This window comes from Streptomyces sp. NPDC051662 (genome assembly GCF_040681655.1).
Taxonomy (GTDB): Bacteria; Actinomycetota; Actinomycetes; order Streptomycetales; family Streptomycetaceae; genus Streptomyces.
Genome location: NZ_JBFAZD010000008.1, coordinates 230,687 through 285,555, shown reverse-complemented (window position 1 = coordinate 285,555; position 54,869 = coordinate 230,687). Strand labels below are relative to the sequence as shown.

55 protein-coding genes and 6 pseudogenes (2 of these 61 running past the window's edge) are annotated in these 54,869 nt (G+C 68.4%); 24 read left to right on the top strand and 37 right to left on the bottom strand.

All coding sequences use genetic code 11. The features are described 5' to 3' along the window. Together AB0M67_RS16425 and AB0M67_RS16420 are read right to left on the bottom strand one after the other, a co-directional pair. On the bottom strand, positions 1-302 hold the 5' end (the start) of the coding sequence (locus AB0M67_RS16425; protein WP_365746043.1) for a hypothetical protein. It extends 754 nt beyond the left edge of the window; the window shows 302 of its 1,056 coding nt (coding positions 1-302); it begins with the start codon at positions 300-302; the stop codon falls past the left edge of the window. Positions 303-364: 62 nt separating this feature from the next. Then, positions 365-574: pseudogene (locus AB0M67_RS16420) on the bottom strand (flavodoxin-dependent (E)-4-hydroxy-3-methylbut-2-enyl-diphosphate synthase); the annotation flags it as partial. Positions 575-764: 190 nt separating this feature from the next. Between AB0M67_RS16420 and AB0M67_RS16415 the strand changes: the two are divergent. Beyond that, positions 765-956, top strand: a pseudogene (locus AB0M67_RS16415) (transporter); the annotation flags it as partial. 178 nt (positions 957-1,134) lie between these two features. Here the strand turns inward: AB0M67_RS16415 and AB0M67_RS16410 are convergent. The 5 genes and pseudogenes from AB0M67_RS16410 to AB0M67_RS16390 form a co-directional block, all read right to left on the bottom strand. Further along, positions 1,135-1,422: pseudogene (locus AB0M67_RS16410) on the bottom strand (aldehyde dehydrogenase family protein); the annotation flags it as partial. Then, positions 1,419-1,604, bottom strand: a complete 186-nt coding sequence (locus AB0M67_RS16405) for a cupin domain-containing protein (protein WP_365746089.1) — start codon at positions 1,602-1,604, stop codon at positions 1,419-1,421. The gene AB0M67_RS16405 and the pseudogene AB0M67_RS16410, both read right to left, overlap by 4 nt. A gap of 200 nt (positions 1,605-1,804) precedes the next feature. Continuing rightward, positions 1,805-2,821, bottom strand: coding sequence for an RNaseH domain-containing protein (locus tag AB0M67_RS16400; RefSeq protein ID WP_365746088.1), 1,017 nt, complete (start codon positions 2,819-2,821; stop codon positions 1,805-1,807). Positions 2,822-2,904: 83 nt separating this feature from the next. Continuing rightward, entirely contained in the window at positions 2,905-3,645 is a 741-nt protein-coding gene (locus AB0M67_RS16395) for an SDR family oxidoreductase (protein WP_365746042.1), read from the bottom strand. Positions 3,646-3,733: 88 nt separating this feature from the next. Next, complete coding sequence (locus tag AB0M67_RS16390) at positions 3,734-4,678, bottom strand: NADP-dependent oxidoreductase (protein WP_365746041.1); 945 nt, start codon at positions 4,676-4,678, stop codon at positions 3,734-3,736. A gap of 84 nt (positions 4,679-4,762) precedes the next feature. Between AB0M67_RS16390 and AB0M67_RS16385 the strand changes: the two genes are divergently transcribed. From AB0M67_RS16385 to lepB, 3 genes are all read left to right on the top strand, one after another. Beyond that, positions 4,763-5,332, top strand: coding sequence for a helix-turn-helix domain-containing protein (locus AB0M67_RS16385; RefSeq protein ID WP_365746040.1), 570 nt, complete (start codon positions 4,763-4,765; stop codon positions 5,330-5,332). A 537-nt stretch (positions 5,333-5,869) separates the two neighbouring features. Further along, entirely contained in the window at positions 5,870-6,349 is a 480-nt protein-coding gene (locus tag AB0M67_RS16380) for an MmpS family transport accessory protein (RefSeq protein WP_365746039.1), read from the top strand. 17 nt (positions 6,350-6,366) lie between these two features. Further along, positions 6,367-7,032: a signal peptidase I gene (lepB, locus tag AB0M67_RS16375; RefSeq protein ID WP_365746037.1), complete on the top strand. Its 666-nt coding sequence runs from the start codon at positions 6,367-6,369 to the stop codon at positions 7,030-7,032. Between the two features lie 234 nt (positions 7,033-7,266). On the opposite strand, the gene AB0M67_RS16370 is transcribed toward lepB, so the two are convergent. Beyond that, positions 7,267-7,692 (bottom strand): hypothetical protein, encoded by a 426-nt coding sequence (locus tag AB0M67_RS16370; RefSeq protein ID WP_365746036.1) that lies wholly within the window; start codon positions 7,690-7,692, stop codon positions 7,267-7,269. Between the two features lie 178 nt (positions 7,693-7,870). Here AB0M67_RS16370 and AB0M67_RS16365 point away from each other — a divergent pair, with 178 nt between their 5' ends. After that, positions 7,871-8,392: a YcxB family protein gene (locus AB0M67_RS16365; protein ID WP_365746035.1), complete on the top strand. Its 522-nt coding sequence runs from the start codon at positions 7,871-7,873 to the stop codon at positions 8,390-8,392. Between the two features lie 104 nt (positions 8,393-8,496). On the opposite strand, the pseudogene AB0M67_RS16360 reads toward AB0M67_RS16365, so the two are convergent. Next, positions 8,497-8,616: pseudogene (locus AB0M67_RS16360) on the bottom strand (M56 family peptidase); the annotation flags it as partial. Positions 8,617-9,123: 507 nt separating this feature from the next. Beyond that, positions 9,124-10,071 (bottom strand): SDR family NAD(P)-dependent oxidoreductase, encoded by a 948-nt coding sequence (locus AB0M67_RS16355; protein WP_365746034.1) that lies wholly within the window; start codon positions 10,069-10,071, stop codon positions 9,124-9,126. Between the two features lie 109 nt (positions 10,072-10,180). On the opposite strand from AB0M67_RS16355, the gene AB0M67_RS16350 reads away from it, so the two are divergent. Continuing rightward, positions 10,181-10,846 (top strand): TetR/AcrR family transcriptional regulator, encoded by a 666-nt coding sequence (locus tag AB0M67_RS16350; protein WP_365746033.1) that lies wholly within the window; start codon positions 10,181-10,183, stop codon positions 10,844-10,846. Between the two features lie 265 nt (positions 10,847-11,111). Next, positions 11,112-11,477: a hypothetical protein gene (locus AB0M67_RS16345; RefSeq protein ID WP_365746032.1), complete on the top strand. Its 366-nt coding sequence runs from the start codon at positions 11,112-11,114 to the stop codon at positions 11,475-11,477. 35 nt (positions 11,478-11,512) lie between these two features. On the opposite strand, the gene AB0M67_RS16340 is transcribed toward AB0M67_RS16345, so the two are convergent. Further along, positions 11,513-11,650: a hypothetical protein gene (locus tag AB0M67_RS16340; RefSeq protein WP_365746031.1), complete on the bottom strand. Its 138-nt coding sequence runs from the start codon at positions 11,648-11,650 to the stop codon at positions 11,513-11,515. 209 nt (positions 11,651-11,859) lie between these two features. Continuing rightward, the gene (locus tag AB0M67_RS16335; protein ID WP_365746030.1) at positions 11,860-12,648 is read right to left on the bottom strand and encodes an alpha/beta fold hydrolase; all 789 of its coding nucleotides are present in this window, start codon (positions 12,646-12,648) and stop codon (positions 11,860-11,862) included. A gap of 424 nt (positions 12,649-13,072) precedes the next feature. Between AB0M67_RS16335 and AB0M67_RS16330 the strand changes: the two genes are divergently transcribed. Together AB0M67_RS16330 and AB0M67_RS16325 are read left to right on the top strand one after the other, a co-directional pair. After that, positions 13,073-13,375, top strand: a complete 303-nt coding sequence (locus AB0M67_RS16330) for a hypothetical protein (RefSeq protein ID WP_365746029.1) — start codon at positions 13,073-13,075, stop codon at positions 13,373-13,375. 61 nt (positions 13,376-13,436) lie between these two features. Then, a complete protein-coding gene (locus tag AB0M67_RS16325) occupies positions 13,437-13,868 on the top strand; it encodes an ankyrin repeat domain-containing protein (RefSeq protein ID WP_365746028.1) in 432 nt (143 codons plus the stop codon). 282 nt (positions 13,869-14,150) lie between these two features. Here the strand turns inward: AB0M67_RS16325 and def are convergent, their stop codons facing one another. Next, positions 14,151-14,813, bottom strand: a complete 663-nt coding sequence (gene def, locus AB0M67_RS16320) for a peptide deformylase (RefSeq protein WP_365746027.1) — start codon at positions 14,811-14,813, stop codon at positions 14,151-14,153. Positions 14,814-14,925: 112 nt separating this feature from the next. Between def and AB0M67_RS16315 the strand changes: the two genes are divergently transcribed. After that, positions 14,926-15,504: a winged helix-turn-helix domain-containing protein gene (locus AB0M67_RS16315; protein ID WP_365746026.1), complete on the top strand. Its 579-nt coding sequence runs from the start codon at positions 14,926-14,928 to the stop codon at positions 15,502-15,504. A 62-nt stretch (positions 15,505-15,566) separates the two neighbouring features. Here AB0M67_RS16315 and AB0M67_RS16310 read toward each other — a convergent pair whose 3' ends face one another. Beyond that, positions 15,567-16,670, bottom strand: a complete 1,104-nt coding sequence (locus AB0M67_RS16310) for a DUF4037 domain-containing protein (RefSeq protein WP_365746025.1) — start codon at positions 16,668-16,670, stop codon at positions 15,567-15,569. A gap of 449 nt (positions 16,671-17,119) precedes the next feature. Between AB0M67_RS16310 and gltX (AB0M67_RS16305) the strand changes: the two genes are divergently transcribed. Next, complete coding sequence (gltX, locus tag AB0M67_RS16305) at positions 17,120-18,493, top strand: glutamate--tRNA ligase (protein ID WP_365746087.1); 1,374 nt, start codon at positions 17,120-17,122, stop codon at positions 18,491-18,493. Between the two features lie 235 nt (positions 18,494-18,728). On the opposite strand, the gene AB0M67_RS16300 is transcribed toward gltX (AB0M67_RS16305), so the two are convergent. The 6 genes from AB0M67_RS16300 to AB0M67_RS16275 all read right to left on the bottom strand — a co-directional run bounded on the left by AB0M67_RS16300 (position 18,729) and on the right by AB0M67_RS16275 (position 25,759). After that, a complete protein-coding gene (locus tag AB0M67_RS16300; protein WP_365746024.1) occupies positions 18,729-19,745 on the bottom strand; it encodes a hypothetical protein in 1,017 nt (338 codons plus the stop codon). A 79-nt stretch (positions 19,746-19,824) separates the two neighbouring features. Further along, positions 19,825-21,309, bottom strand: coding sequence for a glutamate--tRNA ligase (gene gltX / locus AB0M67_RS16295; RefSeq protein ID WP_365746086.1), 1,485 nt, complete (start codon positions 21,307-21,309; stop codon positions 19,825-19,827). 10 nt (positions 21,310-21,319) lie between these two features. After that, positions 21,320-22,453 (bottom strand): SIS domain-containing protein, encoded by a 1,134-nt coding sequence (locus AB0M67_RS16290; RefSeq protein ID WP_365746023.1) that lies wholly within the window; start codon positions 22,451-22,453, stop codon positions 21,320-21,322. Then, a complete protein-coding gene (locus AB0M67_RS16285) occupies positions 22,446-23,321 on the bottom strand; it encodes a BtpA/SgcQ family protein (RefSeq protein ID WP_365746022.1) in 876 nt (291 codons plus the stop codon). The genes AB0M67_RS16290 and AB0M67_RS16285 overlap by 8 nt, the downstream gene beginning before the upstream one ends. Then, positions 23,318-24,895 (bottom strand): pyridoxal phosphate-dependent aminotransferase, encoded by a 1,578-nt coding sequence (locus tag AB0M67_RS16280; RefSeq protein ID WP_365746021.1) that lies wholly within the window; start codon positions 24,893-24,895, stop codon positions 23,318-23,320. Before AB0M67_RS16280 ends, AB0M67_RS16285 begins: the two co-directional genes overlap by 4 nt. A 72-nt stretch (positions 24,896-24,967) precedes the next feature. Continuing rightward, positions 24,968-25,759: a TauD/TfdA family dioxygenase gene (locus AB0M67_RS16275; RefSeq protein WP_365746020.1), complete on the bottom strand. Its 792-nt coding sequence runs from the start codon at positions 25,757-25,759 to the stop codon at positions 24,968-24,970. A 255-nt stretch (positions 25,760-26,014) separates the two neighbouring features. Between AB0M67_RS16275 and AB0M67_RS16270 the strand changes: the two genes are divergently transcribed. Both AB0M67_RS16270 and AB0M67_RS16265 read left to right on the top strand, forming a co-directional pair. After that, on the top strand, positions 26,015-26,293 hold the full coding sequence (locus AB0M67_RS16270; RefSeq protein ID WP_365746019.1) for a phosphopantetheine-binding protein: 279 nt from the start codon (positions 26,015-26,017) through the stop codon (positions 26,291-26,293). Beyond that, positions 26,293-27,927, top strand: coding sequence for a long-chain fatty acid--CoA ligase (locus AB0M67_RS16265; RefSeq protein WP_365746018.1), 1,635 nt, complete (start codon positions 26,293-26,295; stop codon positions 27,925-27,927). Before AB0M67_RS16270 ends, AB0M67_RS16265 begins: the two co-directional genes overlap by 1 nt. A gap of 2 nt (positions 27,928-27,929) precedes the next feature. Here the strand turns inward: AB0M67_RS16265 and AB0M67_RS16260 are convergent, their stop codons facing one another. From AB0M67_RS16260 to AB0M67_RS16250, 3 genes are all read right to left on the bottom strand, one after another. Then, positions 27,930-28,481: a hypothetical protein gene (locus tag AB0M67_RS16260; RefSeq protein WP_365746017.1), complete on the bottom strand. Its 552-nt coding sequence runs from the start codon at positions 28,479-28,481 to the stop codon at positions 27,930-27,932. Beyond that, complete coding sequence (locus tag AB0M67_RS16255; RefSeq protein WP_365746016.1) at positions 28,474-28,959, bottom strand: cupin domain-containing protein; 486 nt, start codon at positions 28,957-28,959, stop codon at positions 28,474-28,476. The genes AB0M67_RS16260 and AB0M67_RS16255 overlap by 8 nt, the downstream gene beginning before the upstream one ends. A gap of 262 nt (positions 28,960-29,221) precedes the next feature. Then, on the bottom strand, positions 29,222-30,319 hold the full coding sequence (locus AB0M67_RS16250; RefSeq protein WP_365746015.1) for an aldose epimerase family protein: 1,098 nt from the start codon (positions 30,317-30,319) through the stop codon (positions 29,222-29,224). Between the two features lie 163 nt (positions 30,320-30,482). Between AB0M67_RS16250 and AB0M67_RS16245 the strand changes: the two genes are divergently transcribed. Further along, entirely contained in the window at positions 30,483-31,463 is a 981-nt protein-coding gene (locus AB0M67_RS16245) for an LLM class flavin-dependent oxidoreductase (RefSeq protein WP_365746014.1), read from the top strand. A 5-nt stretch (positions 31,464-31,468) separates the two neighbouring features. Here the strand turns inward: AB0M67_RS16245 and AB0M67_RS16240 are convergent, their stop codons facing one another. The 3 genes from AB0M67_RS16240 to AB0M67_RS16230 all read right to left on the bottom strand — a co-directional run bounded on the left by AB0M67_RS16240 (position 31,469) and on the right by AB0M67_RS16230 (position 34,295). Further along, positions 31,469-32,236 (bottom strand): class I SAM-dependent methyltransferase, encoded by a 768-nt coding sequence (locus AB0M67_RS16240; protein ID WP_365746013.1) that lies wholly within the window; start codon positions 32,234-32,236, stop codon positions 31,469-31,471. Positions 32,237-32,398: 162 nt separating this feature from the next. Further along, positions 32,399-32,932 (bottom strand): GNAT family N-acetyltransferase, encoded by a 534-nt coding sequence (locus AB0M67_RS16235; protein WP_365746011.1) that lies wholly within the window; start codon positions 32,930-32,932, stop codon positions 32,399-32,401. A gap of 142 nt (positions 32,933-33,074) precedes the next feature. After that, positions 33,075-34,295: a hypothetical protein gene (locus AB0M67_RS16230; protein ID WP_365746010.1), complete on the bottom strand. Its 1,221-nt coding sequence runs from the start codon at positions 34,293-34,295 to the stop codon at positions 33,075-33,077. 199 nt (positions 34,296-34,494) lie between these two features. Between AB0M67_RS16230 and AB0M67_RS16225 the strand changes: the two genes are divergently transcribed. The 3 genes from AB0M67_RS16225 to AB0M67_RS16215 all read left to right on the top strand — a co-directional run bounded on the left by AB0M67_RS16225 (position 34,495) and on the right by AB0M67_RS16215 (position 36,632). After that, positions 34,495-35,229, top strand: a complete 735-nt coding sequence (locus AB0M67_RS16225; RefSeq protein ID WP_365746008.1) for a glutaminyl-peptide cyclotransferase — start codon at positions 34,495-34,497, stop codon at positions 35,227-35,229. 201 nt (positions 35,230-35,430) lie between these two features. Further along, positions 35,431-35,970 (top strand): SMI1/KNR4 family protein, encoded by a 540-nt coding sequence (locus AB0M67_RS16220; protein WP_365746007.1) that lies wholly within the window; start codon positions 35,431-35,433, stop codon positions 35,968-35,970. Positions 35,971-36,047: 77 nt separating this feature from the next. Then, the gene (locus tag AB0M67_RS16215) at positions 36,048-36,632 is read left to right on the top strand and encodes a GNAT family protein (protein ID WP_365746006.1); all 585 of its coding nucleotides are present in this window, start codon (positions 36,048-36,050) and stop codon (positions 36,630-36,632) included. An 11-nt stretch (positions 36,633-36,643) separates the two neighbouring features. On the opposite strand, the gene AB0M67_RS16210 is transcribed toward AB0M67_RS16215, so the two are convergent. From AB0M67_RS16210 to AB0M67_RS16200, 3 genes and pseudogenes are all read right to left on the bottom strand, one after another. Further along, positions 36,644-38,266: an alpha/beta fold hydrolase gene (locus AB0M67_RS16210; RefSeq protein WP_365746005.1), complete on the bottom strand. Its 1,623-nt coding sequence runs from the start codon at positions 38,264-38,266 to the stop codon at positions 36,644-36,646. Continuing rightward, positions 38,244-39,428: pseudogene (locus tag AB0M67_RS16205) on the bottom strand (XdhC/CoxI family protein). The gene AB0M67_RS16210 and the pseudogene AB0M67_RS16205 overlap by 23 nt, the downstream one beginning before the upstream one ends. A 70-nt stretch (positions 39,429-39,498) precedes the next feature. Next, positions 39,499-40,101, bottom strand: a pseudogene (locus AB0M67_RS16200) (beta-propeller fold lactonase family protein); the annotation flags it as partial. A 456-nt stretch (positions 40,102-40,557) separates the two neighbouring features. Here AB0M67_RS16200 and AB0M67_RS16195 point away from each other — a divergent pair. The 3 genes from AB0M67_RS16195 (at position 40,558) to AB0M67_RS16185 (ending at position 42,494) form a co-directional block, all read left to right on the top strand. Then, on the top strand, positions 40,558-40,998 hold the full coding sequence (locus tag AB0M67_RS16195) for a hypothetical protein (RefSeq protein ID WP_365746004.1): 441 nt from the start codon (positions 40,558-40,560) through the stop codon (positions 40,996-40,998). Between the two features lie 109 nt (positions 40,999-41,107). Next, the gene (locus AB0M67_RS16190; RefSeq protein ID WP_365746003.1) at positions 41,108-41,728 is read left to right on the top strand and encodes a hypothetical protein; all 621 of its coding nucleotides are present in this window, start codon (positions 41,108-41,110) and stop codon (positions 41,726-41,728) included. Between the two features lie 178 nt (positions 41,729-41,906). After that, the gene (locus AB0M67_RS16185) at positions 41,907-42,494 is read left to right on the top strand and encodes a DUF4240 domain-containing protein (RefSeq protein ID WP_365746002.1); all 588 of its coding nucleotides are present in this window, start codon (positions 41,907-41,909) and stop codon (positions 42,492-42,494) included. Positions 42,495-42,627: 133 nt separating this feature from the next. Here AB0M67_RS16185 and AB0M67_RS16180 read toward each other — a convergent pair whose 3' ends face one another. Both AB0M67_RS16180 and AB0M67_RS16175 read right to left on the bottom strand, forming a co-directional pair. Further along, positions 42,628-43,101: a hypothetical protein gene (locus tag AB0M67_RS16180; protein WP_365746001.1), complete on the bottom strand. Its 474-nt coding sequence runs from the start codon at positions 43,099-43,101 to the stop codon at positions 42,628-42,630. A gap of 85 nt (positions 43,102-43,186) precedes the next feature. Next, positions 43,187-43,588: a hypothetical protein gene (locus AB0M67_RS16175; RefSeq protein ID WP_365746085.1), complete on the bottom strand. Its 402-nt coding sequence runs from the start codon at positions 43,586-43,588 to the stop codon at positions 43,187-43,189. 503 nt (positions 43,589-44,091) lie between these two features. Here AB0M67_RS16175 and AB0M67_RS16170 point away from each other — a divergent pair. From AB0M67_RS16170 to AB0M67_RS16160, 3 genes are read left to right on the top strand one after another with little or no spacing between them, the layout of a single operon-like run. Beyond that, positions 44,092-44,805, top strand: coding sequence for a polysaccharide deacetylase (locus tag AB0M67_RS16170; protein WP_365746000.1), 714 nt, complete (start codon positions 44,092-44,094; stop codon positions 44,803-44,805). A gap of 32 nt (positions 44,806-44,837) precedes the next feature. Further along, positions 44,838-45,506 (top strand): GNAT family N-acetyltransferase, encoded by a 669-nt coding sequence (locus AB0M67_RS16165; protein ID WP_365745999.1) that lies wholly within the window; start codon positions 44,838-44,840, stop codon positions 45,504-45,506. Between the two features lies 1 nt (position 45,507). Further along, the gene (locus AB0M67_RS16160) at positions 45,508-46,950 is read left to right on the top strand and encodes a pyridoxal-dependent decarboxylase (RefSeq protein ID WP_365745998.1); all 1,443 of its coding nucleotides are present in this window, start codon (positions 45,508-45,510) and stop codon (positions 46,948-46,950) included. A gap of 132 nt (positions 46,951-47,082) precedes the next feature. Here AB0M67_RS16160 and AB0M67_RS16155 read toward each other — a convergent pair whose 3' ends face one another. Then, positions 47,083-48,009, bottom strand: coding sequence for an NADP-dependent oxidoreductase (locus AB0M67_RS16155; RefSeq protein WP_365745997.1), 927 nt, complete (start codon positions 48,007-48,009; stop codon positions 47,083-47,085). Between the two features lie 152 nt (positions 48,010-48,161). On the opposite strand from AB0M67_RS16155, the gene AB0M67_RS16150 reads away from it, so the two are divergent. Next, positions 48,162-48,842: a TetR/AcrR family transcriptional regulator gene (locus tag AB0M67_RS16150; protein WP_365745996.1), complete on the top strand. Its 681-nt coding sequence runs from the start codon at positions 48,162-48,164 to the stop codon at positions 48,840-48,842. Positions 48,843-48,993: 151 nt separating this feature from the next. Here AB0M67_RS16150 and AB0M67_RS16145 read toward each other — a convergent pair whose 3' ends face one another. The 5 genes from AB0M67_RS16145 to AB0M67_RS16125 all read right to left on the bottom strand — a co-directional run. Next, the gene (locus tag AB0M67_RS16145; RefSeq protein WP_365745995.1) at positions 48,994-50,409 is read right to left on the bottom strand and encodes a hypothetical protein; all 1,416 of its coding nucleotides are present in this window, start codon (positions 50,407-50,409) and stop codon (positions 48,994-48,996) included. A gap of 124 nt (positions 50,410-50,533) precedes the next feature. After that, a complete protein-coding gene (locus AB0M67_RS16140) occupies positions 50,534-51,637 on the bottom strand; it encodes a glycoside hydrolase family 43 protein (RefSeq protein ID WP_365745994.1) in 1,104 nt (367 codons plus the stop codon). Between the two features lie 142 nt (positions 51,638-51,779). Then, positions 51,780-52,358, bottom strand: coding sequence for an HPP family protein (locus tag AB0M67_RS16135; RefSeq protein ID WP_365745993.1), 579 nt, complete (start codon positions 52,356-52,358; stop codon positions 51,780-51,782). Positions 52,359-52,670: 312 nt separating this feature from the next. Beyond that, on the bottom strand, positions 52,671-54,470 hold the full coding sequence (locus AB0M67_RS16130) for a serine/threonine-protein kinase (protein WP_365745992.1): 1,800 nt from the start codon (positions 54,468-54,470) through the stop codon (positions 52,671-52,673). Positions 54,471-54,637: 167 nt separating this feature from the next. Next, positions 54,638-54,869: the 3' portion of an endonuclease/exonuclease/phosphatase family protein gene (locus AB0M67_RS16125; RefSeq protein ID WP_365746084.1), read on the bottom strand. It continues 674 nt past the right edge of the window; only the last 232 of its 906 coding nucleotides appear in the window; the start codon falls outside the window, past its right edge; its stop codon occupies positions 54,638-54,640.

The window sequence follows — 54,869 nt, the reverse complement described above, 5'->3', positions numbered from 1 at the left end:
TGCAGGGACGGGCAGGCTTCGAACCAGTCGTCCAGGGCGAAGGCGTAGAAGAACCAGCGGCCGGTGGCTTCCAGGCGTTCGGTGTGTCCCTGGGGGCTGCTGTTGGCCACGAAGGCCGCGCTGCGGCTTCCCAGCAGGCCGGCCCGCTCGGCAGGGTCCTGCGGGATGGGGCAGTGGTTCATCCACTGTGCCGCCCGCTTGTCGATCACGTCGGCTTCCGGGTGCGAGGACGGTTCCAGCGGGCAGTAGAGCGGCGGCAGCCTGAACGCCGCGGCGGAACTGTGCGCGAATGTCCCGGTCATGGGTACCCCTTTGCTGCGGAACGTGCGGACGGTGGCGGTGGTGACGGGCAGGCCCGAGGGGTTCAGGGAGTCGGCGGGGCACCGGCTTCCCCGGTCAGGCTGAGGGCCTCGTGGAGGAGGGCTTCGACGATCCGGTTCTCGGGGACGGTGCGGATGACCTGGCCTTGGACGAAGATCTGGCCCTTGCCGTTGCCGCAGGAGACGCCGAGGTCGGCCTCGCGGGCTTCGCCGGGGCCATTGACGACGCGACCCATCACGGCGACGCACAGGGGTGGGGGAAGTCATCGAGGATAAGGTTGTGTCGGCCGCTTGCAGAGGCATTCGGCACGACGTTCTCTATACCAACAGACCAACGGTGATCCCGATACGGCGCGGAGTCTGGTCATCGGAGCACAGCCCGCCCCAGCCCGCGCCCCTCGTCTCCGTCCCGCGCTCCCTTGGCTTGACTTTTATCCTGTCCGTCCGCCGCAGCGGAGCAAGCTGCTTGTCCAACTCATGGGCGACCCGAAGGACGTCGATCTCGTCGCCGGGTTCACCCGGGATGTGACGAGGCTCGGCCACCACGGGACGGGCGACCTGGAGGTGCGGTTGCGCACTCCGAGGGATGTGGAGCGTGCCGAGGGGCTGTTCCGTGCGAGCTGCGCAGCGGCGTGATCGCTCGACGGCACGTTGGCCGCGAGCGTTTCGCGGTTGGTCTGTGGGCGTCGGATGGTGCCTTTCGACGTACGGGGAGGTCGCGGCGGTGGGCTATCAATGATGCGCGGGATCGCCGGTTCGGGTAACCGGCGATCCCGCGTTTACGGTGCCCTGCTCTGACGTGCCGGCGACCAGCGTGTGCGGCGGCCGTGACGGCTGACTTCTCGACCTCGCCCGCCGCCTCGCCCATGGGCTTACCCATCTCCGCGACAGCCAACGAGGCGAGTTGATCGCTGTGTTCGCGCAGCGTGCGGGCGAGCTCGGCGACGCGTATGGCTCGCTCGGTGACCGGGACCAGTGCCCAGGCGCGGCTTGCCGCGTGTGCCCTTTCCACGGCGGCTTCGACGCGTTCCGCGCTCCACCCCTCATATGCCGCTATCAGAGCGCCGGTGGCGGGGTTGACGACCTCAATGGTGCTGCTCATGAGGTGGGAGCCCCTCCCTTATCGTGTTCCGAAAGGTGATCAAAGGTCTCCCCCGTGGCGGCGAGAGTGCGGGTGACGTCCCGACCGCCGTACACCCAGTAGATCCGCATGACGCGTTCACCTCGGTTGTAGAAGCGGTGGGGGATACCGGCTGGGACCCAGGTGGCCTGGCCCGTTTCCAGGTCGAAGAACTCGCCGTCTATTCGGCGGTCGCCTCACCTTCGAGGATCAGCACGGATTCCTCGACGTTGTGGCTGTGCAGGGGGAGTCCGGTGCCGGGCTGGAACACGGTCTGGCCCGTGGTGATGACGGCCTGCTCGGAGTTCCACTTGCCGACGTAGGGGACCGTGGCGACCCCTAGCCACGGTCGAAGCGCTCGACCTCATCGGGGTGGATAAGCAGGTTGGGTTGTGCGGGCTTGGTGCACACGGCGGTTGGTCCCTTTCGAGGGTGCCGTCAGGAGTGGTGGTAGGCGGCGGGCGAGGGTGTTGATCTGGCTGCCGGGCACGACGTGCTGGGCTGCGGCCTCGCGCCAGACCTTGAAGTGCGGGGCGGCGCGGTGGGCCTCGACCGCGGCCTCGTCGTCGTAGATCTCGTGGAAGACGAAGTGGTGGTCGTCGGCCAGGTCACAGACGACATCGAAGGAGCGACAGCCGGGTTCGTCGGTAAAAGAGCGCTCGGCGTTCTCCTCGATGGCGGCGAGGAAGGCGTCGCGGTGGCCGGGGACGACCTGCAGGGAGACAGTCAGCGCGATCATTCGGGAACCTCCTAACCTCCTGGTGAACAACGGGCTGAAGGGGTACGCCAGTGGCGGCGGCGGTGGCGATGCGAGTGCGAGAGCGCCAGGTGTCGTCGACAACCGATCGGCCACCGCCCGGATGCCGACGCAGATCAGCAGATGGCCGACGCCGCTGCTGCCGGTCGGCTGGTGGGGGCAGCGGGAGCGGTCGGACCAGGCGATGGTCTGGTGACGCAAGCGCGCGGTCGCCCGAGCGAGCATCGTCCGGTCGACTGCGTTGACGACGCCGACTGGATAGACCTCGGTCGCCGTGACGGCCCACCAGGGTGTCTTGAGTTCGTTCGTCTCCCATGCCCCCTCCCCGCCGCCCCTGCCCGGATCAGCGTCCCGGCGAGTGACGGTCCTGCCCAGGACTCCGCCCTTGGCCTGGTAGCTGCGCGGGATGTTGAAGAAGACCCAGAAGGGGTGTCCGAAGTCCACGTCGGCGCGGTGCGGTTTGGCCGATGCGAACAGGATGGATTCCTTCTCGGTGTCCGCATCGCTCTCGCGAGGGACGGGAACGTACTGGGGCACCTCGTCCGCGGCGACGTTCATCCGGATGACCGCGCTCGGCTTCTTGCGCGGTGCAGCTGTGGCGGCAGAGCAGCTGTGCTGTCGAATACCAGGAAGACCGCTCCGAGCGCGACGAACAGCACCCCGCCCACAGCGGAGTTGGTGTGCAGCGACAGCGTTCCGGCTGTGTGTCAGAGCTGAGTGCCACCGCCGTCCACGGCGAGCTCGGTGCCGGTGGTGTAGGTGGCGTCAAACGCGAGAAAGAGCGCAGCCTTGGCCACTTCGGACGGGGTCCCCAGTCGCAGCATGGGGATCTGCGCGACAAGCGCCTTCGTCTCCTCGGCCGACTGCCGGGGCATTGACTTGTCCATGATCCTGGTGTCGATCGGGCCGGGGCTGACAGCGTTGACACGAACTTTTCGCGGGAGAAGTTCACGGGCCAGGCTGCGGGTCATCGAGCGCAGTGCCGCCTTGCCGGCCGCGTACGCGCTGAGCATCGGCAGGCCCAGCACGTTGACGGCCGAGGTCGTGAGCACCACCCCGCTGCCCTCTGCCAGCAGCGGAGCGAGCTTCTGTACGGTGAAGTACGGTCCCTTGGCGTTAGTGGTCAGCAGTTGGTCGTACAACTCCTCACTCGTTGCTTCGAACGGTGCGGAGCCGGTGACACCGGCATTGGCGAACAGGGCGTCGACCGTGCCGAACTCGGCCTTTACCCGGTCGGCCAGCGCATCGATGTGAGGCAGTGACGCCGCGTCGCTGCGGACCGCGATCGCGTTCTCGCCGAGTTGGTCACGGGCGGCACTCAGCTTGTCCTGGTCGCGCCCGGTAATCAGCACGCGCGCGCCTTCGTCCACGAGTGACCGGGCGGTGGCCAGGCCCAAGCCACTGCTGCCTCCCGTGATGACGACCTTCTTGCCCTCGTACCTGCCCATGTCGAATATCTCCTGTCTGTGGAATAGGTGTGATGGTTCTCGCCCCGGTGGGCACTCGCTCCCGGGCGGGTAGAGCGTGGCGCGGTGTTCAGTGAAGGCCTGGCCGCAGCCTGATCACGACCTTGCCGTGGACGTGACGTCCGGCTTGCAGTGTCACGGCATCGTGGATCTGCCCGATCGGGAAGGTCGCGGCGATCGGTACGGTGATTGCGCCGGCGAGGATCGCGTCGCTGATCCGTTCCATGGCGTCCGGGCTCGCGTCGAAACCACCGGTCGCGCGAACGCCGCCGGGAGGATTGGGCCCCGCGGCGATCGTGGAGATCCGCTCGGGCGGCACGCCGAGCGCGAGCGCGGTCTCGGCTGTTTCGATGCCGAACAGGTCGGTTGCCGCGGTCACGCCCTCCGGAACCAGGGCCCGTACCCGGTCCGCCAGTCCGGGGCCGTAGGCCACGGGCTCGGCACCGAACTGGCGCAGGAACTCGAACGTGCCCTGCGCGGCGGTCCCGATCACTCTGGCGCCGGCGAGCTTCGCGAGCTGTATGGCGAACACGCCCACGCCGCCCGCAGCGCCGCCGACCAGGACGGTGTCGCCGGACCGCAGGTCGATCGCGGCCAACGCGGCGGCGGCGGTCATGCCGGCTACCGGAAGCGTGGCCGCCACCTCGTCGCTGATGCCCTCCGGCGTGCGCCAGAGTGGCTCGTGCGCCTCGGTGGGCGTCTTGACCACCACGAAATCGGCAGCGGCTCTACCCTGCGCGCCGCCGTGGACACGGTCACCTACAGCGAAACCCGTGGCGCGGGCGCCGACCTCGTCGACGACCCCGGCGAAGTCGTACCCGAAGCCGGACGGCACGCTGATGCCGAACCGGGCCGCGACCTCGGGCTGCGAGGCGATGCCCCAGTCCATGGGATTCAGACCGGCGGCCGTGACATGGACGCGGACCTCGCCCGGCCCGGCATGGGGTTCCGGAACCTCCCGCAGCTCCAGCACTTCGGGACCACCGAACGTCTCGTAGACAACGGCCCGGCTCATGAGTACCTCCAGCAGACAAAGTGACGGGACTTGGTCCCATCACCATACATGGGTGACGGGACCAAGTGCCGTAAGATGTCCCCCATGGCCCGCTGGCAACCCCACGCACCCGAGCGACTGCTCGTCGCCGCCCTTGAACTGTTCGAGGAACGGGGCTACGAGAACACGACGGTCATCGAGATCACAGAGCGCGCCGGGCTGACGAAGAGCACCTTCTTCCGGCACTTCCCGGACAAGCGAGAGGTGCTCTTCGGCGGGGGCACGATGACCGGACTACTCGTCGACGGGATCGACACGGCACCGGCCGGGGCCGGCCCCCTCGAAGCCGTAGCGCATGCTCTGGACGCGATCGGCAGGGAAGCCTTCACCTCCGATCGTCGCGAATTCAGCGCCCGGAGGTCGGCAGTGATCGCCGCCAACCCGGAATTGCGTGAACGCGAGGCACTGAAGGAACTCGGCCTCATCGCATCGATGATCGACGCACTCAAGCGCCGCGGCGTTCCCGACCTGACCTCACGCGTAACCGCCGAACTGGGCGCGCTCGCCTGGAAGATCGCCTACGAGCGCTGGAGGGACGCGACCAACCGCGACGACTTCGCTGAACTCGCGCGGCGGACACTCACCGAAGTGCAGGCGGCCAGCGCCTTGTGCTGACGGCAGGCTCTCGGCACAGACCCGCTCCCGCTGCCCGCATCCGCGGAGCCCGCAATCGGTCAGAGTGAAGGGGCTATCCGCCCTCTTCTTCGCGCCAATCGCGGCGCATTTACGCCACCGCGCCACCGGGTTTTCCGCTTCCGGGCACGCCGGCCCGCTTTCGGGCATGGCAAAGGCGCGTTCGGATACGGGATCGGAGCGCTGTCGATGAATCAAAGCGCGTTCCACGCAAGCAGGTGACGGGACGTCAACAGGAGGGACAATTAGGACTCTTCACCGCACACCGCTCGATGTTCCGCAGGTCACCACAGTGCGACGAGAGGTTTTGGGGGGGATTGTCCGAAGGGTTTCGCGCGGTCCCCGGTGTGGGGTATAACCAGGCGGATTTGAATGCCATTCACTCCTGAAGGGAGCACGCGTGGGCAGCTGTCCGGAACTCCGACCGATGGTCCGGTCCTGCGAATTCACTGTTCCTCCATCGACCGGTCGAGCAATTCCCGCCCCGGTCACCTCTCGTATCGGAGACGCTCCCGACCCATGAGCACCGACACCCTGAACACCGATACCACCGACGCCGATTCCACGGCCGACCCGGCCGAGCACCGCCCCGAGAAGCCGGGTTCCGGCCGCCGCCCCCTCTACGGTGCAGCCGTTGCCCTCCTCCTGCTCGTCGCGGGCGGGATCACCTACGGTGTCCTCGCCACCCCCGACGAGCCGAAGGCGAAGCCGGTGCCGACCGCCTCCGTCACCTACGAGGTCAGCGGTTCGGGCACCGTGAAGATCGACTTCATCGCACACGGCAAGCAGGCCGAGTCCTTGACCCTGTCCGGCTCCGAACTGCCCTGGCGTAAGGACGTCAAGGTCGCGCTCGGCACCGAGCCCACCGTCAGCATCGTGCTCGACGGCAAGGGCGGCGACGCCGGATGCGCCATAGCCGTCCGCGGCAATCACGTCCAGCGCTCCACGGCGACCGGCGCGTACGGACGGGCGACATGCAGCGCCCCGCTCCCCGCCTAGAGAAGTACGGAGAGACGATGCAGGAGAAGCGGCGCCCACCCGCTGGTCGTGGCCTGCCGATAGCGGGGGTGATCCTTCTGGCCCTCGGGCCCGTCATGGTGACGGTGGCCCTCGTGTCCTTCCTGGGCTCCTACACGACGGTGACCGCCCGTCAAGCGATGGAACCCACCTACCGTGACGGCGCTCGGGTGGCGGTGGAGAAGATCGGCGGCACAGCGGTACGGCGGGGCGACGTCGTGCTCTACACGATGCCGGACAGATACGGTGGACTGGCGGTGATGCAACGCGTCATCGGGCTCGGTGGCGATCACATCGCCTCCACGAACGGTTCTCTGACCATCAACGGCCGACCTGTCGAGGAACCGTACGTGGGGCCGACGGACATCGGGCCGCTCACCCCCGACTTCGATGTCACGGTCCCTCCCGGCCGTATGTTCCTGATGGGCGACAACCGGCAGAACTCCAACGACTCGCGGTACTTCCTGGCCGAGCACTCGGGCACCGTGCCCATCACCGCGGTCCAGGGCCGGACGCTCGCGAGCGCCACCGCCCCCGTGGCGCTCGGCCTGACGGCGGTTCTGGGCGTACTCTGCACCGTCGGCGGCGGCATCTGCCTGGTGATCGGCCGACGGATGAGGACCAGGCCGCGCTCGGCCGCACAAGGATTCACCGCATACGTGTGAGCGGCGTCCCCGGAGGGCAAGCGCCGGGGCCGACGCCGGGCTCAGGCGCGCGGTGGCGCGGTGGCGCGGCGGACTACGGGGGACGGCGAGAGCTTGACCTGGGCAGACGGCTTGCCCCGGTCGGCGAGACGGCCGAGCAGGAGACGGGCGGCCTCGGTGCCGATGTGCCGGCCCGCCCGGTCGACGCTGGAGAGACGGGTGCGATCAGGACCAGCCCATCCATGCCCCGGTCGATCATGGCTCGGTGACGCGGGCCTCCGCCGCCTCGCTGTTGGTGCCCGGTCCCATCAGCATCTGATAGTCCGTCGCGTCCGGAGCATCGGTCAGTCCGTCGAGAATCTCCGGGAAGAACGGGTTGCGGATGTCCGGCAGCATCACGCTGATCGTGTACGTCTGTCCGCGCATACCGCGGCGCCGTGGTGGTTCGCCGCGCTGGCGATGCCGCTGTTCGCCTTCGTCGTCCTCGTGCCGAGCACGCGTGGCGTGTATGACGCCTTCACCGACTGGGACGGTCTTGACCCCGGCTTCTCCTTCGTCGGTCTGGACAACCTCAACGCCATGTTCCGTGATCCAGACGCGGTGCTGCTGCTGGCGCTCGGGGTCAACAGCGTCATCAAGTCCCGCAACGTGCTGTCCGAGAACCAGCTCGCGGCGGTTCACCCGCAATGTCCGCCCGCTCGACCGCGTCCAATCCGATGGGGTATAACCGCCCAGTTCCCACCAGACGCATTCGCCCCTCGAAGGCACACCGAACGAAGGCCGGGCTCGCGCGTCACCACGCGAGACCGCACCCGGTCGGGCTGGGGACCACTTGACACCGATGCGAGAGGGACGACGTATGACTGTCGACGGCTCTGTGAAGCTGACTTATGTGGTCACATGGCGCGAGATATCTGACGGATTGAGGATTCACATGCGCTACAGCCCAGTCGGGCGATGGATCTTTCGCGCCCTGTGGGTACTGGTCGCATTGCTCGGCTTGCTGAGCACAGCCAACCTGTTGACCAGAGGTGTTGATGCCATGGGCTGGGCGGCGTGGAAGCTCCTTCTGGCTCTCTGCCTCTTCTTTGTAGCCTTCCGCTGGCTGACAGCTCTTGCCCTGCTCGCCTATGCCCGGCACTTGGGCGAACACCGCGTGACGGTCGACGCTGACGGGATCAGTACCGTTTCCGAGCGGCATACGAATCAGACCAACTGGGGGTTCTACGGGCGCAGCGTCGAGGGCCGCCGGGTATTCGTGCTGCTCACCCCGGACATCTGGGGAACGGGAGTGCTCATCCTCCCCAAACGCGGTCTGGGTACTCCGGAGGACTCCGAACAACTGCGGTCGCTGATCACCAAGCATCTCGCAGCCGCGTGACCACAGGCGTCGGCTCGCGGCTCCCGAGCCGCGTAACGCGGCACCGCCTTGGGCGGACGTCCAGGCGAACCGTTCCGCGAGCGAAAGCAGGTCGACACGGTTTCGGCGACGGCGCGCCGGTCGCCGGTGCTGTGGGCGGCTTCCTCGTCGGCCCATCGCTCGACGGTGAACGCTACCGCCGCCGCCAACGGCCGAAGTAGAGGGTTGGCGGCGGCCGACATCTGCGCGAGCGTGCCCGCGCGACCGGAGCAGTCCGCAGATAGCGCAAGGCACTGTGTGGATCACCGAACCCGTTGCCGACCTCAGCAGGTCGTAAGCCATCACCAGACGCGTGAGACGGGCCGGCCAGAGTTTCGGCGGACCGAGCATCTGCAGCTCCGGTTCCTGCACACTGGCCAGGTCCTCCTGATGGACCACTTCCTCAAGCGCCCCCGCGACGAATGCCATGTACCCCAACGATGTGCACCACGTTCGCACAGCCCCCACTGACGTGCCGTCCGGTCAGGCAACGAGATGAGTGCGACAGTGCCCTGCGGCGGGCACAGGCCGCCGCGTTGGCCCCGACCTGCCTATTTTCGGCTCCTCTCGACACCATGTCGGGCAAGGCCGTTTCTGGCAACAGCCGTACGACGACGAGGGGATGGTCGCCCTGGAAGCGGAGTGCGAGCGCTCGTCGGTCTCGGCGACACCCGGTTGCGCCGCGACGAGCCGGCGCCTCCTGCCGGCGCGGGCTACCTCGTGATGGCCGATCCGGAGGGAAGCGGGTTCTGCTTCGACTGAGCGACGGGGAACCTCACCCCGGTGAGGTCTTCTGAGACGGCCCACAGCCGCTGCTGGACGGCTGCCTCGTACGACTGTGGGCTGGAGGTGACCAGCCGGGGGTGGCCCATGATCTCGTTGCGTCCGCCGGGACCGTAGTACTGGCCGCCGAGCGCGGCGGGGTCGGTGGCGGCGCGCAGGGTCGGCAGCGCGCCCATCGCCGGCGTCTGGGTGATCAGCGGCGCGAGCCAGGTGAGCGGAAGCCGGAGGGCCGCGGGGGTGTTGCGGGCGAGCTCGGTGCTGGACATGCCGGGGTGCGCGGCCAGCGCGACGGTGGTGCCGTGCGTGGCGAGCCGGCGCTGCAGCTCGTACGTGAACATCAGGTTGGCCAGTTTGGACTGACCATAGGCGGCGGCCCGGCCGTACGACCGCTCCCACTGCAGGTCGTCGAAGTGGATCGCGGCCCGGATGCGGTGGCCGGTGCTGCTGACCGTCACCACGCGCGAGCCGGGCACCGGCAGCATCAGGTCCAGCAGCAGCCCGGTGAGCGCGAAGTGGCCGAGGTGGTTGGTGCCGAACTGCATCTCGAAGCCGTCCCGGGTGGTCTGCTTCGGGGTGTACATCACGCCGGCGTTGTTGATCAGCAGGTCGATCCGGTCGAGCCGGGACCGCAGCGCCGCCGCCGCGGTCCGGACGGAGTCGAGCGAGGTCAGGTCCAGCGCCTGCACGGTCACGTCGCCGGTCATACGGGCCGCGGCCTGCTCGCCCTTCTCGACGTTCCGCACGGCGAGCACCACGGACGCCCCGCGCTCGGCGAGCGCCTTGGCGGTCTCGTACCCCAGTCCGGTGTTGGCCCCGGTTACCACGGCCACCCGCCCGCGCTGGTCCGGAATGTTCGCCGTCGTCCACTTCTCGCTCATGCCAGGCTCCCAATTATCTAATGTACCGACGGTATCTTGTGTCGACGACGTTAAAGTACTTTCGGTACGTTGTCAACGTACCGCAGGTACCTAAGTTAGGCTGGCGATCGTGACTTTCCAGCGGGCGCGAACCGAAGAGCAGCGGGAGATCCGCCGACGGGCGATCCTCGACATGGCGTCGGCGATGCTCGACGAGATGCCTGTGGCCGCGGTCACCCTGAACGAGCTCAGCCGCCGGGTGGGCCTGGCGAAGCCGAACGTGCTGCGCTACTTCGAGTCTCGCGAGGCCGTGCTGCTGGAACTGCTGGACCGCTTCCTGCGGGAGTGGCTGACGGAACTGGCAGGCGAGTTGGCCGCCGACGTCGACGAGAATCTCCCCATGGCCGAGCGAGCGACAGCGGTGGCCGAGATCCTCAGCCGCTCACTCTCCGACCGAGTGGTGCTGTGCGACCTCTTCGGCGCACAGGGCAGCGTCCTGGAACACAACGTCTCCGTCGAGGTCGTAGCACGCTACAAGCGCGCCTCCCTGGACCGCCTGACCACCATGACCGCCCTGATCCAGAAGTACCTGCCGGAGCTGGGCGAGAACGCGACACTGTTCAGCCTGCAAACCATGGTCATGGCCGGCGCGCTGTCGGCGTACAGCACACCCCCACCCAGCCTGCGGGCGGCCTACCAGGCCGAGCCCGACCTGGCCCGCTTCCACTTGGAGCTGAAGGACTCCTTGAAGCTGGCCCTGACCGCAACCCTCCTGGGCGTGCTACCCCGCCGCTGATCTGCGTTGCACTGGACAGGCCAAGATCTCAAAACGGCCGTGGCCCCGGTCCACGGGCGACGGGCCCGGATCGTGCCGGCCGCGGGTCACAGCACGTGTGAGGAAAACCGTTCTCAGGGACACGAGGGGACATCGCCTGCGACCGCGTCGCGGCAGACCTGACCGAGAAGCGCGTGGAGGCCGTGTCGGAATGCACCAAGACGTCAACCACCCCCGCCACCACGGACAGCGGCCTGCCGGCACTCACGAATCCTGGAAATCGGCCATGCTTCTGTCGCTTCTCCCGTCGCGGCAGGGACCGCGTTTCGCACTCCTGGAAACCGGCGTGACGCTGTTCGCCGCCCTCTGCTGGAGAGCGCTCGCCTTCGCGATGTACGCGGAGGGGTACGACCTCGACGAGAGCGCACCCGTCCAGGTCACAGGCGACGACGACATCGCGGCCCTGGCGCTGCTGTTCGGGCTCTCGGTTTCCCTGATCTGGCTGCTGCGCCTGGTTCCCTGGTACCCGTTGCGCACCGCCGTTGACTCGGTCATCGCCCTGCGCCTCGTCGTGGTGGTGCTCCTGTCCGCTGTGATGTTCGTGGGCTTGCTCACCGGTATTCGCATTCCGCTGGTGGGCTGGACGATCTGAGTTCGGCAGTTCATCCGTCGTTCAATCCAGCAGCATTACCGGCGGGACCCCGACATCACCCCCATCCACGACGCGTCATCGGCTGCCGCGCCGATGCCGGTGAGGAGGGTGGCGAGTGCCACGCACAGGTAGGTGCCGAGAAACCGTCCTCGCTTGTACAGGGGGGAAACCATGGGGGCTTGATCCCTGGTAGGTACAAGCGCCGGGCTTACGGCTCCGCGGGCGGCGGCTCGGCAGAAAGAGCCGAGCCGAGCTTCAGCACCCGCTCCCGGAGTACGGGTACGTACCCGCGGCGAACCCCCGCGCGACGGCACTCAACTCCTAGTGGTGGAAGCGCGGGACCGTTACCGAGCGGCTCCCCGCCCGTACGCTGTGCCTCTCCTCACCGCTGCCGCATGGTCGTGAGGAAGTCCAGGACGAGCGGGCTCGCGACGGCGCGGTACTCCTCGAAATAGGCGTGCCTCGCTCCGGGGATCACGTGCAGTCGGGCGCCGGGGATACGGTCCGCGAGCAGGGGGCTGTTGGTGGCGGGGTTGAGCAGGTCGTCGCTGCCGTGCACGACCAGAGTGGGTGCGCCGATGCCCGGCAGGAATTGCCACGCGTCGTGCTGGTTGCTGGCCGCCAGGTGGCGACGCCGGGCGTGGGCGGGCATCCCCGGGTCGCCGAGCGTCTGGTACGGGCCGGGGTTCTCTGCCAGCCAGGCCGGGGTGTACATCAGCTCCAGCAGAGCCTGCCGCGCCGCGCCCGGTTGCGTCCGCACCAGCGACCGGCGCACCTCGTTGGTGCGTTCAACGGCGTGCGGCCCGCCGGGCGATGTGCACCCGAGCACCAGGGCGCGTACCCGCTCTGGATGGCGGGCTGCGAGCTGTTGGGCCACGCGCCCGCCCATGGACGTCCCGTAGACATCGGCCCGGTCGACACCGAGGTCGTCGAGCACCGAGATCACATCCAGGGCGAACAGCTCGGTGCTGTAAGGCGTGTCGGGCTTGTCGCTCTGCCCCGTACCGCGGTAGTCGAACGTGATGGTGCTGCGGTCGCCGTGGAAATCGTCACGCACTCCGTCCCACCAGTGGTGGTTGTTCGACTGGCCCGCCAGCAGAACCAGCGGCGCCCCCTCGCCCCGTACCTGATACGCGATACCGACGCCGTCGGGCGTCGTCGTGTGCGGCATGCAGATCGTCACTCCTCATGGTCAGGATTCAGCGCGTCGTGGCACCGGGGCTTCCGGCAGACCCCGGCCGGCCGGAAGCCCCGGTCATCGCCCACTGCTGGAAGGACTGCTGGAAGGACTGTATGAGTATGAGCCGCGTGTGTGCGTGTGCACCTTTGTGGTGGAGCCGTTCCCCGTAGCGGTAACACCTGCGGACGGAGCCCCCCCCCGGGACCAGGCCGGTTCGAGAAGGGAGTTGACCGGCGGGGTGGAGCCCCCGACTGTTGCTCGGATGCCGATGTGATCGCCGTGCGTACAGAAGTTCCTTTGGGTGTCCGGGTTTCCATGCGATTACAATTGGTATCTGTCTCGTCACACTGTGGTGATGGTTCTCGTTGTGAGGCGCGGTCGTCGCCCACGACGACCTGCCGGGAAGGTGAGATTGATGATGAGTCACAAGATCCGTGCGGCGATGGTCTCGGCTCTGTTGGTTCTGGTCCCGCTGGCTGGGGCGACCAGTGCGGATGCCGTGGGGCTGAAGAAGAAGTGGCACTCCTCGGCGACCTGTGCGGTCGAGAAGATCGGGTCGGGTGATCACGGCAACAAGCAGCTCAAGGGGAGCGGCACGGGCAAGAGTAAGAAAGCTGCCGAGAACGCGGCCCAGAGTGATGTTCAGGAGCAGATCAGCCAGAAGTACGGGAAGGGGTACCGGGCCCACCACTGCACGTTCCGTAGTGTGTTCAATTGAGTGACGGGGTTGGCCGCGATGCTGTGCACGGGCGGTCGGCCCTTGCTTCAGGGTAAGGAGCATGGTGAACAACAGGCAGCGCAAGAAACTCCCCAGACGCATGTGCGAGGCGGCAGAGCAAGGGCGAGTAGGGGGTCTGGCCCGTCTGCTGCGTCTGGGCGCTGTCCCGGACGACCGGCGCCCGGACGGTGGGACCGCCTTGTATCTTTCCGTGGTGCAGGGCGAGGTCCGCTGCGCGGAGCTTCTGCTGACGGCCGGTGCGTCGCCGAATCTGGAGTCCCACGGCCCTCGCGATGGGCTCCCGCTGGCGGCGGCGGCGGCCCATGCCGATACCGCCATGGTGAAGTTGCTGCTCGCCCATGGGGCCGACCCTGAGCTGAAGGAGGACAACGGCACCGGGGGCAGTGCCCTGGACTGGGCCCGTGGCTGGCGGGAGCCCGGCATGCCTCACGGGGAGGTCGTGGAACTGCTGGAGCGGTCCCGGGCGGTGTGAGGGCCTCGCACCCTTTGCCTGCGGTGGACGCCCCGCCGACACGTGACGCCCCGCCGACACGTGACGGCGCGCCAACCGGGGCCCGGAGGTTACGCCTTGGATGCGGCCGGCGGGGTGCTCCTGACCCGCCTACGCCGCCGCCAGTGTGGAGACGGCCGCCCCGCAGGAGGCCCGCCACCCTTCGGTGCCCGCGCTCACCGTAGGGGTGGCCGGGTGGTGGCCCAGTCTGCCGGGCCTGACCGGGTATGCCCGCCGCACCGACGTCGTCCCCTCCCGTGCGTGTCACCGCCCCAAACTGGCTGCCTTGACCGCGCGTTGCGCGAAGACGTTCTCCTGGCGGTCCTCCATCTGCCGCAAAGCGTCCTTGCGATCCCGCTTGGAGAGCCGGTCAAGATACGTGTGGCCGACGAGGTGATCGGTCTCATGCTGCAGACATCGGGCGAAGTAACCCATCCCCTCGATAACGAGAGGGTTGCCGTCCTTGTCGAATCCACGAGCGACGGCACGATCGGTGCGAGGAACCGCCATGGCGGCGCCGGGCACGGACAGGCAGCCCTCGAAGTCGTCAACGAGTCGGCGGCTACCTGGATCGGGCAGCTCCAGCACTGGGTTGATGAGGTGACCGACATGCCGGATCCCATAGTCGTCCGGGCAGTCATACACGAACAGCCGCAGGTCGACGCCCACCTGGTTGGCGGCCAGGCCGGCGCCGTCGGCCACATACATGGTCAGGAACATGTCGTCGATCAAGGTCGACAACTCCGGAGTTCCGAACTCGGTCACCTCCCGGCAGGGACGGCTCAGCACCTCCTCACCCACCACCGTGACCCTGCGAACCGAACCCCGTTGCGCCTCCGGTGGCAGGGCTGGATAGGCGTCCACTGGGCGGCCTTGAACGCGGACTCGCCGGTCGACGGGACGGGACCGCTCGGGACGAACAGACATGGCTGTTTCCTCTTTTGCGCACGCCACAGATGCCGCGGAGGTCACCGCGGCTGATGCCTTCAGCAAGGATTACCGCTTGCCAAGACCTTTGCAAAGTAGCAGACTTTGCAAAGTGCCTGAAGATGACGTCAACGCCCCAGACGACCGGACAGCCAGCAGCGGCGACGAATTGCGGGAGCACGAAGTCCGCACGGCCTTGCTGGACCTACTGGCCGAAGTCGGTACCGTCACGGCGACCGAAGCCGCCTCCCGGCTCGGCTACAGCTCTGGCCTCTGCTCGTTCCATCTACGCCAGCTCGCACGCCACGGACAGATCGAAGAGGCCCCCCACAGCGGGGGCCGTGCACGTCCCTGGCGTCTGAAGCAGCAGACCCACGCCGCAGACGCGCCTATGGAGGAGCAGTTCGGCGACTTGGCCCGCGGGCTGGAGGACGAGAGCTGGCAACGATGGCTGACCCAGCGAGAGGAGGCGCCATCCGAATGGCGCCACGACGAGGCCTTCAGTGCCGTCGCCTACCTGACGCCTGAGGAGATGAGCCGAGTCGCGAACGTGATGCGACGGGCCCTCGCGCCCTACCAGGACCGCGAGCAACGCCCCCTGGCCCGCCCTGACGGCGCTCGACCGGTGGCCCTCATCACCCGGCTGTTCCCCCTGCTTCCCCACACAGCGGACGGCGAGGACGAGGACTGAGAAGCCGTCAGCCGCCAGCCGTCAGCCCCACTCTGGGAACGTCTACGGTCGAGGAACGAGGTTCATCGTTTCGGGGCATGGACCATCGCGTGGGTCGCGGCGCGTGTCAGCTCAGGGCGGCTGAGGACGTCGGTGCTGTCGATGAACTGGTCGATCGTGCCGATCGTCGGCAGCGCGCGGATGGTCGGGTCGGTGATACGGGCAGTCAGCGCCGCGGTGAACCGTTCGGCACGCAGCACCTGGAACGGGCGGCTGTGATACGGACGCGTGGCGGGGTCAACCGGGTCGGTGAGGGCGAGTTGGTTGTGCGCGGCCGCGACGGCCTCGTAGGCATGGGCCAAGTGGTTCTCGCGGGTATGCCAGTCGGTGGCGGCGAGGGCCGAGGTGAGGGGCCGGGTGAGGGCGGGCGCCTGGGAAGTACGGGCGAAGGCGCTGCCGAGCCATTTGCTGTAGGGCGGGTAGCGGCGGTCCATGAGCAGGCAGAGCCGCATCAGGTCGCGGACCAGCCGGGCGGCGGCGACGGCGGAGCCGAGTTCATCACCCACTTCGCCACAGCGCCCGACGAAGGCTTCTTCCCGGGAGACGCGCTGCCATTGGCAGGCGAGGAGGTAGAGCCAGAGGTCGTGGGGATACCAGTGGAGGTTGGCGCGTGCCGGGGCGAGTTGGCCGAGTCCGTCGTGGAAGACCGCACCGGCGGTCACCTCGGCCAGGAGCTGGGCGGGAGTGGCCAGCCAGTCCGCCAAGGTGACGCCCTTACGGGGGTCGAAGCCCAGCTGCGCGATGAACCAGGTCCCCGGGTCGGTGACTTCGACGCGGTGGTGAACCGGTCCCTTGGTCGCCTGCATGACTCGGATATCCACCTCGTCTGTCGGGGCGAAGTGCGTCGGGTAGCCGCAGAAGGCCTTCGGCAGGCGTTCGGAGAGCACCTTTTTGATGCCCGTGCTGTGGCGGGTGACGTCCTGCGGGTGCAGGAAGATCTGCAGACGGGGACCCCACTCGTGGTCCGCGGAGCGGGCGGTGTCGAATCCCAGGACTTCCGAGCCGCTCCCAAGACGGGCGGCGGAGTACGTGATCGCGGGGGCGGTCTCCTCCAGCAGGGGCCGCACCGCTTCGAGGTAGAAGCGGCGGGAGAGCTCCAGTCCGGGGATGAAGGGCGGTGTGGTCATGACGGGAGCGTGCCGGATCGGCTCTGGTTGGTCGAAGGTTTTTCCACGTCCGGCGGAGCGGCGCACCCGCCAGTGCGTAGCGCCTGGAGAGGCACTCCTGTCCCGCCTCTGGAGCCGATGCTTCTCCTGTGCCATCAGCAACCTCCCGCACGCCGTCGAGTACGCCGGGGCCCCGGTCCGGATGGTGCGGCGCGACGGACACGAGTCCATGGGCCTCGCTGCCGCGATCGGCGTGCTGGTCACCGAGCCGGCCTGGGAGCTCCTGGGCGCCGGCGCTTCCCCGCGGGAGTGGTGGGCAGCCATCGCACGGGGTGCGCGGTGGCGCACGGCGGGACAAGGGGCAGTTCGCCCTGTAGGTGGAGTGGCTGGGCCGGTCGGTTGGCGTCGGTACCCTGGATCGCATGTCTACTGCCCCGGTTCGTGTTCGTTTCGCCCCGTCCCCGACCGGCATGTTCCATGTCGGTGGCGCACGGTCCGCTCTCTACAACTGGGCCGTGGCACGACAGTCCGGCGGCGTTTTTGTCCTGCGGATCGAGGACACCGACGCGGCCCGCAACAAGCCGGAGTGGATCGACGGCATCGTCAACGCCTTGGCGGCCATTGGCATCCATGGTGAGGACACCGCCTTCGAGGGGCCGTACTTCCAGTCGCACAACGCCGCCCGGCACAGCGAGGCCGCCCAGGAGCTCTACGCGGCGGGCAAGGCGTACTACTGCGACTGCACCCGTGAGCAGCTGAAGGAGCGCACGAGGTCGGAGCACCTCGGGTACGACGGCTTCTGCCGCGACCGCGGCCTCGCGTTCGAGGAAGGGCGGGCGCTGCGGTTCCGGACGCCGGATGAGGGTGAGACGGTCGTCGTCGATCTCATCCGAGGGGAGCCCGCGTTCCCGAACAACGCGATCGAGGACTTCGTCATCGCCCGCGGCGACGGATCCCCGGTTTTCCTGATCGCCAACGTTGTCGATGACGTGGACGAGGGCATCACCCAGGTCATCCGTGGTGACGAGCACCTGTCGAATACGCCGAAACAGCAGTTGCTGTGGGAGGCGCTCGGCGCGCAGCCGCCGGTGTGGGCGCACCTGCCCGTGATCGTGAATGAGAAGCGGCAGAAGTTGTCGAAGCGCCGGGACAAGGTGGCGCTGGAGGACTACTTGGCCGAGGGCTTTCTGCCCGAGGCGATGGTGAACTATCTGATGCTGCTCGGCTGGGGGCCTGGCGATGACCAGGAGATCCTTCCGTACGAGGAGCTGGAGGCGCGCTTTCGGATCGAGGACGTCGGTACGTCGCCGGCGTTCTTCGACGTGAAGAAGCTGACCGCGTTCAACGGTGACTACATCCGCGCCCTGGCGCCGGAGCGGTTCGCCGCCGTCTGCGCGCCGTGGCTCGTCGCCCCGTACGCGCCGTGGCAGCCGGAGGCATTCGACCGGGCCGTCCTCGAAAAGGTGGCGCCGCTGGCCCAGACGAGGATTGCGTTGCTGTCGGAGATCACCAGTTATGTGGACTTCCTGTTCCTCGACGAGCCGGTCGAGGACGAGGCGTCGTGGAGCAAGGCGATGAAGGCGGGCGCCCGCGACGTTCTGCGTGACGCCCGCGTCGAGCTGGCCGCCGTCGCGGACTGGCAGGCGGACGACCTGAAGGCGGTCCTGCTCGCCGTCGGTGAGAAGCACGGGCTGAAGCTGGGCAAGGCCCAGGCACCCATCCGGGTCGCGGTCACCGGCCGGACGATCGGACTCCCGCTGTTCGAGTCCATGGAGCTGCTCGGCCGGGACCGTGTGCTGGCCCGTTTGGACGCTGCGACCACGAAGCCGGCCGCGCAGGCGTAGGGCGTGTTGCGAAAGTCCCGCCTGGCCTGCGGGCGGACGGCGCTACTTTCGCAACACGCCCCAGCCGCGGCGAGGTCCGGCGGATACGGAGCCGTGCGCGCTTACCGCCGTCGGCGACCGAGGATCACAATGATCAAGCGCCAGATGTTCGGCCGCGCGGGTTCCGCCCCCATTGCCCAAGTGGCTCCCGTTCGCCCTGCCGAGAACACCGTGGCACTCAGCTGCGTGGATCACGCTACCGAGCCCGTGCACCGCCGCCCGTACTCTCTCCGCCGGAGGTGGACAGCACGCTCCGGGCCGGAAGAGGGAGATCGACGCCCGCCTCTCGTAGCGCTCGGGCGGTCATCTCCAGCGCCCAGTCGTCGTACTTGTTACGAGCGAAGTGCAGGAGCGATACCTCGCGCAGCGCGTCGTCACCGAGGCTCCTCCCGTTCAGACGGGCGACTTCCAGGTAAGCCGATTGGTCGTGCGAGGAGGTGCCGTGCGCGGAGGCGCGGAGCGCCAGACCCGGCATGAAATTCCAGCGCAGGGGCAATTCCCCCACCAATGACCGGTCCGCGGTCTCGTGCAGCGTCAACCACAGGCAGAGCTGGTCGTTCGGGACGAAATGAGCACGGTGCGGACCTGTGGCGATTTGTTCGTAGAGCTCGGCCCAGCGGACGCACAGCGGGCGCAGAACGTCAGCGCGACCGAGCAGCACACCGGAGTTCCAGCAGAGCAGTTGATCGAGTTCCGCGGGTGAGAGTTGAAGTCCCAAGGCCCGACCGAGGAGGTCACGGATGTCATCCACCGAGGGGTCGCGGGCGGTGAAGTTGAGGCGGCCGAAACCCATCAGAGTGGGGACTACCGGGCGGCGGAGCAGCATCATCAACGGCCGGCCCCCGTGTGGCTCCTTGTCCCGCAGGTTCCGTATCCGCAGTACGTCGTCCAGCAGCAGGGTGTCCGAGTCGATATACAGGATGTCGTCGAAGGGGGCCGAGCCGATAGCCCCGATCTTGAGCAGCCTTGACCGGATGAACTCGTCTTCGACGGCGAGCGGGGCGACGACGAGTTCTACCCGCAGACGACGCGCCGCCGCCTCCGCGCGTTCGTCCGAGACGTCCACCACAAGCCGTACCGGTACGGAAGGCGAGTACCTGCGCAGAGAGCTGATGGAGGCCATGGCGAACGGCACATGGCTATGTGTCGCGGCGAATACCACCCCGAAATCCGAGCGATGCTGGACCTCGTCTCGTTGTGTGCTCTCGGACATGCGCTCCCCTGGTGGCATGGGTGCCGGTTCTTCACCGTGCACGGTCGCGGCGGAGCGACCTCCGCAGCGTGGCTCTGGGCTATCCGTCGGGATACTGGGCTTCGTCTGCCGGCGCCGGCCCGGTCGCCGGCGCATCCTCAAGCAAGGTCAATGCCCGGCTGATCCGGGTCAGGGAGCGGTCCCGCCCCAGTAGGTGAATCGACTCGTAGAGCGGAAGGGACACCGATGCTCCCGTGACAGCCACGCGTACGGCGGCCAGCCGGCCGCGGTCGACTGCCCCGCGCATTGCCCGAGTGATCCCTTCCATGTCCCATGGGTCGATTGGCCGCAGTGCCGCGGCGGCACAGCGCAGGCCTGCTCGGGCCTCGTCCGTCGGGAGACCGGCGCGAGGATCCTCGGTACTACGGAACTCGTCCTCCCCGAGCAGGAGAAAGGCCAGAAGCCTGGGCGCGTCCCGTAGCACTGTGGTGCGGGGCTGGACGAGGGGCAGGGCGGTCCTCAGCACGTGTTCCGCGGGACCTCGGCTGGGCAGCCCGGACCGTTCGAGATGAGGTCGCAGGGCTGTGACGAAGTGTCCCGGGCTCAATGCGCGAATGTGAGCCGCGTTCAGTAAGCGCACACGAGCCGGATCGAATTGTGCGGGGGCCGGGCTGACCCGTTTCAGGCTGAAGGCGGCGACCATTTCCGCGAGGGTGAACACCTCCCGTCCCTCGGGCGGCGACCATCCGAGCCGGGCGAGGTGGTTGACCATGGCCTCCGGCAGACAGCCCTCGTCGCGGTAGCGGAGCACATGTGCCTCTGGGCTGCTGCGGCCCAGCCGTCGTCGGTTCGCCCCCACCACAGAAGGCAGATGGCCGAATCGGGGGACGTGTGCGGAGACGCCGATGCGGTGGAGCGCGTCATGCAGGGCGAGGTGGCCAGGGGTCGCGGGAAGCAGACTCTCGCCGCGCAGGACGTGGGTGATCCCCATCAGGGCGTCGTCGACGGGATTCGCAAGGGCGTAGAGGGGCGCGCCGGTGCTGCGGGTGAGAGCCGGGTCAGGAACGGTGCCCGCCCGGAAGACGACGCGACCGCGCACCAAGTCATCGACGACCGCATCACGATCGGGCACCCGCAGTCTCCAGACGGGGCGGCGTCCCTCCGCGTGAAACTCCTGGATCTGACGTTGTGTCAGCCGCCGGTCGTGGTTGTCGTAGCCGAGTCGTGGATCACCGCCGGCCGCTGCTCGACGGGCCGCGGCCTCCTGGCGGGTGGAGTAGCACGGGTAGACCTCTCCTGCCTCACGCAGGCGTCGCAGGATCTCCGCGTAGATGTCACCGCGCCGGCTCTGCCGGTACGGTGCGTGCGGACCGCCGGTTCCCGGCCCTTCGTCCCAGGGGAGATTCAACCAACGTAGGGCCTCCAGTTGGGGTTGCTCGTACTCCGGTCGCACGCGTGCCGTATCGGTGTCCTCCAGACGCAGCACGAAAACTCCTTGCCTGCTGCGGGCGAACACCCAGTTGAAAAGGGCCGCATGAGCCAAGCCGACGCTGGGCGGGCCGACCGGCGAGGGGGTGTAGCGCACCCTGGTCACGTCAATCAGCCGTGCCGCCCTTCTTCCGGCCAGGCGCCGACACCGGCGCCATGGCCCTGCCGCCTTCGAATGGCCTGCGGCCCAGCCGCACGGCCAGCGAAGCGGTGAAAGAGTGTACGAAGAGGTGGTAGAGCAGAGGGGCGAACTCTTCGCGTACCTCGCCGTGGACGGGCAGAATGGTCCCTGCCTCGCGTTCCGTCCACTCTTTCCCGCAGGACTCCAGGGGTACGACTGCCACCACCCGACGGCCCAGGTCACGCGCCCGAATGGCGACGGCCCGGGCGTTGCTCCGGGTACGTCCGGGCTGGGCCAGAACGATCAGCGGCAGATCGGCGGGGAGAGCGAAACGTTCGACATGACACCACTCCTCAAGATCCTGCCCGGCTGCCAGAACCCCCGCACCCTCAATGATCTTGGCCGCGCAGAACATGGCTGTGCCCTGTCCGGGGCCGCTCCCGGCCAGCAGTATCGCGGGGGCATCGGCGAGTTCCCCGCCGAGCACGTGGCCGGCGCTCGATGTGTTCCGTACGGTGGCGTCCATGGGCCCGGCCAGTTCGGCGATTTCCCGCCGAAGACGGTCGGCCCGAGTTCCGTCGAGCACCGCCCGGCCCTCGCCCAGTGCCACGGCGATCAGCAGCAGGCCCAGTAGCGAGCTCTGGTAGGTACGGATTCCGGGGGAGCGTTCCCGGTCGGGCGGCCGGACCAGGAGGGTCCGCTCCGCGATCTCGGTGAGCGGGCTCCCGGCCTGTGCGGTGACGCCGATCGTCAGGGCGCCGCTCGCGCGGCATCGGGCCACCGCCTCAAGGACCCGGTCGGTCCGGCCGGAGGCCGATACCGCGATCACCAGGTCTCTCCCGGGGCCCGCGGTGGGGCGTGGACCGTATTCCAGTAGACGCAGGGCGCTCCACGGCCGGCAGTCGACCTCGGTGAAGGCGGCGAAGGCGGATTCCGCGGCGCGGGCGGCATGGTAGGAGTCTCCGTCGCCCGTGAGATGGACGTTGCCCACGGCGGCCCACTCGGCCGGGCTCAACAGTTCGGCGGCCCGGGTTCCGCAGGGTGCTGTCAGCAGACGTAAGTCGTCGGCCAGTGCCTTGGCTTGATCGATCATCACCTCGGGTCGGCACTGTTCAGGCACGTTCGGCCTCCTCTACGCCGCCTTCGGGGCGAACACCGTCATTTCCAGCTCTGCCAACGGCGGCGACGTACTTCTTGACTCGCACCGCGTCCACCGGGCCGCCCCAACCGCCTCGCTGGAGGCACCGCCCCACGAACGCTCCATCGGCCACAGCCAGCAGGCGGGCCGCATTGGTGTGGTCGGTGTGCCCCGCGAGAAGCAGCGGAAGACCGGGGCAGGCGCGACGCAGAGCGGCGATCTTCTTCAGCAGCGCGGCTTCGTCCGGGTCGCTCACGGCGAGGGCGTCCGCTCCCGCCTGTTCGGCCCATCGCCCCACCTGCCCGATGGACGGACTGTCGCCCAGCCAGGAGAAGTGCATGGATGACACCTCGGCGACGACCTGCACCCCCCAGGCCCCGATCTTCTTCCTGTACTCCATGACGCCGGTCGGATCCGCCTCCACAAGTCCGTGAGGGGAGAGGGTCGCCCCCACCAGTGTGGCCACTCGGACGAAGTCGACCTCCGTTGTCCGCGCCACGGCCAGCGACGCCCGTACGGCGTTCCGCATCATCTGCACCCCGACGCGGAACTCGGCACCGACCGCCTCGCGGACCGCGCGCACCGTCAGCGCCATGGCGGCTGTGCGGGCCGGATCGCTGTCGTCCGCCGCGCCGGCCACCCGGTCGGCGGTCTGCACCAGGCAGCCGTTCGCGCCGCCCTCGCGCAGGGCGAGGGCGTCCGCCACGGCTCGGTCGATGATCTCGGGCAGACTCCCGTCCCGGTGGAAGGGCGTACCGGGAAGTGGGGCGAGATGCACCATCCCCAGGACGGTGGGGCCCTGTGCCCGCAGCGGTCCGGCCGCCGCCTCTCCTGGACCGATGGCGCTCACCCGGACGCTCGCTGCCGGAGACGCGAGAAGGCCAGAGTCAGGTCTTCCCAGGGGCGTGAAGTGGTCACGCGGACGGAGCCGCCCCCCAGGCAGAAGGTGAGAACTCCGGGGAAGACCGAGACGCCGGTGTCGTGGAGCAGCCGCCTGAAGCACAGGTAGGAGTCGTCGAAGGAAGGGAACTCCACCGTCGCGTTGATGGAGTGCAGGGGAGTGACCACACTGGCCGGGATGTTCTCCAGCCCCGTCACCGCCGCGGCGCGCACCGCACGCAACGACTCCTCGCGTGCACAGCGTTCCAGGCGGTAGCTTCTGTAGGCGGCCCGCAGCAGGTCCGGCTCCAGCCGGTATCCCGCCTCGAACTCGGCGCACTCGACCGTTCCGGGTTCGACCAGGCCCTCGGCCATCCACCGTTCCATCCGGGCCAGCACTTCCACCGCCGTGTAGAAGAAGGACGGCGGACCGCCGAACGCTGTGGAGGCATACTCGTGGTACTCATCCACGAGGCGGCGGTCAGCGAGGATCCATCCCACCTTCAGCCCCGGCGCCGACCATGCCTTGGAGAGACTGCTGACGCGCACCACATGGGGTGCGCGCCGGGCCGACGAACGGAGCCGTTCGGGCCCGAGCCATTCATGGCACTCGTCAAGGATCACAACGCATGAGGGCGCCGCCGCTCGGATCAGCGCGGCCAGTTCGTCTTCCGCTACGACCGCCCCGGTGGGATTTCCCGCCGTCTGCAGCAGCACCATGGGGGTGTCCGGCCGGATCGCCTCGATCAGCGGTGCCAGCGAGATACGGCCCCCGCACGCAGGCAGTGGGACCAGCTTCACCGGGTTGCGGCGGGCGGTGGTCTCGACCAACGGAGGGTAGTTCGGTATGGCGCACAGCACCGGGGGGCGCGAGCCGCTGCCCTTCGACCACCCATAGGGGCCCGTGAGGATCAGATCGGCCAGGGAGCTGATCGCTACTGTGCCGCCCATGGTGATGGCGACCTCGGACTCGTCGTAGCCGCCCTTGTCGATCCGGGCGTTCTCGTACCCGGCGATGGCGCTTCGGGCGGCCTCACGGCCTCGTGAGTCGGAGTACCCGTACCAGTCGCGGTCGAGAGCGTAGCGAATGCACTGCTTGAGCGCTCCCGGCAGCCCCCAGACCTCCTCGCTCACCGAGCCCCCCGACAGGATCACATGGGACCGCTCCCGCAGCGCACCGTAAAGGTCGTCGCGGAAGAACCAGTTGAACAGTTCCTTCACCATCCGTACGGTGGCTCGCGATTCGAGTACCTCTTCCACGTCCACGGTCCGCAGAGGCGGCGCCGAGCGCCATCGTTCCGCGAGCCAGGGCCGCAGCGCGTCTGCTCCGAGGGCGTGCTCCACGCGGCCCAACCACAGGTCTCTCAGCTCGAAAGGGTCGTGTGGATCACGTGCCCGGGCGAAGACGTCCAGTGCCGCGGCGTCGACATGGGGCAGGAATACGGTGTCCTTCCGATGCGAGACAGCTGTGTGCCGGGCCATCGTGAGTGCCTCGTCCGGCACCGTCGGCGTCACTACCGGAGGGACGGAAGCGAACAGTTGCATACTCACTCCCAAGAGCGGACTCGATACTGAGATGCCTCGTCCGGTGGGCTGCGAAGTGGGCGCGGACGCCCGTCAGACGATGCGGAGCCGTTGGAGATGGCGCAGCCCCACTCCTGAGGCCGGCGCCGCTGTTCTGCCGTGGAAGAAGCGGCGGTTGTCCACCACGATCAGCAGGCCCGCCTCCCAACGCACGCCCGCGGCCCGCGTTGTGTACATCGCGGCCAGCAGTCGCCGCAGGACCGCGTTGACCCGCTCCGGCTCGGGTTCCGGCTCGGGGGCGTGGTGGGGTCCGGGCGTGTACCGCCACAGCAGCCGCTGGCCCATGAAGTCGCGGAAGGAGAACACCGGGCGCCCGTCCTCGTAGCGCAGTACGGGGGGCGGAGTACCGGCCCGATAGGCGATGGCCCTCAGCAAGTCCTTCTCCTCGCGGTCCAGCCGACTCGCCACCTCCGCCATCGATACGAGCACGGTCAGCGCCGCAGCCGCACCCCCTGGGGCACGGCACATCAGCACGATGTAGCGGGGCTGCTGTGCGATGCCGCGTCCGCTGCCCTCGCTGTGCAGAGCCAGCGCGTCCCGAGCGAAGGGCTGCATCGCCGGGTCCTCGGTCCGATTCCGGACGCTGCACAGGTTGAGTACGACCTGCTCCTCGGTGAAGGGAAGTACCGCGGGATCGGTCTCTGGCTGCGGTGTCCCCAACATGGAACCGAACCGCAGCAGTTGGCGTACCGGCAGAGGGCTGCCCAACCTCGCCGACGCGAAGCCGTGCTCCCGCACCATGTCGACGAGCGATTTGCCGCCACGAGCCGGAAACGCTCCGGCGCGCAGTCGCAGCGGTGGGGGTGAGGGAGGCTGAAGCACCATGCCACTGTGCAGAAGGGATCGTCTCAGCGAGCGGTGAGTATCGTTTTCCCGTTCGATTAACTCTGTTAACTCTGTATCGGTCAAAGCGCACCCCCTTCGCGCGGTTTTCACTGTATCCAGACCCATCGGCAGCAGTGAGTGCATTGCAAGCCATCATCTGGCCAGAACGGTCTTCTTGCGGTGCCGTCCAGTTGAATTGCCGGCACTACATCAGAGTGCGGAACGGAAATCACTGTTCGCCTTCTCCCTTACGGAATGCGCATGCTCTATCTTTGCTCCGTGGACGAAATTATGCGTTCAGTCGCCGAAGCCGTCCGACACCACACCGCCAAGGCGAACGCGCCGGCTTCGCCGCCCGACGCCGACACCCCGCTCAAAGAAGCCGGGCTGGATTCCCTCGCTCTGGTGGGCCTCATATCCCATGTGGAAGAACACTTCGCGGTGGTCTTCCCCGACCGCATGCTCTCCCGGGCGACGTTCCACAGCGTTCGGACCGTGGCCGCGGCCGTCCAAGAGCTGAGAGGAGGGGCCTGATGGCTCCACGGAACGAAGCGGGCGTACCTCAGTTCACCAATCATCCCGATTCCACGCAGAATCGGGTCACGGTACTGGACTGTCTGGCCCGCAACGCCCGTGTGCTCGGCCCGGCGGCCTACCTCACCGCGGTGGACCCCGACGGAGGGGAGCACACCCTCACTTTCGCGGAGGCGGAACTCCTCAGTCGCCGCCTGGCCCATTGGTTGCGTGCGGAAGCGGGCGCGGCACCGGGCGCTGTGGTGGGGCTGGCACCCGCCAACGACGTCAGTTCGGTGCTCGCGTTGCTGGCCTTGTTGCGGACCGGTGCCACGGTGCTGCTTCTGGGGCCCCACGACCCTCCCGAGCGAACGCGGTCGCAGACAGCGCCTCTGGGAGTCAGGACCGTCATGCGCTCGCCGGCGCTGCCCGCAGGGGAACCGACTCCCGGGCTGCCCCGGCTGCTCCCCATTCCCGACATCCGGCGGGAGACCGACACCCGTGAGGGCGACCGGGACGGCCGGTCCGCCATCGACCATGCCGTCGCCCTCACCGATGACGCTCTCGTGTTCGCCACATCCGGCTCCACCGCCGCCTCCAAACTGGTCGTGCAGTCCCATCTGAACCTGGTGTCCAACGCGGAGATGCTCACCCAGCACCACGGACTGCGGCCGGGAGACCGCCTGTTGGGATGCCTCCCGATCCATCACGTCAACGGCCTGCACTTCACGGTTCTGGCGCCGTTGGTCGCGGGGGCTCATGTGGTGCTGGCCCACGGTTTCGATCCACTGGCGCACCCTCGTCTGATCGACCGCCATCGCCCACGGATCGCCAGCGTCGTCCCATCGGTTCTGGACGCCCTGCTGGAAACCTGGCGTCGGCCGCGGCCACAGGAACGTCTCGGCTACTTCGTCACGGCTGCCGCCCCACTGACCTCCAGCACCGCGCGTTCCGTGGCCGAGCGCCTCCAGGTGCCGATCGTGCAGGGCTACGGACTGACCGAAACGACCAACTTCGCCACCACCATGCCGCACGGCCTGACGGAGGAGCTGTACCGGCGGCTCGTCCTGGACGAGGGCATTCCGTCCGTGGGGGTACCTCTGCGCGGAACCGGACTCGTCGTGCTGCGCGAGGACGGTACCCGGGCGGCCCCTGGCGAGGTCGGCGAGGTTTGCATGCGCGGTCCGCATGTGATGTCGCGGTACGAAGGGAACCCCGAAGCCACCGGCCGGGCGATACGCGAGGGCTGGTTTCACTCCCAGGACCTGGGCCGGACCTGGCGGGATCCGGCATCGGGCCGTACGTTCCTGACCCTCACCGGGAGGATCAAGAACATCGCCAAGGTCGGTGGCGAGGCCGTTTCCCTGGACGAGATGGACCGGGTACTGCGAGCCGTGCCCCGGGTGCGCGACGCGGCCTGTGCCGCTCTTCCCCACCGACTGCTGGGCGAACACGTCGTAGCCGCGGTCGTTCTCGACCCGGGGACCGCGACGGCGGAGCTCGAAGAGCGCCTGGCCGCCGTCTTCCCCGCTGCCGTCCTGCCGCGCCGCATCGTGACACTGGACGCCATCCCTCGGACGGCCACGGGCAAGGTGCTGCGCCCCGAGCTCGCCCGGCGGCTGACGACAGACGAACCCCCCGTCGCAGGGCGGTGACGTCACCTCGCCACGAGCCGTCGCTGTAGGTACACACGGTGCACTCCGGCGTCTTCCAGTACCGGCCCCTGCTGCTCGAAACCGAGATGTGCCAGCAGCGCCCAGGTGCCCCGCAAGTCCGGATTGGCCTGGGCTCTGAGAGCGTCAGCTCCTTGGGAACGGGCTTCCGACACGGCCTGACGAAGGCAGCGCAGCCCGGCCGGCTCACCGGCTTCGAGCAGCGCGGGAAGAACCGCCAGTCTGCTGAGATAAAGGGGGCGCGCGGCCGGTTCGAAGCGGACCTCGTCCGGCGGAAAGGGCGGTTCGGCGGTCAAGGTGAATGACGCCACGGCGGAACCGCTCCTGCGCAGCACCCGGACGCACCCGTCACGTACCCGGCTCCTGGTGGTTCGCGGATTCCGCTGGGGAGCCGGCGTACCGCTGAGCCGGGCGTGCAGGGCGTCGCTCGCGCACAGCAGGGCGTGCACCTCGATGTCGAGGTGCGCGATCTCCCACTGCCCGCTGCCCGCCTGGGGGGAGACTTCGTGATCCGGCGCGGCAGCCGGCTCAGACATGTGCCGCCCCTCCCATACGTGTCGGACCGCCTGGCGTGGAGTCGGCCGCGGGCAGCGCCTCGTCGACGAGTGTCATCCGCTCAGGTGAGGTGAGCGGCATGTGGGGCACGCCGAAGGCGAGCAGCTCGAAGGGTTCTCGGGCCTCCCGGCGGGTCCGAACCCCGTGCGCGTACCGCGCCGGCACGAAGATGGTGTCGCCCGGGCCGATCTCGTAGTCGACTCCGTCGACATGGATGAGACCTCGGGCGCGCAGCACGTACAACAGGTGGGCGCCGGGGTGGGTATGCAGTTCGAAGGCGCTTCCGGGCTGCATCACGAGCCGGTCCACACCGATCTCGATATCAGGGTCGATCTTTTCCGCGGCGCCCTCGACGCCTTCGACGCCGGCCAGCACGATGCCGGCCGGGTCCGTAAGATTCACTGTCCGTTTCCCGAGAACGTTACGGATATGCCGGTCCGCGTCGAATTTCTCACTCATGCATCCTCCTAGTCACACCGTCCTACCCAGCCCGTTCGGGGAGTGAAAACACAAGGGTGAGAATGGCGGAAAGAGCAGTGGGTTCCAGGTTGTCGGAAGCGGCGCTGGTACAGGTGTTCACCTCTGTTTTCTGAGTGATTGGGGGAGAGAAAGAATTGAGCCCCCGAGGCTTGTACAGGCTTGTTGCGGATCTCTTTCGGTCATTCTTCGTCGTCTGTTCTGTCTCATGGAAGAACACTCCTGCGCCGAGCAGGCGGGTACGTCAGCGGACGGAGAATCGGTACACGGTACGCGCCCGGTACAGACCGCCCGGATCCAGTCGACAGGACGGGTAGTCGGAGCGATTGGGCGCGTCGGGCAGGGGGCCGGTTTCCAGGCACAGCCCGACGCGCGGCCTCTGTGCCCAGTGGTCAGCCGAGTACACGCCGACGGCGGGCTGGTCCGTGTACACCCGCATCATTCGGCCGCTGCCCCCGTCGGAAAGCGTCGCCACCCATCCCTCACCATCGGCGCTGAGCCGTCCGACCGAGTCGTCGCCGACACCGGTGTGCCCGACACCGGTGTGCCCGACACCGGTCTGCCCGACGTCGGTGTGCCCGACACCGGTCTGCCCGACATCGAGGGGCGCGATACCGAGGGGCGCGATACCGAGGGGCGCGAAATGCCTCTCCAGCACGTAGCAGTTGTCCAGCACCACCGCGTTGAGCCGGCGGTGGCCGGTGAAGTCCAGCGCGGTGCCGACCACCGGAACGGGGTCGCCGGCGAGCGGCATCAGCTGGGCATCGAAGACCACGGCGTGCCGAGCATTGAGCCGCAGCCAATGCCCGTCCACCGTTCCGGCCCCGGCGAGGTTCCAGAAGGCGTGGTTGGTGAACCCCACGATGGTCGGTGCCGACGCCGTCGCCCGGTACTCCACCGTCAGACGCTGATCCGGGCCCACCCGGTAGACGGCCTCCGTCCGCAGTTCGCCCGGATAGCCCTGATCGCCGTCCGGGCTGGTCAAACGCATACGCAGCACCGCCTCGTCCCCGTCGTGGTCCGCTTCCGCCTCCCACACGTAGCGGTCCATCCCCCAGGTGCCGCCGTGCACGTGGTGGGGCCCGTCGTTACGCTCAAGTCGGTACTCCGTACCGTCCAGTCGGAACCTGCCGTGCGAGATCCCGCGGCAGTACCTGCCGATGGTGGCGCCCACGTACGGATTGCGTGCGCGGTCCTGGTACGCGGCCAGATCGGGCAGGCGCGCCACGACGTTGGCCCGGTGGCCCTCTGGATCGGGCGCCAACACCTCGACCAGCGTCGCCCCGTAGGTCCAGACGGTGACCGCGAAGCCGTCCCCGCCACCGAGGGTGTAGGCGTGCACGGGGCGAGGCCCCTGGCCGGAGTGTCCCGCGGTGGTTCCGACGTGGGAGCGCCGAATGTCCATCCCGTTCCTTCCTCCCTGCTCGATGTGCCCGAATGTCTGCGGTGGATCCATGGGCGTTGCGATGATGGGTGAAGCGGTTCCGTGACGAAGGGGAGGCGCGGTGCGGATCCATGGTGATGTGGTGCGCTTCGGCGTCCACTCCGGACAGCAGTACGAGAGCTTCGGGGCGTGCCTGGAGTTGTGGCAGCGAGCGGAGGAGCTCGGGTACGACTGGGTTTCGCTCTTCGACCATATGAGGCCGCCGCTCGGCGGCCCCGGCGGCCCTTGCCTGGAGGGGCCGACCTTGCTGGCCGGGCTCGCGGCACGGACACAACGAATTCGCTGTGGGCTGCTGGTCCTGGCCGTGCCCAACCGGCACCCCGCTTCGATGGCCGCCATCGCGGCTACCCTCGACCATGTGTCCGGGGGACGTCTGGAACTGGGACTCGGCTCGGGTGGTCCGGACCTGATGTACGACCAGTTCGGCTGGGAACGCCCGGCAGCCGCCGATCGCGCCGTCATGCTGGACGAGACCTGTCGCATCCTGCGCTCCATGTGGACCCTTGAGAGCACCGACTTCCACGGTCACCACTACCACCTGCGAGGGGCACACCTGGCGCCCAAACCACTTCAGTCTCACGTCCCCCTGGTGTTGGGAGGCTCGGGTGCCGGAGTTCTGCGTGCCGCCGCCCGACACGCGGACATCTGGAACACCCTGCCCGGCACCCCTGAGGCCTACCGGCGCCTGTGTGCCGCTCTGGACGACCAAAGCCGTGAGGCAGGACGGGAGTTGGCGGACATCCGGCAGTCCATCACCTTCCGCGCTGTCCTCGCCGAGGATGAGAACGAGGCCCGGCGCCGCCGGGAGGCGCTTCTCGGGCATCTGCCACCGGACTCGCCCCTGCTCGACGAGTATCTGAGCTTCGGTACCCCGGAGCAGTGTGTGGCCGATCTGGCGCGGTACGCGGCTCTCGGCGTGCGGGACTTCATTCTGGGCGCCCGCCCGCCCATCGACTGGACGACCGTGGAGCTCGTCGCCACCCGCGTGGCGCCTGCCCTGCGGCGCGTAGTGGTCGAGGGCTCTTCGGGATCCGGCCGATAGACCTCTCACCGGGCAGGTTTGAGCGCCCGGTAGACCGTACGGCAGGGGACCGCCGACTTCGAGCATGAACCCGACTCACATTTCGTGTACTGGGCGGCGATGTCGTGCTCGACGTGTACGAGCCCCGCCTCAGCGAGGGCTGACGTCACCTCGGCCGGGGAGATGTACCGGCTGGTCAGTGTCTGATCGACACGCACGATGCCGGTGTGGGAGCCGACCACGCCGGAGACCCTCAGCATGCCACGCTCCGCCTCGGTGTCCCACACCCCGCGTTTCGCCACGACGGTATCGTCCTCGTCGATGAGCGTGAGGTTGTTCCAGTGCCTGAAGTGCGCCAGTTCGAAGAGGTCGAAGACGAACTGTCCCCCCTCATGCAGGGCCGCTGCCACACAGGTGAAGCAGCGGACCAGATCCCGCGGGCTCTCGAAGTGATTGAGAGCCCCGTCCAAACACACGCAGGCGCCCACCGGCTCCGGAAGCCGGAAGTCCCGGGCATCCCCCTCGACCAGTCGCACATTGCCGGCGTGGACCTCGTCCGCCAGTACCTTTCCAGCGATCCGCAGCATAGGGGCGGAGCGGTCGAGGCCCGTGACCTGCCAACCTCGTTCGCTCAGAACGGCCGTCGTCACACCCGTACCACAGCACAGGTCCAGCACACTGCGTCTGTCGTCGGTCCTGTCCAGGTAATCCGCGAGTGCCGGAGAGTACTCCCGGACCCAGCCTGTGAAGTGGCGGTCATAGAAGTTCGCGAAACCCTGCGTGTAGTACGTCACCGTACGTCTCCCTCCACGGGCGGCGTGTGCTGGGTCAGCCCAGCACACGCTAGGACGGACAAGGCAGCGCACGACAGGTGGCGGGTGTTGGGGGCAGTGCGCCCCGCGTGCAACCGCGCGGCTTGTAACGGTCCCCGCGCGGCGCCCACTTACCCGCCGGAGTTACCTGCCGGAGCGGGACGCTCGCCCTCTGAGGAGAGGATCCGTGCGGACCATGGCGAATTCCCGCTTGTCCGTGTCGTCCTCGGTGAGGCCGCCGACCGCTTTGCGCCGGAATCCGTGACGGGAGTAGAGGCGTTCGGCCGTGTGGTTGCCCTCGCTCACTGACAGCCGCACCTCGACGAATCCGTGGTCCGCGGCCCAGCCGAGCGCCGCGTCCAGCAGCAGACCCCCCACCCCCTGTCCGCGTGACCGGGGCCGGACCCAGACGGAAACCAGTTCGGCGACCTGGGTCCCTGCCGGAACGACGCCGGCGAGCCCGCACGGTTCGCCGTCCTCCCTCGCGATGAACTGGCTTCGGCCTTCGAGTCGACGTCTCCACTGAGCCTCGGTGAGAGCTTCCTCGCGAGCCAACGAAGAGCCGAATTCCTGAGGCGCGTCAGTGAGGGCGGCAAGCCGAAGAGTGCGGTACAAGCGCCAGTCGGCGGGTTCCAGAGCGTGGATGGTAAGGGAGGACACCAGCAAACGTTCGCACATTGGGCAGCGAGCTACGGGCCCCGCCTCACCGTTTCACCCACGCCGTTCACCCTCACCGTCTCACCCACGCCGTTTACCCACGCCGGAAACCGCGGGCATGATGTCCGTCCGCCGGCGGCGTGTCGGGTGCCGGCCGCGGGGATCAAGGCCGTACGGCGACCCGCAGGGCCTGGCGTGCCTCGTCCAGCCGTTGCACGACGGTACGCGAGTTCGGGCCGCATACCGTGATCATCGCTATTCCCTGTCCCCAGCTGCTCGCCGGCACAATGCGCTGCCCGGCCCGATAGAGCGGGCTGAACTGTACGATCCACTCCTCCTGCGGCACCCGGTCGTACGACACCAAGGTGCCCAGATCGCGCGGGTAGACGACCACATGGCCGCTGGAGCGCTCCGCGGGCGGGCGTATCTCCCGAAACTCCGGAAAAGCCTCGCCCACTTGGGGCAGGAGAGCGGCCCGCACGAGACTCACGCCGAATCGGTGCCGGAAGGCGGGAGCGATTCCGCCGCCGCCCGGCCGGCCGCCGATCTCGCAGAACACCGGATGACCGGCCCGGTCCAGGAAGAACTGGAGGTGGGTCACGCCTGAGAACCACGGGAGCGTAGCGAGCACCTGATCGTTGTACGCCAGCGCCGTGTCGCGCTCCGGCCCGTCGTCGAGCAGGACGGAGCGGCAGGCTCCCCCCAACGGGAAGACCGTGTCGGGATCGAGCATCGTGGAAGCGGTAGCCACGACGGCGCTGCCGTGGTCCACCACCGAGTCGATATGGAACAGGCGGCCGTCGATGAACTCCTCCGCCTCGTAGCGGCACCCGTTCTTCAGCCCTTCACGGTCGAGCCGTTGGAGTTCTGAGCGGCTCCCCACGAGATGCACACCGGCGGACCCCATGGAGTCAACCGGTTTCAGTACGACCGCGCCGTGACGCTTCAGTAAGTCTTCCGCTTCACCGGGTCGCTCGATCGTCATGAACTCCGGTGTACGCACTCCGTGCGCGGCGAAGTGCTTCTTCATCCGCACCTTGTCCCGGAGAGGCAGCATCCGCTGCCAACCCGGTCCGGGCACGCCCAAAGCCTCACGCAACCGGGCCGCGGGGAGCAGAGTCCATTCCGAGAGTGAGACCACCGCGTCCACCGGCCGCCCGGCCGCCAGAGCGGGCACGCACTTCAGAACGTCCTGTTCGCTGTACGTGTCGGTGTGCATGACCGTGACGGCGTCCTCGGAACGCACATCACGCCCGCGTCCGGGACGCGTCAGAAACGTGACCTTGTACCGCTCGGGGTCGAGGAACGGCCGTCCGTCCGGAAAGCGGTACTTCCCATAGTCCGAACGATCGACGATGACGACGTGCCGGAGATCACGCATCATGGCTCCTCCTGGTCCAGAGGGAGAAGAAGGCTCCCGGCCGACAACCGAACGCTACCCATGGTGACGCATAGTATTCAACGGCCGCAGGCGGTTGGGCGGTTGCGACCGCGAGCTGTTCCGCGGTTGCCGAACATCCTGATACGGGTAGGGCTTGCCGGGTAACCCGCCACGATGCCAAGTCGGGCGCAGAGGAGGGGCATTGATCTTTCGCAGCTTCCGTACCGTGCACCGGCTCCCTCACCCGGGGCGCCCGTTCGTCCAAGGCGTGGACATCGACCGGGGGACGATCTGGGAGAGCACCGGCCGGTACGGCCGGTCCACGCTGCGCCAGGTGGACGCGACGGACGGATCCGTGCTGTGGAGCGGTCGACTTCCCGACGAGCTCTTCGCGGAGGGGATCTGCCTGGTCGGCGATGTCCTGTGGCAACTGACCTGGCGAGAGGGGGTCGCTCTGCGCTGGCGCCTGCGCGACATGGCCTACGACCGCGTTCCCTACGATGCTGAGGGGTGGGGGATGTGCTTCACGGGAACCGATGTGGTCACCAGCGACGGCTCCGATCGACTGACGCTGCGCGACCCGGAGGACCTTCGGAGCCACCGCACGGTGTCAGTCCGCATCGGCGACCGACCCGCCTCCGCCCTCAATGACCTGACCTGGGCCGAAGGCGTGCTCTGGGCCGTTGTCCACGGCACCCCGTACATCCTGGGCATTGACCTGGCGGACGGCCGGGTATGCGGTTGGACCGACGCCTCGGATATGCGTCGGGACGAACTGCCGATCACAGCACACGTCATGAACGGCATCGCAGCCCTGCCGGGAACCGACCACTTCCTGCTCACGGGAAAGCACTGGCGGTCCCTGTACGAGGTCGAGCCGCGACCGATCCCACCGCCACGCTGGGCGCGCCTCGAAGGACTCGGCACCTCATTCTGATTCCTGCACCGCGTGCGCGGCACCTCGTGTCCCGTTCTCGGCCTCGCTCGGCGCGTCGGGCGGTGGAGAGTTCGTGAACTTGTCTGGCTGGAGGCACAGGGGTCCGACGGATTCCAGTTCATGCCCAAGGGCGCGACCACCGGCACCAACCGGGTCTACATCCCGAACGACCCCAGGAACTGAAACAAAGAGGGCAGGCCAGTGAACGAGCACGTAAGCCGTCTGATCGACGTTCTGGCGGCGGACGCTACGGCACCACAGCAGCAGGACTGGTCGGGCATCGAGTCGGAGCTCCAGGTCCGACTCCCCGACGACTACAAGGAATTCATTGAGCGAGTAGGCGGCGGGTGGGTCGACGGCTACCTGTACATCCTCGCGCCGTCCTCTCCGAACCAGCACTACGATCTCGCCAAGTCGTCCGCCGAGCGCGAAGAGGCTTACGAAGACATCTTCGACATCGAGGAAAAACCCGCCCAGCTCGAACCGGAGGGAAGCCGCATCATCCCCTGGGGCACCACCGACAATGGAGAGTGGCTCTTCTGGCGGATCCTTCCTGGACAAGATCCCGCGGAGTTCGCCGTACTGATCAACGAAGCACGTGGTGACCGCTGGGAGTTCCACGAACTGGGCTTCGCCGAATACCTGACCGCGGTACTGCGGGGCGAGATCCGGTCGGACATCCTCTCATCGGCGTTCCCCTCCGGCCCGCATGACTTCCGTAAGTTCACGCACACCCCCTGAAAGCCGTCTCGGACCCGGAGCCAGGATTGATCACCATCTCGGCTGTAAGACAGTGATCCCGCGGCTACGGTGCAGTGGTGAGCAACGACTCTCTTCTGGGCCGCGCCGTCCAACTCATCCCCCTGTCCGTAGGTCATGCCGAAGCGCTCTTCGCTTCCGCGTCGGATCCCGAGGTCTGGCGATGGATGCCCCGGCCCCGCCCCGACTCTCCGATACAGATGCGGGCGTTGATCAGCCAGATGCTGGCGGATCCGGCCCGACGGTGCTTCGCGGTTCAACGCCTGGCGGACGAGGCGGTGGTCGGCTCGACCAGCCTGTACGCGCTTGATCCTGCCGAGGGGCGGGCCGAGATCGGCGCGACCTGGTTCGATCGCTCGTGCTGGGGTGGCCCCTACAACGCTGAATCCAAGCTGCTGCTGTTCGGGCATGCCTTCGATGATCTGGGGCTGGTCAGGGTCGCCTTGCGCACCGACAACCTCAACGTGCGTTCCCAGCAGGCGCTGACCCGGCTGGGACTCGTGTATGAAGGGACGTTGCGCAGTCACATGGTGCGCCAGGACGGCACACGTCGTGACTCGCTGTACTACAGCGTGCTGGTCGATGAGTGGCCTGCCGTGCGCGACAGGCTGCTCACCAGGATCGCGGCCAAGTCCACCGTCTGATCGCGCGGCGGTCAGCCGTATCGCCGCAGCAGTCCGTCCACGTACGCCTCCAGCCGCGCTCCCAGTACCTGGGGCGTAAGATCGTCCCGTCCCAGTTCACGCCATGGCCCGGCCAGTTTCGCCGCGTCGGGGCAGTAGTGCAGGGCGTCGAGCAGCCGCCAGTACAGGTGGTCGGGGGCGTCGGCGAGGTCCCGGCCGCCGTGTGCCTCGTACCGCTCGCGGAAGTCCAGCCCGTACACCGGCCCGTGCAGCAGCGCGAGCGCGGTCGAGCAGTGCGCCACGTCGAGGTCGGCGGGGCCCCACGAGGTCTCGACCCAGTCCACGACACCTGTGATCCGCAGCTTGGGCCCGGCTCCCGTGAAGAGTACGTTCCCGGGGTGGAAGTCGCGGTGCAGAAAGCAGCCCTCGTACGGCGGCGGGTCGCGGCGGATCACGTCCACGGCCCGCTCCCACAGGGGACCGTCCGGGGTGCGGACGCGCTCCGGGGAGGTCCACGGCTGGTACGTGCGCGGTCTTTCGGCCGGTACGACGCCGTGGACGCGGACGAGCTGGGCCGCGAGCAGGTCCAGGCGCCGGTCGAGGTCGTCCTCGTCCACACGAATACGGCCCGGCAGCGCGGACATCAACAGCGTGGGGTGGTCGCAGTGTTCGGCCGTGGCGTCCACGGCGACGAACCCGGGCGCCGGGATGCCCTCCTGTCGGGCGAGCAGCGCCAGGACGGACGCCTCGCGGGCCAGCAGCCCTGGCCCGTGGTGGCGGAAGAACGGCTTCACAAAGGTCCGTTGCACCAGGGCCGTGCCGTCGTCGAGCGTGAGACGGCGCATCTGGGAGCTCCAACCACCGTACAGGAGGCGCGAGTTGGTGACCCCGCGGCCGTTGCCGAGCTGCTTGGCGACCCATGCGTGCGTAGCCGACCAGCCCTGGTCGTCGAGGCCGGTCAGCACCGCCTCCACGAACTCCTGCCGGTCGTCGCCGTGATCGCGGAACCACATTCCCAGCTGGTGCTGTGCGTCCGGAAGGTCGAACCGTGTGTACTGGGCGCGGGCGGCCAGCGCGTCCTGTACGGCCTCGGTCACCGCGGCCGGGATCACCGTGTCCGTGCCCGGTACGGCGAGCACCGCCCGGCCCTCGTACGCCCGCAGCACCTGAAGCGCGGGGGACTCACGCCAGCTGTCCGGCCGCCGGATGATCCCGCTGAACCGCCCATTTCCGTCCCCGAAGGGCACGTCCCACGCCTCGGCGGTGTACACGGCGGGCGCGCACAGTCCCAGCGCCGCCACCCGATCTCCGTAGTGCCGGACGAGATCGGCCACCGTCTGGCCGCTCATGCTGAACCCCACCAGGACCAGCGGCCCGTCCGCTCCCGCGTACGCGTCGATCACCGCGACGGCCTGCTCGTACCGTCGCCGAAGGCTCAACTCGCCGAGCTTCCCGGTGCTTTCGCCGTGCCCGGAGAAGTCGAAGGCGATCCCTCGACAGCCGCGGGCCACGAACTCCCTCACCAGCGGGAGCAGTCGCTCCTTGCTGCTGGTGCCCGCGCCATGCAGCACCACGGCGGTGATCCCGGAAGGCTCACCGTCGTACACACCGCTGAGCCGTTCGCCGTCGTGGTCATGCGTGAAGTCGAAGAGCATGCCCCCTATTCTCAGACGAACGGTCGAGGCGGTCCACCGACGGGTGGGGTTCGTCGTGGTGGATCGGGGTGTGGCCGCCGGTCAGGGAGAAGCCGCTGCCGCCCCGGCGGACGGCGATGATCTCCGACGCTATCGACACCGCCACCTCCTCCGGCGTACGGGCCCCCAGGTCCAGCCCGATCGGCGACCGCAACCGCGCCAACTCCCATTCCGACACGCCCACGTCACGCAGCCGCCGATTACGGTCCGCATGCGTGCGCAGGGATCCCATCGCCCCCACATACGCCACAGGTGGCCGCAACGCCAGCCGCAGCAACGGCACATCGAACTTCGCGTCATGCGTCAGCACACACAACACCGTCCGACCGTCGACCTCCGTACGCTCCAGATAGCGGTGCGGCCAGTCGACCACGATCTCGTCCGCCTCCGGGAAGCGCGCCCGCGTCGCGAACGCCGGCCGGGCATCACACACCGTCACGCGGTAGCCGAGGAACCTCCCCATCCGTACCAGCGCCGACGCGAAGTCGATCGCACCGAACACGATCATCCGAGGCGCGGGCACCGACGACTCGACCAGGAGCGTCACCGGCTCACCGCAGCGTGATCCCGCCGCTCCGATCCGCACGGTCCCGGTCCGCCCCGTGTCCAGCATCGCCGGCGCCTCGCCCACCGCCGTCCGCTCCAGCCCCGCGTCCCCGCCGAAACCACCCACGTACGACCCGTCCGGGCGCACCACCTGGACCCCTCCCACCAACTCGGCGGGCCCGTCGGCGAGCCGTACGACCGCCGCCGACTCCCCGGCCACCGCGGCCGCCAGCCCTGCCGCGAACACCTGCCACACCGGTGCGTCCGCACGGACCGGGGTGACCAGGATGTCGATCACACCCCCGCACGTCATCCCCACCGCGTACGCGTCATCGTCGCTGTACCCGAACCGCTCAAGAACCGGCGTGCCGTCGTCCAGCGCCTGCCGGCACAACTCGTACACCGCGCCCTCCACGCAGCCACCCGACACCGAACCGATCGCCGTGCCCTCGGCGTTCACGGCCAGCGCCGCGCCCGGCTGCCGGGGCGCACTGCCGCTCACGGCCACCACTGTCGCCACGGCGAAGTCACGGCCCTGCCCGACCTACCGGTACAACTCATCGGCGATGTCCAGCATCTGGGTCTCCTTACCTCGACACCGGGAGCCATGAACCCGCCCCCTCCCGCGAGAGGCCCGGTCGCCGTGGTCAGCCCGGAGTGCGGAAGGCGATCACACCGGGTGCGGGTACGGGAGTGGTGTCGCCGGTGGGCTCCAGCTCACCGCTCTGGGGATCGATGGCGAACCGCACCACGCTGTTCCCCTGGGTGCTGTTCACATAGAGCCACCGACCGGTCGGATCGATGGCGAAGTTGGTCGGACCGTTCACGCCCTCCGTGGCGAAGCCGAGAGGGGAGAGCTGTCCGCCCGGGACGGTGATCCGGTAGGCCGCGATGGTCCGCGAACCACGGTTGGAGCCGTAGAGGAAGCGCCCGGACGGATGGACGGCGATCTCGGCACCGCTCTGCCCGCCGGTGTAGTCGGCGGGCGCGGTGGAGACGGTCTGGAGCGCGCGGCCCACCGATCCGGTCGCGGAGTCGTAGGCGAAGGCCGTGATCCTCCCGTCGAGTTCGCCGATCACATAGAGGGTCCTGGCGTCGTACGAGAAAGCGATGTGCCGAGGGCCCGTGCCGGGTGTGAGCGACACCTCGCTCACCCGCTCAAGGCCGCCGCCCGAGAGCCGGAGGATCTGCACCTTGTCGATGCCGAGATCGGCGGTTCCCAGGAATCGGCCCGACGGATCGAAGGTGACGGCGTAGGGATGCGACGCGTCCTGGCGCGGGTGCGGTCCGCTGCCCGTGTTGTGCGCTGACCCGCTCCAGCCCGTCCTGTGGCGCGATGCCGCCCGGCTCGGACACCAGCTCGGCCAGCTCCCGGAGCCCGCGCTCGACCAGGGCCGGCAGTTCGTTGCTCACCTCACGGGCGGCAGCGGCCTCGGCCAGCCCCCGTCGGCGTCTCGCTGGATTCGCTCACCCAGCCTCGACAGTTGGTAGCGCGCGCGGGAACGCTGGTACTCGGTGATGCTGGACGCCTTCACCGTAGTGAAACGCTGAGAGACGTGCTCGTGGTGAACCTGGTGGCCGCGCGCACTCGGCTCGCCCGGCTGTCCCGAGCGGGAGATGCCACTGGCGAGGAAGAAGCGTGGGCTGATGGTGGACGGCATACGCCCGGCTCGACGCGATACGTACCCTGAGACCGAGGAATGACAGTGACCGCTGAGCGAAACATCCGGACCAACTTCGCCTTCTACCCGCCCGAGGGGGATGGCGGAGCCTGGCATGCCACCCTTGAGTCCCTGGAGAGGGCCTTGAGGCAGGCGTTTCCCGAACCCACCGTGGAATACCGGACATCCGGAATCCACCACATGACCGTGCTCGATTTCGAGGTCGAACTGGCCCCGGACGTATGGGCGGACGGAACGGCGGCGATGCCGAGCCCCGACTACGCCTACATCACCCTCACCGATGTCACCGCCGACGAGGCCGCCGTCTTCGCCATGTGGCTCCGCGACTCCTTCGCCCCCGCCCCGCACCTTGTGCGCTTTGCCGGCAGCCTCGCCATGGCCAACGGCGAGGACATCCCGTCGCCCTTGCCGGCTACGGGGAGCACCGAAGAGATCAGAGCCGCGCTGCGTGACCACCTCGACTGAGGTCGAGGGCGACGAGGAAGCGGCGGTAGGCGGTAAGGAAGGTGCTCCAGAACTCTCCTGGGTACGGCTACTCATGCGTCGCGCCACGCTGACGCCTACCGTCACACGCATGTTCCAGAGCCCTGTACGTAGAGCCCGTGCTTCCGGGCGGTCCGTCCTGTATGCCGTCACAGGGCTCGTGATGGTGGTGTTGCTGGTCGCTGCCGTGGTGGCGGGGAACGTCGTGTGGAACGGCGCGCCGTATCCTTCGGCCGACCCCGACGCGGTCGCGCAACGGCTCAAGGCCCGGTCCGACGAGGTGTACGACGATTTCGCGCTGCCCGAGAAGTACGCGGCGGACTCGGGCAGGGTCGATACCGGTGCCTGTTACTACCGTGGGCTGAGGAGCACCGCTCACATTGACGAGGCGCGAAGCGACGTCCGCAGCTTCGGCCTCGACTGGAGCGTGCCGGGCGTCCCCGAAGCCACGGCCCGAGACGCGCAGCGGCGCGTGCGCCAGCGGCTGGTGCAGGACGGGTGGAAACTCACCGACGAAGGCGACCGTGCAGGCGCAACCCTCCGCGAACTGGGCTTCCGATTCGCGAATCCGGTGGGCGGCGAGCAAGTTGACGTGCGGTGGAACGACTCGACCACGACTCTGTTCATCAGCGTCTACGCGCCCTGTGGGCAGGTTCCCGACGAGTTCGTGGAGTACGACTGGTCTGAGGCGGACTGGCACCCGAAAGAGTAATCCGCTGGCAAGCGTGTCATTCCCGGGGGACGGCCGGGGGACGGCCGGCACCCGATGCGGACTGCTTCTGGTGCGGGTTGCTGATGAAGCCTACGGTCAGCCGAGTTCCCTGAGCCCGTAGTGGGCGACCTCGCGGGCCTGCCGGGCCCTGTCAGAGGTGCCTGTCATAGTGCCCGACGTGGACATCGATTCCTTCTGGAAACTCATTGAAGAGTGCCGAGGCCAGGCACATGGCCGGGCTGGGCAACTCGCTTGGCTGCGGGAGGAGCTGGCGCGCAAGCCCGTGACGGAGATCGTGGAGTTCCAGGTCTGTCTCGAACGTCTGTGTGGGCAGGGGTTCAGCTGGGACCTCTGGGGTGCCGCCGAGCGGATCTTCGGTGGCTGGTGCTCGGACGACGGCTTCTGCTACTTCCGCCTGTGGGCAGTCGGCCTGGGCCGTACCACGTTCGAGCGGGCTGTGCAGAACCCCGACACTCTGGCCGAAGCTCCTGAAGTCCAGCGCTTGGTGGGTCGGCCACGAGGTTCTTGGGACGATGACTGGCCGGAGTGGGAGGAGCTGGACTACGTCGCGGCCGAAGCCCATGAAGAGGTGACCGGGATGTCTGACGAGGACGGAGCTTTCTATGCGGCCGTAGACGCCTGCCTGAGCGGCGACGGAGTGGTTCGAGATCCGCTGGGAGAGCGTTGGGACGTGCGGGACGAGGTCGAAGCGACGCGCAAGCTGCCGCGGTTGAGCTCCAAGTTTCCGATCACGACGCAGCCCTGATGGCCCGTCGCACTCCGGTTGTCCGTTGATCTCGCTGTGAGTTGCCGCTTTGCCAGGATGGTCGCGACAACCTCTTCACGCGTTCTCAGCAAACATGGCTCCTGCGGAAACTCCAGGACGGTGGGGCGGCGCGTCACTGCTCATCCAGGGATGCCTGCCGGGCAAGGAACTCCTCGAACGCCGCCTTCTGCTTCGGATCCATGAAGCCTTGGCGGACATCGCGGGCCTTCTCCTGAAGCCAGTGCGCCTCGTCGGGGCCCAGCAGCTCGGCGACCACCACGCCTTTGCGAGCCACCGCCGTGCGCCCTCCTGCGCGACGGCGAAAGAGCGTGAACGCGCCGAATTCCTTTGGGTGGGCCAGTTCCGGCTCCTCCGCCACAGCCTGGTTCTCGTCGCCGACGTCACGCGCCGGGTAGGCGGTGGGGGCCCAGTGCTCCCAGAGCGCCAGTGTGGCCGCGGGCACCAGCACCGCGCGTTCCGCCTCCTCACGCCCCTCCCACAGGAACGTGACAGTGACGGGTTCGCCGACCGCCTCGGCCAACCCGAGCACCCTCTCCATCTCATCGTTGACCGGGTAACCCGCCACCACATCGATCTGAATGCCCATGGTGCCTGAGGCTACTGGCCGCTTCGGACATCCCGGGCCCACAGCTCCGATGCACCCGAACCAGCGGCCGGCCGACCCGTGGACGCTACGCGTTCTGTGCGTCGGCGTACTTGTCCAGTTCGCGCATCGCTTCGGCGTGGGCACTCATCCGGATACTCACACTGCCGCTCGTGAAGAGCGCCACACCAACGACCGACACCGGCACGGACAGCCCCAGCACGGCCAGGACTTCAGGCCAGTCGCGCTCGTTCTGACACCAATCTCCTCCTTGCAGACCGTCGTTGGCTGTACCACGTTCGGTCAACAACCGTGACTCGCACTCCGCGGGGTAACGGTCGTCGGGCTCCTCATCGACTGTGTACGGCGTGAGCAGCAACAGAGCACACCATGCCCACTGAAGCGTCGCCACAGCCAACAGACCGATACCCCAGGCGCGTATGCGCCCGGCCCTGTCGCGGAAGTCGAGGTCGTACTCACGTGATCGCATGGCGGACGAATCTAGCAGCGGGTTCTCGGTTGTGGCGCCGTCGCCGAGGCCCTGCTCGTACATCGGGACGCGTGGCTCCTGCCACAGCCGACGGCCCGGGAACAGGGGCGAGTTCCCCGCCGCCGAGTGGCGCCCGGAAACCAACGGGGTAAGAATGTTGTGGAGTCGTGCCCCTCGCCCGGGACCGTTCGTCTTCGGTGCGCAACTGACTCCTTCATTCCTCTATCCCGCGGGACTGATACCCCATGGAGAACCGGACGCAGAGCGCGAAAAAGAAAGCCATGGAAGACCCGTACACCGCACCCCCCTGGCGTTGGCCGGAGGAGAAGTGGCGGAGTCTCGCCGCTCACGTGGGGGCAGGGCGGGGTGCGGGCCTTTTCCGCTGGCCGGGCGGGGTGTCCGTCGCCGTGGCCCTCAGTTTTGATGTCGACAACGAAACGGCACCTTTCTGCCTGAACGAAACATCCCCCGGATACATATCCCAGGCCCACTACGGGGCGCGCGTGGGCCTGCCGAGAATCATGTCGCTGCTCAAGGAACACGACGCCCGTGCCTCCTTCTTCGTCCCCGCCGTCTCGATGCAACTGGCACCCGAGGCCATCGACGCGATTCAGGCGGAGGGGCACGAGGTGGGTCTGCACGGATGGATTCACGAGCGGTGCGGTGACCTCCCGGCGGCCGAGGAGTACACGCTGGCCGAACGCAGCGCCGAGGTTCTCCGCCGGCACACGGGCCTCACCCCCCGGGGGATGCGTACGCCGTGGTGGGATTTCAGCGAGCACACCCTTCCCGTCGCACGGCATCTGGGACTGCTGTACGACTCCTCGATGATGGCCGACGACGAGCCTTACGAACTGCTGGAACGCGGTGAGCGGACCGGAATTGTGGAGGTCCCCGTCGCCTGGATCCGGGACGACGCTCCGTACTTTCCCGACGATCCCGCGACGCGCCAGATATTGGCGCCTCGTCAGGTTCTCCAGATCTGGAAGGACGAGTTCGATGGCGCCTTCGCCGAGGGCGGGCTCTTCCAGCTCACACTGCACCCGCATGTGATCGGCCACCGGTCACGCATGCTCGTCCTGCGGGAACTGCTGGCCCATATCGGCAGCCGACCGGGTGTCTGGTTCGCCACTCACGAAGAAGTGGCGCGCCACATCGCCGGCCGGATCGGAGTCGCGCCTCCCTCTGCACGCGGACCGTCTGCCCAGCCCGTATAGGCCGACTTCTTACCTCGCGAAGGAGAGAACCCATGAATGTCACCGAAGTGGCAACCGATTTCTCCTGTTACCCCGCCTCCCCCGACGGGCTGGACGAAATCGTCTCCGTCTACCGGCAGTCCTTCGACGAGGACCCGGTGTTCCAATGGCTGTTCCCGGACGCGGAGACACGTCCGTCTTCCCTCAAGGAATTCTTCACCGTCATGGTCGGCCATACGTTCGCCCACGGTGGCTCCGTACTGCGGACCGAGGATTACGGGGCGGTCAGCATGTACTTTCCGCCCGACGCGGTGGAACAGTCGGAGGAGACGCGCGACCGGCTTCTCGACTCGTTGCGTGACGAACTTGGAAGCCGGTCCGACAGGCCCGTCCATCTTCTGATGATGCTGAGTGCGTCACACCCGCACGATCTTCCCCCTCACTACTACGGCACCTTCGTCGCGGCCAGGCCGCGGTACCAGGGCGGCGGCCTCGGCACCCGCCTCAAGAAGTGCTTGTTCGCCCTGGCGGACGAGGACCGGGCCGGTGCCTACGCGGAAGCGTCGTCACCACGCAACCTGGCTCTCTACGAACGGCTTGGCCAGCGCCGGCTGGGACCCGCGCTGACCCTTCCCGACGGACCACCGATCTTTCCGATCTGGCGACCTCCTTCGACGGTAGCCGGACGAACGCACCCCGACACGGTCCACGGCGGGAGCTGAGATGACCGGCAGCCTTGGACAAGCCCACATCGCCGACGGCCAGGTCATGCCCGAGGACCTGGATCTTCTCGATTCGATAGCCGACTACGCGCGTCTCTTCCTGGAGACGCCACGGCCGGTGCGCCCACGCAGCCCGGAGCGACTCGGTCAACTGCTGGGCGGGGAGCTCCCCAAGGAGGGCAACGCGCAGCACATGACGTTGCGCCGCCTCATCGAAGCCGGCGAGTCCGGCCTGCTCCCCTCGGGAGACTCCCACAGCTTCGGTTACGTGGTCGGCGGCGCGCTGCCGATCGGTATCGCCTCCGACTGGCTGGTCAGTCTCTGGGACCAGTGCGCCGCCGTCTACGAGACGAGCCCGCTGGCCTCGGTGGCCGAGCGGGTCTGCGAAGGCTGGCTGGTGAACCTGTTCGGGCTGCCGCCGGACACGGTCATGGGACTGACCTCGGGCTGTACGACGGCCAATCTGGCGTGCCTGTCCGCCGCCCGCCGGCAACAACTCCACGCGGCGGGCTGGGACGTCAACGAGCGCGGGATGCGCCAGGCGCCGCGCGTGAGCGTCCTGGTCGGACGGCACACCCACGTCTCGGGCCTGCGCTGCCTGCGGCTGCTTGGCCTCGGCGGTCAGATCGAGCGGGTCGACGCCGGCGCCGACGGCCGTATGGACCCGCGCCACCTGGCCGAACTCGCGGCGAACGCGCCCGGAAGCCTCATCGTCTGCGGACAGGTCGGCTCCACCGACTGCGGATCGGTCGACCCGCTCGCCGAGATCGCCTCCATCACCCACGCACACGACGGCTGGCTCCACCTGGACGCCGCCTACGGCATGTGGGCCGCGGCGTCCCCCGCCCTCAGGCCGCGGCTCAACGGCCTGGAGCAGGCGGACTCCTGGTCCTGCGACGGCCACAAGTGGCTCAACACACCCTATGACTGCGGAATCGCGCTGTGCGCCCGCCCCGAGCCCTTCATCGACGCGGTCCGCTTCAACGCCGACTACCTCCAGACCACGGAACGCACCGGCCGCGACCCGATGGACCACCGAGTGGAGATCTCCCAGCGCGCCCGGGCCCTGACCCTGTGGGCCATCCTGCACCACGAGGGCCGCGACGGAATCGCCCGCATCGTGGAACGCAACTGCGACGCCGCCCGCGAACTGGCCCGCCGCCTGGGGGAGGAGACGGACGTCGACCTACTGGCCCCGGTCACACTCAACCAGGTGCTCGTGCGCGTCGGTGACGAGCGCCATACCCGACAGGTCGTGGACACACTGAACAGCAGCGGCTCGTGCTGGGTGACCCCCACGACGTGGAACGGCCACTCCGCGGTACGGATCTCCGTATCCAACTGGCAAAGCGGCTGGGAAAGCGCCGAGGCCACCGCGGTCGCGTTCCTCCAGGCGTACCGCGATCACGCGGAACCCGGATCGGAGCCGTCCCACCGACGGTGAGGGCTTCACACCGACCGTGAGGGCTTGACACCGACCGTGAGGGCTTCACACCGACCTGGGCGCGAAGCCCTCACACACCGGCGAGGCGAGCACGGAGCGTGTGCTCGCCGCCGGGCCGAATCGTCCGCCGGGTCAGGGCACGGTGATGACGATCTTGCCGCGCGCGTGGCCGACGGCGCTGACGTCGTGGGCTGCGGCGGCCTCCTTCAGCGGGAACACGGCGTGCAGCGGGACGGTGAGGCGGCCCTGGTCGGCGAGGTCGGCCGCTAGCGGCAGTCCTGCCCAGCCCGGCGACTCGCCGGCTTCGGAGCGGGAGAACCGCACTCCGTGCCGGCCGGCGTCGAAGTCCGCGATGGTCACCACGCGGTGCGGATCGCCGGCGATCGCCACCAGTTCGGCGAGAGAGCCCTTACCGGCCGCGTCCAGAACCACATCGACACCGAGCGGGGCCAGTGGGGCGAGGCGATCGGCCAGCCCCGGCCCGTAGGTGACCGGTACGACGCCGAGCTGGTCGAGGAAGCCGTGATTGCCTTGGCTCGCGGTGCCGATCACGGCGAGGCCGCGGGCCCGGGCGAGTTGCGCGGCGATGGTGCCGACGCCGCCGGCGGCGCCATCGATCAGCAAGGTCATGCCTTCGGCGGCTCCCAGCGCGTCCAGTACACGTGTGGCCGTGTCGATATTGCCCGCGGCGCCACCCGCTTCCTCGAACGACCATGACCGAGGCTTGGGCGCCCACGCCTCCAGCACGGCGTACTGGGCCGCGGCGCCTCCCTGATCCACGAAGGGTACGAGGCCGAAGACCGCGTCTCCGACGGCGGTGCCGGTCACCCCCTCTCCCACCTCGTCGACGATTCCCGCGGCGTCCATGCCGGGTATATGGGGGAAGTCCACGGTGGCGATGTCCCGCAGCATCCCTGAGCGCAGGTACCAGTCAGCGGGGGTGACACCGGTGGCACGCACCGCGACGCGGACCTGACCGGGCCCGGCGTGCGGCTCTTCGACCTCCTCCACGCCAAGGACCTCGGAACCGCCATAGCGGTGGTACTGCACAGCGAACATGGACAACCTCCGTACATATGACACGTCGTTCAGCAGGCGAACTCGTGGCCGCTCACCTCTGCGGCGGAGAGCCGACCGCGGGTCACCGCGGTACCAGGTCACGCTAACCCGCTAACCGGTCAGCCCCTTCCGTTTGTGATTAAGTGGGAGACATGCCTGATCAACTGTCTCGGAACCCGCCCCCCTCCGCCTCCGGCCCTCCCACCCCGGGGCGGAGAGCCGACGCCCGGCACAACCGCGCCCGGCTCCTCCAGGCCGCCCGCGAGGCGTACGCCCTTAACGGCACCGACGTGTCCTCCAGCGCGATCGCCCGCAGAGCGGGTGTGGGTGCCGCCACCCTCTACCGGCACTTCCCGACACGCGGCTCGCTGATCGCCGCCGCGTTCTCCGAACAACTCGGCCAGTGCGTCGCGGCCCTCGACGAGGCCCTTCAGGACGACGATCCCTGGCGCGGACTTCGTGACGTCCTCACCAAGGTGTGCATGATGCAGGCCCAGGACCGCGGGTTCAGCGCCGCGTTCCTCTCCCAGTTTCCCGACGCGCCCGACGTCCATCGTGAGCGTGCCCGCGCCGAGACATGCCTCGCCCGGCTGGTACAGCGTGCCAAGGACAGCGGACAGCTGCGCGAGGACTTCGACCCCAGCGACGTCACGCTCCTGCTCCTGGCCAACAACGGCGTCGTGCGAGAGTCCCCGGCGGCCTCCATGGCCGCGTCCCGCCGCCTGCTCGCCTACTTCCTCCAGTCCTGCCCGCCGGCGGACGGCACACCCCTGCCCCCGCCCGCGCCACTCCGCCTTGACGACCTCTACAGGCCACCGCGTCGAACGGAGTGACCGCCGGGCGGAGGCGTGCACACGTCGCGGGCTTGCGCGCTTGTGGAGGGAGTCGCACCGCGGCAGCGGGAGCCTCGCCAACCTCCGCCCAGCGGTTTGAGAGGGGGACCTCCACGCGCAACCCGCGCCCGGAGCAGGTCTGTTGTCTGTCTCACGTCCAGCGCAGTCGGTTGCCGGTCGAATTGCGGGCCAGGAACAGCGTGAGATACGTCTGCCCCGCCATCGCGCCGATGCGGTGCTCCCGCCCGTAGTAGGTGTTCTCGCCATCGGCGCCGTAGGTCCGGCCATCGGTGAAGCGGGACATGAGGGAGAGCTGTGCGTTGTTGTGCAGTCCCTCCCACTCGGCGGCGGACGGGGAGATGCCCCGGTCCTGCCCGGTGAGGGAGACCAGAAGGTCGAAGTTGCCGAAGTAGAAGGGGAAGTGCGTACCCCAGTCGTTCCCCTCGGGATAGTAGATCTCCGCCGAGTTCTCACGGTAGATCGGGCTGGTGCCTCCGCCGGGCAGCGGGAAGGGTTTGTCCACCAGCGCGGCGTACACCCGGTTGATGTTGTGCAGCGCGGCCCGCGGCGCGGCCCGGTTCGCCAGGCCGAAGACGAAACCCTGGTACAGGCTCTGGTCGAAGGCCACCATGTACAGCGGGTGCAGCCGTGCGTGGTTCTCCAGTGTTCCGTCGTCGGCGATGTTCGTCCCCTGCAGCCAGGAGGACAACCGGATACCGTTGATGCTCGCGCTGCCGGTGAGATCGGCCGGTCTGGCCGCCGCGGCCAGGAGGAGTTCGATGTTGCGACGCGTCCAGCGGGCGGTGTTGGGGTGGTTCGGCATCATCGAGGCGGCCAGGGAGAGCGCGGCGGCGCTCCAGTTGTCCTCTTCCGCCTTGCTGTCCCCGGGGGTGACGATGGTGCCGTCGCGGCGGGTCATATACAGCTGATCACCGCTGGTGCCGATCAGGTGGACGCTGTCGCCGGTGGTGAGCCGGTCCGCTTCCCATACCAGCATGGCGACGAGATGGTCGCGCGTGGTGGCGTCCAGCCGGTCCCAGAAGAGCCAGCCCGCGAGGGCCGTGTAGTACGCCCACAGGGCGGTCTGCCATCCGCCGCCCCAACGGGTCCCGGTGTTCGCGTTGTTGGCCCGGTGCCGGGCGGCGAGGGTTCGGATCAGATTGTGGGTTCGGATGGTGGCGTTCGCGGCCGAAAGCGTACGGGGGTCGTACGTGTCGGTGACCAAGGCCGTTGTGGCGGCGACGGCGGCCATGGCGGGCAGCCGGACGGCCCGCTCGTCGGTTCCCTTGAGGTCGATATAGCCGTCGGGAAGGTAGTGGGTGTAGTTGGCGGCGTACCAGGGCCCGATCAGGTATCGGGCACTCCCGGCGAGAACGGCCGTCACTCGGGTTCCGGCGGCGTCCGCCCCTGAATAGGAGCCCAGGTCCGGCCAGTTGACGGGTACGACGCTGCTCCCGTCCGCTGCCAGCGCGGTGCCCGTCGCCCCGGCCCCGAACACACCGGTGAGTCCGATCGCGCTCGTTGCTCCGAGGAAGCGACGTCGGGACAGTGCGGGCGGACCGAACATGGGCGGACTCCTACTCGCGGGAGGGGGCATCGGACGCGGGGGCGTCGGACAGCAAGAGTCGTGGGCTGGTGGCAGAGTCACCGACGGATCGCGGAGGCGGTCGCGACAAGCCCGGCGACGGTTCTCATTCGAAGAACTTGAGGCTGTACCCGACGGTGCTGGTGGCGCCGGGGACGTTGGCCCTGCGGTACGTGGTGTTGCCCCACCAGACGGCCGTGCCGGTGTACCAGTAGCGGTTGGACCATGAGTACGGGGTGCCCTTGGCGACCGCGTGGAACATGGTCGGGAACCGGTTGCCGGACGGCGGGCCGGCGGCGACGTCGCCGCGCGGCAGGACGAATGTGTGGTGGCCGGGACCGTCGACATTCAGCGTGGGGTCCCAGCCCGGCATCATGGTCGGGGCGTGCGAGCCGAAGAGGCAGCCGTTGCTCTTGTACCAGTCCCACACATACGTGGGGTCGCCGCCGGCCCGCAGCCGCAGGTCGGCGATGCAGTACTGGCTGCTCCAGCTGCCGTTCGCGGAGTACACGATGTGCAACTGCCCGCTGGGGTCGATGATCGGCTGGGGTGCCTCGTTGATGTACGGGTTGCCCACGACCCGTTCCCACGGCTCGCGCGGCTGCGATATGACGTAACGGCCGCCGGTGGTCGTGGTGGGACCGCTCATCCGGGCGACGTACAGGTTCTGCTCGACGTTGGTGTCGCCGGACCAGCCGGACCACACGAACCAACGCTGGCCGCCGAATGTGAAGGGCACCCCGTCGATGGCCCATTTGTCATCGGGCAGAGCGACTTTGGTGGCGGCGGAATAGCCGGTGTCCGGGTTGGCCGAGCTGATCTGGTACATCCGGTGGGCGGCGCCGTTGCCGGCGGCGAAGTAGACGCGGTAGTGACCGTCGTGGTGCACGATCTCCGGGGCCCAGACCTCGCCGAGGTTGCCCGTGTCCTGCCACACCTGGTGTTTGGGCGCGGTGGCGACGCCCTCCAGGGTGGAGGCGGACCGTACCGCGATGCCGCCGTCCACGGACTTGGCGGAGATGTAGAGGTCGCCGACCTTGATGACACTCGGGTCGGCGCCGCCGACCAGGGGGCGGCCGAGCGTGGACGGCTGGTCGGCCGTCACCGCGGTGACGGCTTCCGCGGGGCCGGCGGTGGACACATGCCCGAGCACAAGTGCGCCGACGAGTCCGAGGGGAACGATGCCGGCGAGCCATCGCGTAGGGGGCATCAGGTCCTCCTGGTCATGTCCACGACGGGTGGCGCTTCCAGCTAATCACCATGAGGTGAGCGGCCGTCAAGAGGGCGAGCGGTCCGCCCTGGTCACCACCAAGTCGATTCGCCCCGGTCACCACCAGGTCGGTCCGCCCCGGTCACCACCAGGTCGTGGGATAGACCTCTCGCTGGAGACGGGAGGAGATCAGCTGTACCAGGACGAGCAGCGTCGCGCCGGTGGCCAGCAGGGCCGTGAAGGGGATGGCGCGCGGTTCGTTGAGCATGATCATGACGACGGTCGCCATGGCCGGGGGGTGGGCCACCTTGAAGAGGAGACCGAGGCCGCAGGCCGCGCCGCAGGCCAGGGCGGCGGCCCAGGGGCCGTGCCAGCCGAGGGCGAGGACCGTGAAACAGACGAGGCAGGACAGCAGGTGTCCGCCGAGGACGTGGCGGGGCTGCGCGAGTGGCGAGCCGGGGGTCACCGTGATGATCGCCGTCGTGGCCGCGAGGGGCGGTATCAGCACCGTCTGGTGGGTGAGCGTTCCGACGGTCACCAGGACGGTCAGCGCGACCGATGTGGTGACGGACGCCGATATGACGGTACGCCGGGGCGCCCTCGGCTCGCCGACCTTCCACCAGCGGGACCATCTCGACCAACTGGACCCGCGGGATCGGGGCCGCCGCGCGGGGCGGGTGTCGTCCTCGGTTTCCCGAATCCCGGACCGGTCGAGCGTCATGAGTACGACGCCCCCGCCCCGCCGAGCGGAACGTACGCCTTCTGGGCATGCGAGATCAGCACAGGACTCCTCGGAAGCGCCCCCACCTCCGGCCCACGGCGGCTCGTCGTCCGTCAGGTCGGGGAACGCTCCGACATCCTGCCCTCCTGGATCACCGGCCGTCCAAGAGCGCTTCTCGATCAGTTGATCGACGCCAACGATCAAAGACCGCGGACCGCGGCTCTCGACGCCGCGGCGCCGCAGTGGCTGTGGCTGCGGCTGCGGACAATCGCGCCGGCCGCTCCGCGCGGTCGGACACGGACTCGTCGTGGCTCAGGCGTGGAAGCCGTTGCACACGATGGACGTGTACTTCGTGGGTCCGCCCTCGACGTGGTACAGCACCACGGTCCAGTCGCCCCGGTCGTCTCCGACCGGGATCGCGTCGACGGTCCGATCCTCGAAGTGGGCCCGGAAGTCCTCGGGATAGTTGAGCTTGATGGTTCCGCCCGACGACCACTGGGAGTAGAGGTCGATGGGTTTGCTGGTGAAGCCGATCCCCTTGCTCGCCGACCGGAGGGGGCGCCCGGTGGCGCGGTCGGTTTCGTGCGGCGGCCGTATCCCGACGGACACGTAGTACGGCGCGGGTCGCTTTCCCTCCCCGGCGGTCTTGGGGCGCAGCTCCACCGCGGCGGTGTCCGAGCCGGTGGTGTGCGAGACGGAGGATCGCAGGTCACCCGGCGGCAAGGAGTCGGTGAGACTCGCCAGGTCGCAGGAGCCGATGCCCATGGCGGCCTGTTCCGGATCGTCCGACAGGGTCCAACGGTCCTGCGAGACCCGGTCGTTCACGATGTGGTCCGGCGGGCGCTTCGCCGGGCCCGTGGTGGCAGGCCCGGACACGAGGACATCGGTCCCGGGTGCCGCTTCTGAGCCCTTGTCGTCCTCCTCTTCGAGGAACAGCCAGATCGCGACCGGCACCAGGAGCGCCACCACCACGCATGCGGCGAGACAACCCCCACGGCGTGCGCGCCGGACGGGAGGCGGTTGGCGATCCGGCCCGTCGTACGGGGTTGTGTCGGAGTACGCCCAGAACGCGGTGCCCGCCGGCTGCGCCGGAGCGTGATGCACCGGGCCGCGATCCGTGGCGGAGGTGGGCGAGGTGGGCGAGGTGGGCGATGCGGCCGTGACGGGGGCGACGGGGGTGGCCGTCTCCGCTTTCCGCTCCGACGGCCCGTGCGCACCGGACGACCCGGCCGGGCCCTTCACGTACCCGGACCCGGGTACGGGGTCGGTATCGCGGGCCACCGAACGGTAATGGGCATCGGCGGCCAGCGCCGAGTCCACCGCGCATCCGGCGATCACGGCGGCCAGTTCGGGCCGCTCCGCCGGCTCCTTGGCGACGCACCGCCGGATCAGCGCCGCCAGATCGTCCCGTACGCCCCTCAGGTCGATGTCCTCGTGCACCGTCCGGTAGCTCACCGTCATGGCATCGCCCGTACCGTACGGGGGCCGGCCGGTCGCCGTGTAGGCGATCGTCGCTCCCAGCGCGAAGATGTCCGCCGCCGGGGTGACGTCATTGCGCAGGAGGACCTCGGGCGCGGCGTATCCAGGGGTCCCGGGTGCGGTTCCGTCCCGGGTGAGAATCGTCTGCTCAAGTCCCCTGGCGATACCGAAGTCGATCAGCTGCGGCCCTTGGGGCGCGAGGATGACGTTCTGCGGTTTCAGGTCCCGGTGCGTGACTCCGTGGGCATGGACCGCGGCCAGCCCCTCGGCGAGCGCCGCGAGCAGCCGCAGGGCACTCTCGGGCGGGAACGGGCCGCTCGCTCCCACGGCGTCGCGCAGCGTGGGTCCCGGTACGTACTCGGTGGCCAGCCAGTACGGGGACGTATCGAGCGACGCCTCGATCAACTGGGCGGTGTAGGGGCTCCGTACGGTTTCCACGGTCGCGGCTTCCCGCCGGAACCGGGCCAGCGCCTCGGGGTGATCGCTGATCTCGTCGCGGATCACCTTCACGGCCACCAGCCGTCCGCCGGGCGAACGGCCGAGGTACACCTGTCCCATGCCGCCCGCACCGAGCCGGGCGATAATCCGCCACGCGCCTATGCGCTCGGGATCCTGAAGTCGCAGCTCATCCACCGGCACGACTTTGCCACACCCCGGCATCCGGCGGACCGCGAAGAACGCACAAATGCCCAGAGGTTCGGGAGTGTTCTCGTACAGGACGGAGGAACGGGGGAGTCCTCGACGTACCCGCCGCTCATCAGGGAGGCGGCGAGTCCGCGACAGGTGCCGGCCCGGCTCCTTCAGTCCAGTGTGATCCGGGCGGCGACCGGCAGATGGTCGCTGCCGGTGGCGGGCAGGGTGCGGATGTGGCCGACGGTCCCCGAGCGGGCCATGACCTGGTCGATCCGGGCCAGCGGGAAGGCGGCGGGGAAGCTGAGGGCGAAGCCACGTTCCGCCACGTTCAGCCGTGAGGTCAGCGGCGCCAATCCCCGGTCGTCGACCGTGCTGTTGAGGTCGCCCAGCAGGATCACC

What these genes read in the sequence shown, in the direction of transcription:
- AB0M67_RS16335 (WP_365746030.1), bottom strand. Translation starts at nt 12,648, where the DNA reads ATGCCGCACACGACGACGCCCGACGGCGTCGGTATCGCGTATCAGGTA.
- AB0M67_RS16270 (WP_365746019.1), top strand. Translation starts at nt 26,015, where the DNA reads ATGCGCATGCTCTATCTTTGCTCCGTGGACGAAATTATGCGTTCAGTC.
- AB0M67_RS16395 (WP_365746042.1), bottom strand. Translation starts at nt 3,645, where the DNA reads ATGGGCAGGTACGAGGGCAAGAAGGTCGTCATCACGGGAGGCAGCAGT.
- AB0M67_RS16380 (WP_365746039.1), top strand. Translation starts at nt 5,870, where the DNA reads ATGAGCACCGACACCCTGAACACCGATACCACCGACGCCGATTCCACG.
- AB0M67_RS16310 (WP_365746025.1), bottom strand. Translation starts at nt 16,670, where the DNA reads ATGACCACACCGCCCTTCATCCCCGGACTGGAGCTCTCCCGCCGCTTC.
- AB0M67_RS16150 (WP_365745996.1), top strand. Translation starts at nt 48,162, where the DNA reads ATGCCTGATCAACTGTCTCGGAACCCGCCCCCCTCCGCCTCCGGCCCT.
- AB0M67_RS16175 (WP_365746085.1), bottom strand. Translation starts at nt 43,588, where the DNA reads ATGCGATCACGTGAGTACGACCTCGACTTCCGCGACAGGGCCGGGCGC.
- AB0M67_RS16355 (WP_365746034.1), bottom strand. Translation starts at nt 10,071, where the DNA reads ATGAGCGAGAAGTGGACGACGGCGAACATTCCGGACCAGCGCGGGCGG.
- AB0M67_RS16255 (WP_365746016.1), bottom strand. Translation starts at nt 28,959, where the DNA reads ATGAGTGAGAAATTCGACGCGGACCGGCATATCCGTAACGTTCTCGGG.
- AB0M67_RS16300 (WP_365746024.1), bottom strand. Translation starts at nt 19,745, where the DNA reads ATGTCCGAGAGCACACAACGAGACGAGGTCCAGCATCGCTCGGATTTC.
- AB0M67_RS16165 (WP_365745999.1), top strand. Translation starts at nt 44,838, where the DNA reads ATGAATGTCACCGAAGTGGCAACCGATTTCTCCTGTTACCCCGCCTCC.
- AB0M67_RS16235 (WP_365746011.1), bottom strand. Translation starts at nt 32,932, where the DNA reads ATGTGCGAACGTTTGCTGGTGTCCTCCCTTACCATCCACGCTCTGGAA.
- AB0M67_RS16145 (WP_365745995.1), bottom strand. Translation starts at nt 50,409, where the DNA reads ATGTTCGGTCCGCCCGCACTGTCCCGACGTCGCTTCCTCGGAGCAACG.
- AB0M67_RS16140 (WP_365745994.1), bottom strand. Translation starts at nt 51,637, where the DNA reads ATGCCCCCTACGCGATGGCTCGCCGGCATCGTTCCCCTCGGACTCGTC.
- gltX (WP_365746087.1), top strand. Translation starts at nt 17,120, where the DNA reads ATGTTCCATGTCGGTGGCGCACGGTCCGCTCTCTACAACTGGGCCGTG.
- def (WP_365746027.1), bottom strand. Translation starts at nt 14,813, where the DNA reads ATGTCTGTTCGTCCCGAGCGGTCCCGTCCCGTCGACCGGCGAGTCCGC.
- AB0M67_RS16280 (WP_365746021.1), bottom strand. Translation starts at nt 24,895, where the DNA reads ATGCAACTGTTCGCTTCCGTCCCTCCGGTAGTGACGCCGACGGTGCCG.
- AB0M67_RS16180 (WP_365746001.1), bottom strand. Translation starts at nt 43,101, where the DNA reads ATGGGCATTCAGATCGATGTGGTGGCGGGTTACCCGGTCAACGATGAG.
- AB0M67_RS16135 (WP_365745993.1), bottom strand. Translation starts at nt 52,358, where the DNA reads ATGACGCTCGACCGGTCCGGGATTCGGGAAACCGAGGACGACACCCGC.
- AB0M67_RS16345 (WP_365746032.1), top strand. Translation starts at nt 11,112, where the DNA reads ATGCTTCTGTCGCTTCTCCCGTCGCGGCAGGGACCGCGTTTCGCACTC.
- AB0M67_RS16190 (WP_365746003.1), top strand. Translation starts at nt 41,108, where the DNA reads ATGTTCCAGAGCCCTGTACGTAGAGCCCGTGCTTCCGGGCGGTCCGTC.
- AB0M67_RS16155 (WP_365745997.1), bottom strand. Translation starts at nt 48,009, where the DNA reads ATGTTCGCTGTGCAGTACCACCGCTATGGCGGTTCCGAGGTCCTTGGC.
- AB0M67_RS16230 (WP_365746010.1), bottom strand. Translation starts at nt 34,295, where the DNA reads ATGATGCGTGATCTCCGGCACGTCGTCATCGTCGATCGTTCGGACTAT.
- AB0M67_RS16325 (WP_365746028.1), top strand. Translation starts at nt 13,437, where the DNA reads ATGGTGAACAACAGGCAGCGCAAGAAACTCCCCAGACGCATGTGCGAG.
- AB0M67_RS16390 (WP_365746041.1), bottom strand. Translation starts at nt 4,678, where the DNA reads ATGAGCCGGGCCGTTGTCTACGAGACGTTCGGTGGTCCCGAAGTGCTG.
- AB0M67_RS16275 (WP_365746020.1), bottom strand. Translation starts at nt 25,759, where the DNA reads ATGGTGCTTCAGCCTCCCTCACCCCCACCGCTGCGACTGCGCGCCGGA.
- AB0M67_RS16265 (WP_365746018.1), top strand. Translation starts at nt 26,293, where the DNA reads ATGGCTCCACGGAACGAAGCGGGCGTACCTCAGTTCACCAATCATCCC.
- AB0M67_RS16365 (WP_365746035.1), top strand. Translation starts at nt 7,871, where the DNA reads ATGACTGTCGACGGCTCTGTGAAGCTGACTTATGTGGTCACATGGCGC.
- AB0M67_RS16330 (WP_365746029.1), top strand. Translation starts at nt 13,073, where the DNA reads ATGATGAGTCACAAGATCCGTGCGGCGATGGTCTCGGCTCTGTTGGTT.
- AB0M67_RS16385 (WP_365746040.1), top strand. Translation starts at nt 4,763, where the DNA reads ATGGCCCGCTGGCAACCCCACGCACCCGAGCGACTGCTCGTCGCCGCC.
- lepB (WP_365746037.1), top strand. Translation starts at nt 6,367, where the DNA reads ATGCAGGAGAAGCGGCGCCCACCCGCTGGTCGTGGCCTGCCGATAGCG.
- AB0M67_RS16340 (WP_365746031.1), bottom strand. Translation starts at nt 11,650, where the DNA reads ATGGTTTCCCCCCTGTACAAGCGAGGACGGTTTCTCGGCACCTACCTG.
- AB0M67_RS16210 (WP_365746005.1), bottom strand. Translation starts at nt 38,266, where the DNA reads ATGCTCTTCGACTTCACGCATGACCACGACGGCGAACGGCTCAGCGGT.
- AB0M67_RS16260 (WP_365746017.1), bottom strand. Translation starts at nt 28,481, where the DNA reads ATGTCTGAGCCGGCTGCCGCGCCGGATCACGAAGTCTCCCCCCAGGCG.
- AB0M67_RS16160 (WP_365745998.1), top strand. Translation starts at nt 45,508, where the DNA reads ATGACCGGCAGCCTTGGACAAGCCCACATCGCCGACGGCCAGGTCATG.